Origin of the sequence: Accumulibacter sp., from assembly GCF_023806635.1 — a bacterium.
Lineage (GTDB): Bacteria > Pseudomonadota > Gammaproteobacteria > Burkholderiales > Rhodocyclaceae > Accumulibacter.
In genome coordinates this window covers 55,664-111,114 of sequence record NZ_JAMTDQ010000029.1, presented here as the reverse complement: position 1 = coordinate 111,114, position 55,451 = coordinate 55,664, and the positions used below count along the sequence as shown (strand labels likewise).

Sequence of the window (55,451 nt, the reverse complement as noted above, 5' to 3'; positions counted from 1 at the left end):
ATCGCCCGCCGCACCGAGCTCGCGCAGGCTGGCGTCGATGCCGACGATCTGCGCCGCGGCCGTCGCCACCGAGCGCGAAACGGCATCGAAGGACTGCATCTTGGCCGAGATGATCAGGCTCATCAGCAGCGCCGCCAGCGTCGACAGGAAGCCGATGCCGATCCGCACCATCCACTTCGTGTCCTCGTCGAGATGGCGGCCCGGCAGCCGGTCGCGCAGGAAGGTGCCGGCGAGCCCGCCCGCGAGCACCGCCAGGGCGACCAGTGGCGCGACGACGAAAGCGCTCGTCACGCGGGCCGCACCGGTGCCGGTGCGATCGTCAGCTGGGTGGCGTTTGACACGCAGGCTCCTCCTCTTGCAGCCGGGGTATGGAACGGGCTGCCGCCCGCACTTCGCGCGCAGCGAAAAGGGGCAGCCAGCAGCGGATTCTACTCCCTTGCGCAAGCTCGCGGCCTGCCGCCGCACGGCGGCGGCAGCCGTAATGAATCATCCGACGCGACGACCAATCGGCGACCATTCCGATCCCCGGGGGCTACGGCCTCGCCAATCACGAGGCCGGCGCGCAGGCGGTCAGTCGACGAGTGCGATCTCGACGCGCCTGTTGCGCCGGCCTTCGTTGCGGATTCTGAGCACGCGGATGCCGCCGATCTCGGCGATGTTCCTGACGTGCGTGCCACCGCAGGGCTGCAGGTCGATTCCCGGAATGCGCAGCAAACGGACACGTCCGCTGCCGTGTGGCGGCTGCACGCTCATCGTCTTGACGAGATCGGGTCGCGCAGCGAGTTCGTCGTCGCTGATCCAGACGGTCTCGGTCTCGATTCCGCGGCCGATCAACGCGTTCATCTCGCGCTCGATGCGCTGCGCGTCGAGCAGGCTCATGTCGATGTCGAAGTCGAGGCGGGCGCGATCGGGGGCGATGTTGCCGCCGGTGACCGGCGCGACGACGACGCAGGACATCAGGTGCAGCGCCGTGTGCAGGCGCATCAGCCGATGCCGGCGCGGCCAGTCGATGGCCAGCGTCAGCAGTTCTCCCACTTCCGGCGGCTGCGCCCCGGCGGCCGTCAGGTGAAGGACGGCATCGAGCGCGGCATCGCGGCGGGTATCGACGATGGCGATGCGCTCGCCACTGCCGCGCACCAGGAAACCGGTGTCCCCCACCTGCCCGCCACCGAGCGGGTAGAAGATCGTCCGCTCGAGTTCGATCCCCTGCGGGTGCAGCGCCGTGACGCGCGCGCTGGCCGTTTGCAGGTAGGCGTCGTCGCGAAAGAGCAGTTCGGTAGCCATCAGGCAGTCCCCACGGCAATCGCGGCAGCGGCGGGTGCCGGTCGTGCTGCGAAGTCGTCGCCGCGCGCCGCATCGCCGCCGGCAACAGACCCTGCCGCCCAAATGTTCGGCACTGTAGCACGTTCCTTGCCGGAAGCCGCTCGGCGGCGTTTCTCCACCGCCTGTACAACGCTTGTCCACAGTCTTTCCAGCGGGTCGCGGGGACAGGCCGCCGACGAGAGCTTGGGCTCAGGCGTTGCCGACTACTGCTTTCGCCTGCGTGCAGCGGCCAGACCGCCGAGGCCGAGAAGGGCGATCGTGGCAGGTTCTGGAATCGAACTGGGCGGGGTCTCGATAGCGTCAATGGAGAAGTCCAATGACCCAAAGCTCTCTGCGTCAAGAACACTCCCATGTCGCTGACTGAAGCTTGCGCCATTGAGCGATGGTGGCAACGCGGTGCCAACGAACGCTGATTGATTGACTTCGCTCAAACTAAAAAGAATAGAACTCCAATTTTCCTGTAACACCCCGCCCACCGAAATTGGTGTAAAAAACCCATTCAAATTGTAGAAGCCAGACCCGTTTATGACCTGGAAGGAAGCATAGTCTTGACTTTGTATGGTAACGCCTGAAATGACCACTGACATTCCACTGGGGGGCTGCTGGATGTAGCCAGCGGCTTCGGCGCCACTCCACGCAGGTGGTAGGCTCGTATCGTAAGTGATGCTTCCTGTCACCGGGTCACCAGGGTTTGGAGGCAGTCCGAATGGCGCCCCAGATACATACGTTACGGTTCCCGTGAAATTGTGTCTGACGATCTCCGCCACGGCTGGCTCAGCCAGGAAAAATGCGGTGCCAGCCACTGCGAACGCGGCTACTAGAGGTGCAAAGGGTGTTTTCATGGATTTCTCCATCTCGCTCATGGCCATCAAACGACCCACATCATGGTTGCTGAACTCGAATCAGGCGCCAGAGCGGTCCCTGCCCCATCCGCCACCGGTGAAACCAGAGTTGCTGCCACTGCAGTTGCGATCGCCAGAGCCTTCAACGATCGCGGACTCGATCTACGTTCCATCCACCTCTCCTTGGCTTCCTCCCAACCACTCAACACGCGGCCGGAGATCGGATGCAACTACCGGTTCTCCTCCGCCCCATTTCCCACACCAATGAAGTGGAAGCAAAAACCATTCCAGGAGAATACATAAAACGGCAAGCCATTGTTTTCGAGAGAAATCCTTGCCACGCCGCCGGCCAGGTCGGCGTCTTGTGTAAAAAATTTCGACACCCCGTCGGTCGTTGTCCCGGTGGCGCTGACGAGCCGACGCGCTCTGGAGGACGAAAACCCCGGCCGCAGAGTCAGCGGGCCGAGCGGCTGGGTGCGCGTGAGCATGAGCTTGGTCATCGCGGATACCGTCATCGCACCCAGCCTCGACGGCCTGTACCGACGCTTCCCCCGACTCATGGACCTGCTGGCCGCGCCACTGATTCGCCGCGGCGAGGTGGTGGCGCTGCTCCAGGATGAGATCGACGGCCAGCGCGTCCCGATCCATGCGCTGATGTTGCAGGAGCGAAATCGACTGCCCAGGATCCGCGCCTGCATCGACTACGGGTAGAATGGCTCGCGGATTTGCCGGCCACGTCTGCGGGTGTCCCGCGAGCGCTGCCTGGCCGGGTGTCCGCGTCGATTACCCCACGTCCCTGCCGCAAACGCGGTGGCGAATGCGCATGCGCGGTGTTGCAGTCTGTTCGAGAAAGCGTCGTGAGCGGAAATGTACGATGAAGTTCTGACATTCTGGTTCAGGGAAATCGAACCCCGGCAATGGTGGGTCGTCGATCCTGACTTTGATGATCGTCTCCGGGCCCGGTTTCTCACGCTGTTGCAGCAGGCGGCAGCAGGGGAGTTGTTTGCGTGGCGGAGCAGCGCGCGAGGCCGTCTGGCCGAAGTCATCGTCCTCGACCAGTTTTCCCGCAACATGCACCGCGGTACGGCACAGGCGTTTGCCCAGGATCCGCAGGCACTGGTCCTGTCACAGGAAGCGGTTTCGGCCGGATCCTTGCAGGCTCTGGATGAGGTGGAGTGCTCCTTCCTGCTGATGCCCTACATGCACAGCGAGTCTGCTCTGATCCATGTTCAGGCAGAGGCCTTGTTCAAGCGCTTCGCCCGGCCCGAAAACCACCGGTTTGAATTGCGCCACAAGGCGATCATCGATCGATTCGGTCGCTATCCGCACCGCAATCAGATTCTCGGTCGCGTATCCTCCGCAGCAGAAGTGGAGTTCCTGAAGCAACCGGGTTCCAGTTTCTGAAGACCCCTGGAAATTTCGCGGTTGCCGCCGGCGCGCAGCGGCGGGAACGCCACCGGCTAACGCCCGAAGCGATGGTTCCACAGCACGTCGAAGCCGGTGTCGGTGCCGGCGCGACCGACCAGAGACAGGTTCCGGCCCAGGCTGACGGTCAGCTTGACGACGCTGCCGGCGTTGCTCAGCGACTGGTCGTAACTGATCAGCATCGTCGACGACAGGCGCTTGCCGATGCTGACGATCTGGTCGGTGGTCGTGTCGCTGCTGCCGAAGCCGCTGCTGCTGGCAATCCGGCTGCTCAACGGTCGTCCGGAACCGCTCAGCGTCCCCGAACTGATGCCGAACTGATCGATCCCCAATTGCTGCTGCACCGCCTTCAGCGGTCCACCGTCCTGGCCGCCGAGGATCGTCTGCGCCGCCGCCAGGAGCACCGACGAATCCTTGCCGCCCTGCTGGTCCAGGCCCTGTCCGAGCACCAGCCAGGACAGCTTCTCGGCATCCGGAACCTCGGGGTCGGAAACCAGGCGCACGATCGGCCGCTTGGCGGTGCCGGTCACCTCGACGCCGGCCTCGACCGGCAGGTTGGCCCGCACGGCGCGGATGTTGAGTCCGGGGTTGTCGATCAGGCCGTGGAAATTGAGAATGCCGCGCTCGATATCGAGCTTCTGCCCGTACGCGTCGAAGACCCCGCCGCGGGTGCGGATCGTCCCGGTCGCCCGCGGTATGCCGCTGCCGTCGGACTGGAGGCGCACCGTGCCGACGAGCCTGCTCTCGACTCCGGCGCCACGAAAATGGAAGTTCCGCCCGAGGTCCACCTCGAGGTCGACGGCCAGCAACCGGACCGGCGCCGCGTCCTTCTTCGCCGAGCCGCCGGGGCGCCGGACGACGACGTCGTCCGACAGCTGCGGCGCGCCCGCCTTCGCCAGTTGCCAGAAGCCGGCGTCGAAGCGCAGCTTGCCGGCGACGTCGAGCATGCCGGCCGCGAGTTTCAGCTCGGCGGTGCCGGAAAGCAGCGTCCACTGGTCGGCACGCTGCGTCACGCCGAGGCGCTCGGCACGAACGTTGAGGACGCCGTCGTTGCTGCCCAGGCGCAGTTCGCCGCTCGCCTCGAGCCGACCCGGCCGGCCTCCAAGCTCGGCGACATCGGTTCCCGGAGCGACTGCGAGGGCGCGCGGCATCGGTTGCTGTTCGCTGTCAAAGCTCAGTTCCCGGACTTTCAGGCGCTGCTCGCCGTCTGCCCCGACCGCCAGTTCGAGCAGCAGCTTGCCTCGTTCCAGACGCATCCCCTGATCGAGCGCCCGGACCGCCAGCCGGTCGCCGCGCCACTCGCCACTGACGCGCGGCTGCGCCGGACTGCCGTCGAGCCGCGCCTCGCCAGCGAGCTGGCCGCCGAGCTGCCAGCCGGCACCGAGCAGCGGCCCGACCCACGCCAGGTCCGGCATGTTCAGCCGCAGCCGGCCGCGCCACGGCGCCGCACGGTTGATCAGGCTGGCGGCGGAACTCGTCGCGCTGAGCTCGCCGTTCACCTCGCCGAGTCGCTTGCCACGCACTTGCAGCCGCAGGTCGATCTTGCCGTCGCCCGCCTGCAGGCTCAGGACGCCCTCCTCCAGGCCGAGCGGCAGCGCGCCGACCGCGAGATCGCCGCGCGCACGCCACAGCCGCAGGCTGCCGCCCGGCAACCGCCGCGCCGCCACGCCGGCCGCCCGGCCACCGTTGCCGAGATCCCACTCGCCATCGATGCGCAACGCTTCGCCATCGACCTGCACCGCCGCTGCGGCGGCAGCGGCGAAGACTTCCGGGAACTCGGCGAGCATCGCCGCCACCGGCAACGCGCGCAGGCTGCCGGCGGTCTGCCAGACGCCGCCGTCGTAACGCGCCCGCTGCAGGCGCGCCGACCAGTCGACGCCGGCGAAATCGCCGGGACCGGCGCTGAAGCTGTCCGCGCTGATCTGCAGCGGCATCGCCGCTGTCAGACGAAGCAAGGGCGGCGCCCGTCCTCCGGCAGCGGACAGGCTGAACTCCTGCAGCGCGCCAGTCCAGACCGGCACCGAGCTGCCCGGCTTCAAACCCCCTTCGAGCGCCAGTTCGACGGCGCGCCGGCCAGCCACCTCGCAGCGCCCGCGCAGGCGATGCCGGCTGCGCAGCCCGTCGGCCTCGATCTGCAGCGCGGTGACCGCCGCCTCGCCGCTGGCCAGATCGAAGCCGGCCAGCCGCAGCCTGCCGCCGAGCGCGCCGTGCTCACCTGCGGCGAGCCGCGCGTCGACCTCGAGTCCGCGCAGCTGACCCAGGCCAGGCCAGGCCAGTCGCTGCGACTGCAGACTGGCGGACACCTCCGGCGCCCGCATGCTGCCGCCGATGACGACTTCGCCGGCGAGGTCGCCGCTCGGGCCGAATGGATCGAGGCGTGGCGCCGCGATGCTCAACCGCAGGCGCTCACCCGGTGCACCGAAGGCCCCCTTCGCCAGCAGGCGGTTGGCGCCGGCACGCAACTCGACATCGGCTTGGCGCAGGTGGTCCGCCGCCAGATCGATCTCGCCGCCGCCGGCAAGCACCTCGCCGGCGAAGCGGCTGTCGCGCAACTGGAAGCCGAGGCGCAAGGCAACTTGTGGCCTGCTGCTGCCGCGCGCGGAGAACTCGGCGTTGATGCGCGCGGTCGGCAGCCTGGCGAGAAAGCGGCGCGGGTCGAATTCCCGCAGTTGCCCCTGCACCGCGAAGCTGCCGCTGCCCGCCAGCGCCAGCGTGCCGCTGGCGCTGAGCCGCGCGTCGCCGGCAGCGAGGCGCAGCCGCTCGACGGCGACCTGCTCCGGGTCGATCGCCAGCCTGGTGTCGAGGGCGAAGCGCGGGTCGCGCAGGTCGGCCTCGACGAGTTGCCGGTGCAGCCCGAGCGTGGCGCGCAGCGGGCCGGCCAGGCGGGTGTGCTGCAGGCCGCCATGCAGTGCGCCTGCGTCGACCGCGCTCGCGGCGAGCGTCAGCGACAGCTCGGAGTCGTGCAGCGCGCCGCTGCCGCGCAACCGCCCGCCGCCCGCCAGGCGCAGGTCGATGTCGCCCAGGCGCAGCCCGTCCGCCGCCAGCGTGAGGTCGGCGGCGAGCGACTCGATCGGCAACGAATCGCGATCGATCGCCCCCGGGCGACGGTTCACCGCACGCAGCCTGCCCTGCAGGGCCGGCGACGAGTCCGCGACGGGCAGCAGGTCGATCTGCAGCCCGAAATCGGCGTGCGGCGCACCGGCGATCCACGCCGCCGGGTCGACCCCCGACAGCTGCAGCGCCGCCTCGCCGACCGGCTGCGGCGCGAAGGGCGTGATGCGCGCGTTGAGCTCGCCGGCGAAGTCGTCGGCCGCCGCCGCGGCCAGCGCTCGCGCCGCACCACGCACGACGAAGTCATCGAGCGTTCCCTCGGCGCTCAGCTCGAAGCGCAGCGCGCGGCCCGCCGCCTCGCCCTCGATGCCGGCCGTGGCCTGCAGCGCGAAGGGTCGCACCGCGGCCAGCGAGGCGTTGCCGCCGAGCGCCAGGCCGCCGGCGCGGGCGTGCAGGCCGAGCAGCCGGTGCACGCCGCCGTCGCTCGCCAGCCCGGCCCGCAACGACTCGGCGATCGTCGCCGCCTGGCCATCGGGGTGGGCGTGGTCGCCGAGCTCGATGACGGCGATCTCGAGCTTCTCGATGGCAAACGCCAGCGGCAGCTCGAGGCTTTCGGGGACGACGACGGGATCGCTGCTCGTCGCCTGCGACACCCGCAAGCTGTCGGCGGCGAGCCGGCTGATGGCGAGGCGGGCACGCAGCAGCTCGGCCGGCCGCCAGTCGAGCTGCAGTCCCTGCACCTGGACATCGAGTGTCTCGCTGCGCCAGTGCAGCGACGCCAGGGTGAACGATGAAGCGAGGGTGCCGGCGGGCGCCGTGACGACGAGCTGCCCGCCAGAAAGCCTTTCGAGCAAGCGGCAGCCCAGCCGCAGGCCGCCTTCGCTGCCGAGCAGCGCGACGAAGCCGGCGAGCACGAGCGACAGCACCAACAGGAGCGACAGCGGCAGCCAGCCGCGACGTCGACGCCGCGCTGCCGGCGGCGCGGTGCCGGCCGGCGGCGCCTCGCCCGCAGCCGGTGTCGGTACCGGGGATGGAGAGATGTCGCTTTCCCGAGTCATCGTCGCCTGTCGCTGCCGCCGGTCGTCAGAAGGGGATCGCCAGCGAGAAACCGAGACGCAGCGAGCTGTCCCGATGGCCGTAGGCGAGATCGATGCCGAGCGGCCCGGCCGGACTGCGCCAGCGCGCGCCGACGCCGTAACCCACCGCCAGGCTCATCGCCTGCAGGTCGTCGACCGCGTTGCCGGCGTCGATGAAGGCGGCGGCTCCCCACGTCGGCGTCAGCCAGTGCGTGTACTCGCCACTCAGCACCAGCAGGTAACGGCCGCCGACGATCGCCGACCCTTCCGGCACGCCGAGGCTGAGGTAAGGGTAACCGCGCACCGAATTGCTGCCGCCGGTACGGAAGAGGAAATCCTGCGGAATCCCCTTCGATGATTCGGCCAAGGTCGCCCCCAGCTCGGCGCGAAAGAGCAGCGCGTCACGCGCACCGAGCGGCACCCCCTGACTGTAGCGCAGGTAGGTGCGAACGAAGCTCTGGTCGGACAGCAGATGCTTGCTGCCACCACCGATCTGGAACTGCAACGACAGCCCTTCGGCCGGATCGAGCGGATCCGCCGCATGTCGCCAGGTCCACCCACCCTGCAGCGTCAGCGCCTGGTTGGTGACCGCCGGTGCGCCCTGCGGCGCCTGCCGTTCGCTCTGCCAGTTGAGGCTCAGCAGCTGCTCGACACTGCCCAGCTTCTGCACCCGCATCGCGCCGATGGCGAAGCGATGGAGTTCCAGGTTCTCGATGTCCGAATGCTCGACGACGGTGCCGACGCCATCACGCCGCTGCTGTTCGTCGGGCGGCAGGAAGACGTCGATGAAGCCCGACTGGCGCAGCTGTTCGATGCGGGCGCCGGTCTGCAGCAGCCAGGCGCGACCGAGAAAGTCACTGTTGCGGTAGGCCGCCTCGACACGCGCGCCGGTGTTGGTGCTGTAACCGGCGCCGAGCGTGATCTCGTACGGTGCGCGCTCGCGCAACTGCACGAGTACGGGAGCCGTCACCCAGCCGGCTTCGTCGGCTGCTTCGCCATCGTCATCGCTGCGCTGCAGGGCGACGCTCACCGACGAGAAGTAGGGCGTGCTCTGCAGCGCGGCCTGCAGTGCCAGCAGGCGATCCTCGCGGTACTCGTCGCCGGCCTTGACGGTCCGGTTGAAGCGCGCCACCAGGGCGGGATGATAGCGCTGCAGACCGCTGATCTGCAGTTCGCCGAAGCGGTAGCGCGGACCGGCATCGGCAACGACGACCAGCTCGACGCGCAGCGTCTCCGGATCGACCTCGGCGCTGCTCTGCTGCAGGCGCGCACCGGCGTGGTCGACTGCCAGCAGGCCGGCCAGCAGCGACTCCTTGGCAGCGTCCCAGTCGGCCTGGCGGAACGGCTGGCCAACCTTCAGTTTCCAGCCATCGACCAGCTCCTGCCGGCGCACGGGATCGATCTCGCCGCTGATGTCGATGCGCACGCTGGCGATCAGCGAGCGCTCCCCGGGATCGACGACGAGGAGCAGTTCCTCGCCCTCGCGACGCAGGCTGACACGCGGCGAGAAATATCCTTCGGTCGCCAGCAGCTTCTCGACCTCGCGCTGCATCCGGCGCGCGAACGCCACTTCCGCCGGCTGATCGGCGACGTCAGCAATCTCGAGGTGTTCTGCGAGCAGGGCGCGCACCTCCTCCGGCGCACGCAGGACGGGCACCGCAGCCAGCACGGGCAGGGAAGGCAGCAGAGCTGCGAGGACAAGGACGAGGCGCATGAAGGGCGCGTTGCCGGCTCCCGAACGAGTCGCATCAACACGAACGGGAAGGGATGACCAGGAACGTGAGTGGGCTGACCAGCAGCGAAACCCGGATCATCACTGCAAACGACAGTCCTCCGCAAGGGGTCGAAAAGCAATGGGACAGGATCCAGGGATCCGGGGAAGCGACGGCATGCTCCCGGGAATCGAGCATGCTGCACCCATCACTCGATGCAGGATTCAGCGTCGGGCCAGCAACTCGACCACTTCAAGGACGATCCGCTGCAGGCTCCGGTTGCCCAGGGAGGCATTGCCGAGCTCGGGCGTGCCAGCCTGCCGCTTCTGGTTGTAGAGGTCGATGATCTGCTGCTTCGTCCACCGCCTGATGCTGACGCTCGGCACGATCAGCTTGCGCTCCGGATCGAAGAGGAATCCTTCGGCTGCGGCATCGATGATGCGCCTGCGCTCGTTGCCGACAAGCTTCGTCTGCACCAACCTGGCCTCGAGTTGCGCCCGCGTTCTCGCGTGCATCAATCTGTCGCCCAGGTCGACCACGACAGGAAACTTCGGCAGTCGGATGAGGTGGAGCATCAGCAATCGGATGGGGAGCGATCAAAGACGATCGGAGCGACAGAATACCAGACTCGCCTGTTTGCACCCATGTCGGCGTGCCAGCTCACCGCGTCAGGGTGGTGACGCTGACAGGCGGCAGCAGGCAGCCGCGGGAATTTCACATACTGTCCCCGTAAAGGCATTGGCAAGTCCGGGAATCGGAGTAGCATTGGGCGATGGAATTCTGTATTGTCGGCAGGATCGTGGATGTCCAGACCATCGCCGAAGGCAGTGGCATCCGGGAGCTTGCCCTGCTGCGGCAGCGATACGGGGTTGGCTGTTGGCGGAAGAAGAAGGGGATCGCCACGGTGCGTCTGCTTGATGGAACGACCGCCAGGGCCGAGCTGCACTGGTATGAGGCGCATGGCATCGGCAAGGTGAAACTCAAGATAAAGGAATGGCTATGAGGTTTGTGGTTTGCCTGTCTCGCGAAGGATTTGGCGAGTTCTCGACGGATGACCTGACCCTCGGCCGGCTCTATGAAGTGCTTGCCCCGGCGGACAGCCACAGCATGCTGCGGATCATCGACGACTCCGGCGAGGACTTTCTCTACCCGGCTTCTCTTTTCGAGGCCGTGGAGGTGCCGGAGCAGACAGCCACCCGGCTGCACGATCTGTTGGCAGCGTGATGCAGGGGAGCCTCCTGCCGGACTGCACCCTGCAGGACTGATTGTTCTCGCGGCTGCAGACGACGGGGGGATGCGAGCGGCCGCTTCCGGCACGATGTGGTCTTGCCGGCCAGGATCATGCCGCGCGCCGAAGGGATACGAGCCAACCGCAGCCGATCATGCAACGGTGGTACGTGGTTCAGCAGTGCCGGAACCAACCGGGACAGGTCGCCGCCGGGGTCACGCGTCCCGCGTGACCCCGCTTGCCGCAGGCAGGCGCTCCGCGCCTGCCTCCTGCTCTTGGCTGGTGGACCTCAGGGCAAAGCGAAACCCCTGGAAGTCGTCGCGGTAGTCGCGGAGCCCCCCGAGGCGGTAGGCGGAGCGAAGCCCCCAGGCCCCGACGAACCAAGAGCCGCCGCGCACGACGCGGGTGGCGTCGCCCTCCGGGCCACGCGGATCCTCGACCGTCTCGTCAGCGTACTCGCGGAGCCCGTCGGCACACCACTCCCAGACGTTGCCGTGCATCTCGTGGAGACCCCAGCCATTGGGCGCAAAGGACTTCACCGGCACCGTCTTCTGCCGGAACTCGCCTTTCCTGCCTCCCGCATACGGATGGTTGCCGTCGTAATTGGCCTGCTCCGGGCTGATCGTCGCGCCGAAATGGAACGGCGTTTCGCTGCCCGCCCGGCACGCGTACTCCCACTCGGCCTCGGTCGGCAGTTCCGCGACGACGCCGGGCGCCAGCGCAGCCACGCGCTGCAGGAAACCACCGGCCCCACTGACCTCATCCCACGACACGTTCTCGACCGGGTTGCGCGCGTCTTCCTGGAAAGCGCTCGGATTGTCCCCGCCCATCACCGCCAGCCACAGCGCCTGTGTGCAGGCGGTGTCGGCGAGCCAGAAGCCGGTGGTCAGGCGCACGCGATGGCGCGGCCCTTCGTCTTCAACTCTTTCCGGCTCGTCTTCCGGCGAGCCCATCATGAACTCGCCGGGTTCGATCCAGCGGCAGCGCTGCACGACGCCAGCCAGGTCGACGTCGATCCACAGCCCGTAGGCATCGTCACCCCAGGCGCTCGCGCAGGCAGGCGGCAGTACGGGCGGCCGCCGCGCGTCTTCGGACGGAAAGTGCGCGCCGGTCGCGAGCGCTGCGCGCTTCATCGGGCGGGGCGGTGGCAGGCGGAGGCGGCGACCCGGGGGGCTGTCGGCGCCGGCATCCACCGTTCTCGCCTACCGGCGCCCCGGGCGCCTTGCGGTTCGCGGGCACGGCAAGCCGTGCCGGCAGGACGTCGCGTCTGGTCCATGGTTCTCGGCAAGTCCATGCCGTTGGCTCCATCGAGCTCAGGGCAAAGCGAAACCCCTGGTTGTCGTTGCGGTTGGCGCGGTGCCTCTCGTTGCGACAGGCGGAGCGAAGCCTCCTGGCCTCGTTGTTCCACGAGCCGCCGCGCACGACGCGGGTGGCTTTCCTTTGCAGTGACCGACATCCCTGCCCCACTATACCTGAAATTCGTACGCCGCCAACAGCCGCTGCCGGAAACCGAGGCTCTGGCAGCCGTCGAGCGTCGCCAGAGCGAGTTCGTTGGCGCGCTGCAGGTCGGCTTCCGCCACCGTGCCGGTCGCCGCGACGCGCTCGATCCGCTGCAGCGCGGCGCGAAAGCGCGCCAGCTTGCGCCGGCTGGCGAGGATGACGCCCTGCCGGATGCGAAAGCCGCAGAACTGCGTCCCCTCTGCCGAGCGGGCGATGCGCCGCCGCGGCTTCAGGCTCAGCGCGCGCTCGTCCGCCAGGTGCGCCGCAAGCAGCGCGACGCTCTCCGCGGCCGCCTGCCGGCTGGTGCAGCCCCAGACGATGTCGTCCATGTAACGCACCAGCCCGCCGCAACCCGGTTGCCTGAGCAGCAGGCGGTCGGCGCTGTCGAGGAAGGCGTTGGCGAAGTGCTGCGAGGTCAGCGCGCCGATCGGCAGGCCGACGCCTGCTCCAGCCGTCGCCCCGCAGGTCAGGATGCGCGCCAGCAGGCGCAGGAAGGGCTCGCCCTTGAAGCGTCGGGCGAGCAGTTCGAGCAGCAGGTCGTGACGGATCGACGCGAAATAGGCGTCGATGTCGACCTGCGCGAACCACGGGTATGCCCGCAAGCTCTGCTGCACCGCGGCCACCGCCGAATGGACGCCCTTGCCGCGCCGGCAGGCGTGACAGCCATCGACCAGCATCCGCTCCAGGCGCGGCTCGGCCAGATTGAGAATCGCATGGTGCAGCACGCGGTCGGCGAAACACGCCGCGTGGATCGTCCGCCGCTTGGGGTCGTGGATCGTGAACCGGACCGCGCGCCCCTGCGGCGCCCGCTCGCTCACGATGTCGGCCGCAAGCCGGTCGAGATTTTCGTCGAGCCGATCGAGAAAACGCGCCACCGCCGGCCGGCTGCTCTTGCCGCGCGCCGCCTTCCAGGTCGCGAGTTCGAGATTCCTGCGCTCGGCAAGTGCTGCGAGGGTGATCGCCTGGCGCTGCATGCGCGCTGCTCACGCCGGCGCCAGCGCCTGCTCGAGCAGCGCGAGAAAGCGCGCGCCATAGCGATCGACTCGCCCCGGCCCCACCCCCTCGATCCGGCCGAGCGCGTCGAGCGTCTTCAGCTTGCCACGCACCATGCTCGCCAGGTGCTCGTTGGTGAACACCGCGTATCACGGAACGCCTTCGGCCTCGGCGATGCTCTTGCGCAGTTCGCGCAGCCTGGCGAAGACGGCAAAATCGGCTTCGCTGAGCACTTCACGATAATCGACGCGGCGGGCGCTGCCCTGATCGGCCTTCAGCGCTTGCGGCAGCGGACCCGGGCCGCTGGCGATCCGCACGCAGACCGCCCAGAACGACGACTCGCCGCAGGCGACGAAATGCCGATCGATCGTCAGCACCCGGCTTGCGGCGAGCAACTGGTTGAGTTCGGCCTCGACCGCCACGGGGTCGCAGGCCGGGATGGCGAAGAAACGCAGGGTCATCGCTGATCGCTCTCCTCTTTCACTTCTTTGTCTGCTTGCGTGATCGCTTCGGGGTCGCCTTGGCCAGCTTGCCGCGCCCGCCCGTGGCTGCTTCGGCATCCGCCGAAGCAGCCACGCTGCCTTCCCGTCCCGGGAAGGCAGCCAAACCCGGCGGGGCCTCCGGCCCCGCCGGGTTGAAGTCCTGCTGCGGGCGCTCCGCGCCCGCAGCCTGCTCCTGGCCGATGGACCTCAGGGCAAAGCGAAACCCCAGGGGGCCGAGGCGGATGGCGCGGTGCCACTCGTCGCGACAGGCGGAGCGAAGCCCCACGGCCCCGTCGTCCCACGAGCCGCCGCGCACGACGCGCCACTCGCCCACGTCCTCGGGGCCGCGCGGATTCTCCTCGTCGCTGCCGTCGTAAGCGCGCTTCCCGTCGACACACCACTCCCAGACGTTGCCGTGCATCTCGTACAGACCCCAGCGGGTCGGCGCGAACGACTTCACCGGCACCGTCTTCTGCCGGTCCACGCCTTTCTCGCCGCCTGCATAGGGGTAATTCCCATCGTAGTTCGCCTGCTCGGGAGTGATCGTCGTACCGAAACTGAACGGCGTCTCGCTTCCCGCCCGGCACGCGTATTCCCACTCGGCCTCGGTCGGCAGTTCGGCGACGACGCCGGGAACCAGCGAAGACACCCGTTGCAGGAAGGCACTCGTGTCATCCCACGACACGTTCTCGACCGGGTTGCGCGCGTCGTCCTGAAAAGCGCTCGGATTGCTTCCGCCCATCACCGCCCGCCACAGCGCCTGCGTGCACGCGGTGTCGGCGAGCCAGAAGCCCTGGGTCAGGCGCACGCGGTGGCGCGGTCCCTCGTTCTCCTCGCGCCCGGGTTCATCGCCCGGCGACCCCATCAGGAACTCTCCCGGGTCGATCCAGCGAAAACGCTGGACGACGCCATTGAGTTCGACGTCGAGATACAGACCGTGGCTGTCGCGTCCCAGCTCCTTCGCCCACGGCGGGCGCTGCAGGCGCGCCAGACGATGATGGCGGCGGCCACTGTCGAGGGCGATCGCCGAAAGCTGCGCCGCGTCTGCGAGCGGCAGCGTCAACGGCGCCGCGCGCGCTTCGATCCATCGCTGCCGCGAGCCGGCATCGCCGCGCAGGCTGCAGACGGCACCACCCTCGAGGGTCAACGCCGGCCAGCGACCCGCAAGCTCTTCGCCGCGATCGGGCAGCAGGACGAAGCGATCGTCCTGCTGCCGCAGCCTCCACCTGCTCGCCACCGCCTCGCTGCCGGCACGCCGCCGGGCGGCGGCGACGTCGGCCGGCCGCAGGCCGTCGGGGATGTCGTCGACGCCGGCCAGCGCCCAGATCGGCGCCAGCAGCGACGAGTTCGCCTCGATCCACGCGCGGTCGCCGCCATGGCGATCGAACAGATCGCCGGCATAGCCGGCGGCGTCGCCCACCGTCTCCGCGGCAGCGGCGCCGAAACGCGCGAACCAGTCGCGCGCTTCGCCGAGCCGGCCGCCGAATTCTTCGCCGGCCGCTTCCGGCCTGGCATGCGCCTGCCAGATCAGCAGTTCGGCGCTTTCGGTCGCGCGACCGCGCCAGGCGTGCGCGTCGAGGATCCGGCGCAGGATTTCCTGCTGCTCGGCGGCGGCGAGTCCGGAGAAGCGATCGCGGTAGTCGGCGACGCCGGCCGGGCTGAGTTCACAGAAGCGGCTGCCGGCGGCGACCGCCGGCGCGTACGACCAGGCGATCGCCTCGAGGCCGGGTTCGGCGGCGGTATCGGCGTCGATACGGCGCAAGGCGCGCAGCAATCCGGGTTCGACGCGGACGCAGCAGGCCAGCCGCGTCAGCAGCGCCGGCAGCAGCGGGTGCCGCGCCGCCGCGCCGATCGGCGCGTCGCCAGACGGAGCGACGGGTGGCGAAACAGGCGCCGTCGCCGTGCCGGCGTTGCGCGCGCGCAACGCGCGCAGGCCATGCGCGCCATCGAGGCAGTGCAGCGCAGCGTGACGCAGCGCCTCCGCCGGCACCAGCGCCGGTGACATCGGCAGCCAGGCGACGGGCAGCGCGCCGTGCGCGGCGAGGCGGCGCGTGAACTCCTGCCACGCCGCGGCGCGCGCGGGATCGCCGGCGAGCAGCCCGAGGTCGCCGAGGATCAGCACGCGCGTCGCCGGCGGCGGCAAGGGAATCGGCCCGGCTGCGGCGGGCGGCGACGCGCAACCCGGCGCAGCGACCGCGCGCGCGGTGAACGGCGAGTCATCGACGACCCACAGCCGCAGACCGCCCTCGCCGTGCCGGCGGCGCACTTCGCCGAGCAACTCGCGGTAGTCGGCGTCGTAGGGAACGAGCCGCTGCGCGACATCGACGACGACGTCCATCTCGCCGCCCCAGCGGCGCAGCAGCCGCCGCGGCAGGCGCTGCGGCGAACGCGCGCGCGACAGTTCGCCGACCAGCGCCGGCACGTCGAGGGGGCCGCGTCGCGGCGACGCCAGCGCGCGCTGCAACGCCGGCCACAGCCGCGTGCGGCCAACCAGCGGCGAGTGCGGCGCGCTGCCGGATCGCCGCGGCTGGCAGTCGAGGCGGGTCAGCGGCGGCAACGGCTGGCTGTGCGGCGGCGTCGCCGCGGCCTCGACACGGTACTCGACGAGCGCGAAATGCGCCGCCGACAGCGGTAGCCGGCGGCTGGCGGCGCTGGCCGGCGCCCCGGATCCGCTGCGGCCGCTGGCGGCGGCGGCTTGCTGCCGCTCGTCGACCGGCAGATCGCTCCGTTCCGCCCGCTGCGGCTGCGGATGCAGGGCGAGCAGGCGGGCGAGCGGCGCGAGGGCGGCGGCGATCGCCTCGTCGCTGCCGACGGCTTGCGCGCCGTGGACGGCGACCGCGGCGCGCAGCAGGTCGGAGCGGCCGGCGAGACCGCGAGGGCTCATTCAGCCATTCTCCGCCGGCGCCGCGGCAAGGCCGTCGATCGGCGCCCGCGTCTGCGACACGCCGGATTGGCCGGCAACGACGCCCTGCTTCAGATAGCCGTACGCCGAGAGGCGACCGAGCCACTGCCGCTGCACGCCGGTCTGGCCCGGAAAGAGTTCGTGCAAGGCGTAGAGCAGGTCGAGGTATTCGGCGAGGCCGGGCGGCGGCAGGTTGAGATTGCTCACCTGCTGCCTGTCGCTGACCAGTTGGTCGGCGGCCTGCTCGAGGATCAGCGCCGCGATCAGCTCGGCGCGCGGCGGGCTGGCCGTCGGCAATGCGGCGAAATGCGCCGCGCCGCGTCTGACGAGCCAGTCGCGATAGCTCATTCCGGGGTCCGGCTGCTGCGTCAGGACGATGCAGCGGCGCAGGAAGGCTGCCGGCAGTTCGCGTTCCTCGTTGGTGGTGATGACGATCAGCGGCGGCTGCGCATTCGGCCCACCGATCGGCTGCGCCAGCGGCTCGACGCGGAAGCTGCGCTGCGCGAGGACTTCGAGCAGGCTGTTCGGCAGGTCGCTGTCGGCCTTGTCGATCTCGTCGATCAGCACGACGTGCCCGGCCGGCGCCGCCGGATCGATGCCGCGCTCGCCGTCGGCCAGGAAGTCCTGCGCCGACTCCCAGCCGTAGGCCTTCCACAGCACGCCGGGCCGCCAGTAGCGCTTCAGGTCGGTGAGCCTGTCTTCGGCGCCTGCGCCGGCCTGCGCGTCGGCGAGCCGGCGGACGGCGTCGAAACGCGCCAGCAGCTCGGGCGGCTCGAAGCGCGGATGGATCGTTTCGGCGTGCAGGCGCCAGCCGAGCGCGTCGGCCGCGGCACGCGCGAGCTGCGTCTTGCCGGTGCCCGGCTCGCCGCGCACGAGCAGCGGCCGGCGCGCCGCGTAGGCCAGCGTCAGCGCGTCGATTTCGGCCGCCGACCACTGGTGCCAGGCGCGCGCCTGGCCGGCGGATTCGCCGAGTTCCTGGACCGCGCCCGGCTGCAGGGCGGCGAAGGGAGAATTGGGGGTGGCGGCTGCGGTCATCGGTTTGCCTGTCGGTCAGTTGAAGAGCGCGAGAAAAGCGGGCCAGGACTGCTTGAGGCCGGCCCACACGGGGGCGAGTGTTTCGACGATCGCGCGGCCGTTGCTCAATGCCCTGGCGCTCGTCTCGACACCGTCGAGACAGCGCTTGACGAGTTTGGCATCGGACGCCGAGCGCCCTTCTCCCTGCAACACCGTGCGGACCTCATCGAGTTCCTGCTCCATCAGCCGCCGCTGCGCCGCGTCGCCAGGCTGCGCGGCGCAGGCATCGATCGCCCGTTGCACCGCCGCCAGGACCTGCAGCAACTCGGCGCCCTGCAGACCGTTGACGATGTCGCGGGCGGCGGCTTGCGCCCCCGGGGCGTTGGCCTGCGCGAGCGTGCCGACGGGGGCGTTGAAAGTCATCGTGAGGTTGGTGACCGCCGGTGCAGCGGCACGTTCGGATTCTCTTTGGGCCATGTCTTTCTCCGTGATCGCCGCCTTGTGCAGCGAGATGTCAAGAACCGGGCCAAGCGCATGCAGCAGGCTGTCCTGCATCTGTCTGGCCCAGGGCGGCATCGCGTCTTCGCCTCGCCGCTGGAAGAAGGTGCGCAGATCGAACTGCTCGCGCAGATCCTTGAGAAGTTCCGCTCGCCGTTCCGCGCTCTCGAAACGGCCTGCCGCATCCGTGCTCACCACCAGCGCCGTACCAAGTCCGCTGGCACGACGTCGAATGAAGGCGCGCAGGTAATCGGGGTCATAGTCCTGACCGGTCTGGAACTCGCGCCGCTCGATCGTTGCCAGGAGTTCAGCCGCCGAGAGCGCGGCGCCTTCTTCCCCCGCCACTCCGGGTTCCGGAACCGGATGGACGAGGCGGAAGACATTCTCGGGCTGCGGGCTCCCTGGCGAAAAACACAGCCCAAAGCCCAGCCGCACCGCGGCTTCGATGCATGCCACCAGATGATCGGAACTCCACACGGGGTCGTGATCGCGATGCGCACCGCCGTCGACCTTGCCCCTGACGTAACGCTCGGCGGCGACGAGCGCGCAACGGACGATGGCGCTGCAGACGATGCCGTCGCTTTCGGAGACGGACGATGCGGGCGAGACACCCCTCGCCGCCCTGGCTTGAAAAAATTCCCGGGCGCCGAGCAGAAGCTCGATCGGCGGACCATCGCACGCCATGGCGAAGACGCGCTCGGCGCTGAGCGGCACCGCCTGATCGAGGTCCGGGAACAGGTTGGCGCGCAGGAATGCCGGATGACCGTGCAAGGCTGCCCAGTTGTCCTGCAGGTAGCTCTTGAGCAGCTTCTGGAGTTCGGTCAGGGGCGGCGATGGCGATGGCGGCGGTGGAGCGGTCTCAGGAGCGGCGGGCTTCGCTGCGGCCGGCGGCGATGGCAGGCCGACGGGCCGATCGAGCGCCGGCGCAGGCTGCCGCTGCAGCGCCCTGAGAACCTTCACCTTCAGATCGTCGGCGGTGGTGAACAGCGCTGCCCGCGGGATGCCGCTCGCGCCGGACGACAGGCGTGCGCGAAACGCTTCGATCAGCGCCGGATCATTCTGCTTCGTATACAGATCGGTCCGGGAGGCTGGGATGGCATCGACTTCCCGGACGAAGACGAAGCAAGGCAGACCCGCCGCCAGCGCGGCGTCGAACTCGAGTTCGGTGATCGACTTGTCCTGCCCCGGCGGAACGAATCCATAGCGCAGGCCGACGATGCCAATGTAGATCGTGCACGTGGCGACGTCGGCGACACAGCTTTGCCAGAGTGGTCGCGGATCGGCCTCGTAGCTCTCGACGACCGTGTACTGACCGCTGAGGACCTCCTTGACCGCCCGCCGCTCCTCCTCCAGGTCGGAAAGCGTCGAAGACAGATAGAGTCGCATGCCGTGCTGCTCCGGTTGTAAGCGTCCCGCGCACCCACCCCCGGGGTGCGCACGATCGTGCTGGTTTGCTGCGAGGCCACGACTCGTCGATCCGGGGGCGATGCCGCCGCTCGCTCGCGCCCCCGACACGCGAGTCCGAGCAGACCAGCGACCCGCTTCGCCACGCCGGAAAGCGCTCGCTGCGCGGATCGGCCGGCAGCGGATCCGGTCGCGACAACCATGTCCAATCATACCGTGGCGGTGGGGTGAAAGACATCGAAGGAGCGGACTTCGTGTTGTCCGGGCGATGCAGTGGGATGGGCATCGCGGACAAGGAGCGCTGTGGCGTTTCATCCAGGAGGAAGTGCGCCCGGCGTGAACGCTCGGGCGCGGGGGTTGGAATGGTCAGGACATGGCCGTGATGCCTCGTTCCATGGGGTTTGGCATCGTCCCTTGCGTGTGACGCGCTGATACTTTAGCATCGCCGCATCAGATGTGAGGAGGATGCTGATGCGTACCACGGTCGATATCGAAGATGATGTTCTGCTGGCGGCCAAGGAGCTTGCCCGACGCGGTGGGACGACGGCCGGCAGGGTGATTTCGCAGCTCTTGCGACAGGCCCTGACCCAATCGCCGTCTTCGACGACCAGCAGCACCAGCGAGCCGGCGGCCATCCATGGTTTCCGCCCCTTCCCGTCACGGGGGAAAGTGGTCACCAACGAGCAGGTCGACCGGCTGCGAGACGAGGAAGGTGTTTGATGCGCGCCCTGCTCGATGTGAATGTGCTGATCGCCCTGCTGGACAGCGATCACCTGCATCACGCGCGAGCGATGGCGTGGCTGCAGGAGAACATTCAGCCGGGCTGGGCGTCGTGCCCGCTGACCGAGAACGGTTGTATCCGGATCATGTCGCAACCCGGCTACCCCAACCCACTTCCTGCCGGGGCCATAGCCGAACGCCTCGCCACAGCAAGCGCGACCAGCCATCACGTTTTCTGGCCGGACGCCGTGAGCATCCTCGATGGCGGACGCATTGCCTGGACTGCCGTGCTCGGCTCCCGCCAGGTGAGCGACGTTTATCTGCTGGCGCTGGCGGTGCAGCAGGGTGGCCGCCTGGTGACGCTGGATCGCGCGGTCCCACTGCAAGCGGTACCTGAGGCAAGAAGCCATCATCTCGTCGTGATCTGAATTCCCCGACCGTGCCGTCAGTGCCAGTGGATCGTCGGCGGCCCCGGTGAGTCGCTGTCACCACCAGTGGTCCATGAACCTAGATTCCTCAGTTGAAGCCAGGAATGGCAGCTAAGTTGCTATGAAGATTGGATTTTTCGAATGTCTCTGGGACACCCAAAAGGAACTGTGGCGCAGTTGCCAAAATCGGCCGCAAAGCCTTGCCAAATCTGGCGTTCATCAAATCCGGTCAAGGCTTAACAGAGGAATCTAGGATGAACACTCGGCACACCCGGAGATGCGCATGCCGCAGGTCGCTTCCCTCGCTCCCGGCCTGCAGCCCGCCGCTGAGCATCGCCGGTTCCGGGTGGCGCAGCGCTTCGGCCGTGCTGATCGCGTGCCGTTCGCCGCGCAGGCGGTACAACGCGACCAAGACCGTTGCCAGCCCCGCGATGCTCAGCCGCGCCCCTCCCCCGCCGCGAGCAGAGCGCGCGTCACCGCCTCGGCGACGCGGATGCCGTCGACCGCCGCCGAGAGGATGCCGCCGGCGTAGCCGGCGCCTTCGCCGGCCGGGTAGAGGCCGGCGAGGTTGATGCTCTGGCAGTCGTCGCCGCGGGTGATGCGCAGCGGCGACGAGGTGCGAGTCTCGACGCCGGTGAGCACCGCGTCGGCCATCGCGAACCCCCGGATCTGGCGATCGAATGCCGGCAGCGCCTCGCGGATCGCGGCGATCGCATAGTCCGGCAGCGCGCTGCCGAGGTCGGTCAGGCGGACGCCGGGCTGGTACGAGGGGATCACCCCGCCGAGCCGGGTCGATGGCCGGCCGGCGAGGAAATCGCCGACGAGCTGTGCCGGCGCCTCGTAGTTGCCGCCGCCGAGTGCGAAGGCGTGCGCTTCGAGCTGCCGCTGCAGCTCGATGCCGGCGAGCGGCCCGCCGGGGTAATCGGCCGGCGTGATGCCGACGACGATGCCGGCGTTGGCGTTGCGCTCGTTGCGCGAGTACTGGCTCATGCCGTTGGTGACGACCCGCCCGGCCTCGGAAGTCGCGGCGACGACGGTGCCGCCGGGACACATGCAGAAACTGTAGACCGAGCGGCCGTTGCGGCAGTGGTGGACGAGCTTGTAGTCGGCGGCGCCGAGCAGCGGGTGGCCGGCGTTTGGCCCAAGGCGCGCGCGGTCGATCAGCGATTGCGGGTGCTCGACGCGAAAACCGATCGAGAACGGCTTCGCCTCCATGCCGACGCCCGCCGCGTGCAGCATGGCGAAGGTATCGCGGGCACTGTGCCCGAGCGCCAGGATGACGTGCCGGGCGCGCACTGCGCCGCCGTCGGCGATCGTCACGCCGCGCAGGCGGCCGTCGTCGATCTGCAGACCACTGACCCGCTGCTGGAAACGCACCTCGCCGCCGAGGCTCTCGATCTCGTGCCGCATGCGCTCGACCATGCCGACGAGGCGGAAGGTGCCGATGTGCGGCTTGCTGACGTAGAGGATCTCGGCCGGCGCGCCGGCCTTGACGAACTCCTCGAGCACCTTGCGCCCGTAATGCCCGGGATCGCGGATCTGGCTGTAGAGCTTGCCGTCGGAGAAGGTGCCGGCGCCGCCCTCGCCGAACTGGACGTTCGACTCGGGGTCGAGCCGCTTGCGGCGCCACAGCCCCCAGGTGTCCTGCGTGCGCTCGCGCACCGCCTTGCCGCGCTCGAGGACGATCGGGCGGAAGCCCGCCTGTGCCAGGATCAGCGCGGCGAAGATGCCGGCCGGGCCGAAGCCGACGACCAGCGGCCGTTCGCCGGCTGCGGCCGGCGCATGGCCGACGAAGCGATAGCGCATGTCGGGCGTCGGCTGCAGGTGGAGATCGCCGGCGAGGCGGGCAAGCACCGACGCTTCGTCAGCCAGCTCGACATCGACACTGTAGATGAAGGCGAGCGCGCCGTTGCGACGCGCGTCGTGGCTGCGCCGGAAGATGCCCAGCGAGCGGACTTCGGCCGCCTCGACACCGAGGCGGGCGGCGACCGCCGCCGGCAGCGCGGCTGCATCATGGTCGATCGGCAGGCGGATTTCGCTCAGACGCAACATGCGAGCCGGTGATGGTCGCGGTGAGCCGGGCCGCTGCCGTTCAGGACTGCTGCCCGTAGCTGGCGAACTTCGCCAGCACGCGCGCCATCTCGGCGGCGTCGAGCAGCACCGGTGGCGCGATCTGGCAGGCTCGCCAGTATTGCTCGCAGAGCGCCTCGAGTTCGCCGCCGAGCGCCAGTGCCTGCGGCAGGTCGCGGCCGACGACGAGCATGCCGTGATTCGCCAGCAGGCAGCCGCAGCGCCCGTCGATCGCGCGCAGCACCGCCGCCGACAGCTCCTGCGTGCCGAAGGTGGCGTAGTCGCTGCAGCGCACGCTGTCGCCGCCGAAACGCGCGATCATGTAGTGGAAGGCCGGGATGTCGCGGCGCAGGCAGGCGAGACTGGTGGCGAAGGGCGAATGCGCGTGCAGGATGGCGCCGGCGTCGGCGCGCCGGGCGTAGAGGTCGCGGTGGAAGCGCCATTCGGACGACGGCAGGCGACGACCGCTGGTGGCACCGTCGAGACGCACCTGGACGACGTCTTCGGGCTGCAGCGCGTCGTAGGCCATGCCGCTGGGCGTGATCAGGAAGGCCGCTTCGCCCGCCGGCGGCAGACGCACGCTGAGGTTCCCGGCGGTGCCGCGGTTGAGCCCGAGAGCGGCCATCTGCCGGGCGCAATCGATCAGTTGCTGCCGCAGTTCAGCCATCGGCCTCCTCCGGGTGGAGCGCGCGCAGGCGATCGGGGGTGCAGCAGCCGCGTTCGCTGATGATATGGTCGACCAGGCTGGCCGGCGTGATGTCGAAGGCCGGGTTGGCGACCGTGGCGGTGGGCGGCAGTTGCCGCAGCTCGCCGGGCAGGCCGGCGGCGTCGCAGCCGTGCAGCAGCCGCAGTTCGTCGCCGGCGCGTTCCTCGATCGGGATCGCCGCGCCATCGGCGCAGGTGAAATCGATCGTCGAGCGTGGCGCGGCGACGACGAAGGGCACGCTGGCGGCGCGCGCCGCCAGCGCCTTGAGGCAGGTGCCGATCTTGTTGGCGACGTCGCCGTTGGCGGCGATGCGGTCGGCGCCGACGATCACCGCGTCGATGCCGCCACGCATGAGCAGCAGCCCGGCCGCGTTGTCGGCAATGACGGTGTGCGGCACGCCCTGCTGGCGCAGTTCCCAGGCGGTCAGCAGGCCCTGGTTGCGCGGGCGGGTCTCGGAAACCCAGACGTGGATGTCGATGCCGGCTTCGACAGCAGCGTAGACCGGCGCCAGCGCCGTGCCACGATCGACCGTCGCCAGCCAGCCAGCGTTGCAGTGGGTCATGATCTCGAGTCGCCGCTCGCCACGCCGGGCGGCAAGCAGCCACTGCAGCCCGTGCGCGCCGATCCGCCGGCACTGCTCGACATCCTCGTCGGCGATCGCCACCGCCTCGCGCCAAGCGGCGACAGCGCGCGCCGCCGCTGGCAGCGGCAGCAGGCGGGACTGCATCCGCGCCAGCGCCCAGCACAGGTTGACCGCCGTCGGCCGCGTCGCCGCCAGCAGCCGCACCGCCGCCAGCAGCGACTCGTCGTCGGCGCGACGGGCGACTGCCAGGGCGATGCCGTAGGCAGCGGTGACGCCGATCAGCGGCGCACCGCGGACCAGCATGCTGCGGATCGCCTCCACCGCGTCTTCGAGACCGTGCAGGCGGCGGACGCGGAAGGCATGCGGCAGCGCCGTCTGGTCGATGATGTCGACGGCACGCGCGCCGGCGACCGGCCAGATCGTGCGCAGCGGAATGCCATCGACTTGCATGGGCCGGCATTCTAGCAGCCGCCGACCCGGCTGCCGACCGCCGATTCACGTCGCCGATCCGCGTCGCCCGACGTCGCCACTCGAGGGGCGCCGCGGCCGGTGCGCGGGAAAGCTGCGGCGCTGCCCCGCAAACGGCGACGCGGACCGCTGCAGTGCGCTTAGAATGGCCATCTGCGGGCCCCTTCGCCGCAGCCTTCTGCAACCAGTGCGCCACAGCCATGAGGACCGCAACCATGACCCGACCCAATCGCGACGAACATCTCTTCAGCCCCGGACCGAAGCGAATCCTGGCCCTCGACGGCGGCGGCATCCGTGGCGTCCTCACCGTCCAGATCCTGAAGCGGATCGAAAGCCTGCTGCGCGAGCGTGCCGGCGGTGACGAGACGTTCCGCCTCTGCGACTACTTCGATCTCATCGGCGGCACGTCGACGGGCGCCATCCTTGCTGCCGGCCTGGCGACCGGCATGTCGGCGGCGGAACTCGAGCGCCTCTACCAGGAGCTGGGCGATGCCATCTTCGACCCCGACGTGCTGCGCTGGGGGCTGCTGCGCGCCAAGTTCTCGAAAGCGCCGCTCGAAAAAGCGCTCAAGCGCCAGTTCGGTGACATCACGCTCGGCGACCCGACGCGCATCCGTACCGGTCTGGCGATCATGCTCAAGCGCTTCGATACCGGCAGCCCGTGGGTGGTGCACAACAACCCGCGCAGCCGCTACTTCAGCCCGCGGCCGGGTGGCAAAGCGCTCGCCAACAGCGAGTTCCTGCTCTGGCAGATCGTTCGCGCGAGCACCGCGGCTCCGCATTACTTCGATCCCGAGAAGCTGGTCGTCGGCCGCGATGCTGCCGGCAACGATCAGGCCGGCGTCTTCGTCGACGGCGGCGTCAGCCCGCACAACAACCCGTCGCTGCAGTTGCTGATGCTCGCCTGGCTGCGCGGCTATGCGCTGCAGTGGCCGGCCGGAGCAGAGAAGCTGCTGCTCGTCTCCTGCGGCACCGGCATCAACGAGACGAGCCATGACTCGGACAGGAAGGCACTGGCGGCAGCCGACGCGATCATGGGACTGGCGTCGCTGATGGACGACGCACTGGCGCTCAACGAGCAGTTGCTGCAGTGGATGTCGGTCAGCCCGACGGCGCGGGTGATCGATCGCGAGGTCGGCACCCTGGCCACCGACCATCCGGGCGGGGGACTGCCATTGCTCACCTACCTGCGCTACAACGCCCATCTCGATGGTGACTGGCTGCGTGCCAACGTGCGGCCGGATTACAGCGATGCCGACGCGCAGACGCTGCGCGAGATGGACCAGCCGAAGAACATGCGGCAACTGGTCGAGATCGGCCAGGCGGTCGCCCGCAAGGTCGAGGAAGGCCATTTTCCACCAGCATTCGACCTCCGTTAGCGCGCGTCGCGACGCCGCCGGCGAGCAAGACAGGACCCGGCTGCTGCCGCACCGCCGGGCGCCCGCGCGGCGCAACGCCGTGCCTGGCGCCTGCCGCCCGCAACGATGGCAGCGAGAGTGGCAACTCACTTACAATACCGGTCTGCAAGGCACGGCAGGGAATCGACAGCGGCCTGATGGCGGCGGATCGTGCGCCACCGGGAAGCGCTGCCGAAGCCAGGCCGCCGGGGAGAGACGCCGGCACGCGCGGACGCCCGCAAGGGTCCCGGCGGAGATCGGCACGAAAGCGGTTTGATCAACAAGAAAGGAGCAGAGATGTCTTATTCGGCCTTCGTGCAGGCCCGCGATTTCCTTCAGGCCCACCGCACCGATTACGAGACGGCGTTTCGGGATTTCAAGTGGCCGGTCCTCAACGACTTCAACTGGGCGCTCGACTATTTCGACGTGATGGCTGCCGGCAACGACAGGCCGGCGCTGTGGGTGGTGAACGAGGATGGTTCGGAGCAGAAGATGTCGTTCGCCGACATGTCGCGGCGCTCGAACCAGGTCGCCAACTGGCTGCGCGACCAGGGCGTCCGCCGCGGCGACCGCATCCTGATGATGCTCGGCAACGAGGTGCCGCTGTGGGACACGATGCTGGCGTCGATCAAGCTCGGCGCCGTCCTGTCGCCGGCCACCACCCTGCTCGCGCCGGATGATCTGCGCGACCGCATCGACCGCGGCCAGATCCGGCACGTGATCATCGGCCACACGCACGCCGACAAGTTCGACGGGCTGCCGGGCGCCTACACCCGGGTCACCGTCGGCGGCGCCGTCGCCGGCTGGCAGCAGCTCGAACAGGCCTACAGCGGGTCGCCCGACTTCCTGCCCGACGGCCCGACGAAAGCGACCGACCCGCAGCTGCTCTACTTCACCTCGGGCACGACGTCGAAACCGAAGCTCGTCCTGCACAGCCAGCAGAGCTACCCCGTCGGACACCTGTCGACGATGTACTGGCTCGGCCTGCAGCCGGGCGACGTGCACTGGAACATCAGCTCGGCGGGCTGGGCGAAGCACGCCTGGAGCTGCTTCTTCGCACCGTGGAACGCCGGCGCGACGATCTTCATCTACAACTATGCCCGCTTTGCCGCCGCGGCGATCCTCGAAACGCTGGTCCGCTGCTCGGTGACGACGCTCTGCGCGCCGCCGACCGTCTGGCGAATGCTGATCCAGGAAGACCTGAAGAAGTATCCGGTGAAGGTGCGCGAACTGATCGGTGCCGGTGAGCCGCTCAACTCGGAAGTCATCGATCAGGTCAAGGAAGCCTGGGGCATCACGCTGCGCGACGGTTTCGGCCAGACCGAAACGACGGCGCAGGTCGGCAATTCGCCCGGCCAGGTCGTCAAGCTCGGCTCGATGGGCCGCCCGATGCCCGGCTATCAGGTGCGGCTGGTCGATGTCGACGGGCACGTCGCCGAAGAGGGGGAGATCTGCCTCGACCTCGCGCAGCGCCCGATCGGACTGATGATCGCCTACGACGATGACCCGGAAAAGACCGCCGAGGTGATGCGCGACGGCTTCTATCACACCGGCGACACGGCAACCGTCGACGCCGATGGCTACATCACCTACGTCGGCCGCGCCGACGACGTCTTCAAGGCGTCGGACTACCGCATCAGCCCGTTCGAACTCGAGAGCGTCCTCATCGAGCACGACGCGGTCGCCGAAGCGGCGGTCGTTCCGAGCCCCGATCCGCTGCGGCTGGCGGTGCCGAAAGCCTTCCTGACGCTGCGCGCCGGCCATGAGCCGAGCCGCGAACTGGCGCGCGACATCTTCGTCTTCCTGCGCAGCCGGCTGTCGCCGTACAAGCGCGTGCGGCGGATCGAGTTCGGCGAACTGCCGAAGACGATCTCGGGCAAGATTCGCCGCGTCGAGCTGCGCAAGGGCGAACAGGACCGGGGTGCCGCGGCGCGTGGCCCGCTCGAGTTCTACGAGGAGGACTTCGAGTTCTGACGCAGCCAGACGGGGCCCCGGCAGCGGGGCTCCGGCAGCCGCCGATGCCGCCTGCGGGCGGCATGCTGTTTGCTGGGCGGCGACCTGCCCGCAGCCACCGATGACGCTCTACTCGCTGAAGCCGCGCTTCCAGGCGCTGTTGCGCCCGGCGGTACGCCACCTGCACGCCGGCGGCGTCACCGCCAACCAGGTGACGGTCGCCACCGCTGCCGCGTCGCTGCTGCTCGGCGGCGGGCTGGCGCTGGCCGCGGCGCGCGGCGCGCTGGGCTGGTTCCTGCTGTTGCCCGGCTGGCTGCTGCTGCGCATGGCGCTGAACGCGGTCGACGGCCTGCTGGCGCGCGAGTTCGGCCAGGCGTCGAGGCTCGGCGCCTGCCTGAACGAACTCGCCGACCTGCTGGCGGATGCCGCCCTGTACCTGCCATTCGCCCTCCTGCCGGCAGCCACCGGCGCAGTCGCGGTGCTCGTCGTCGTGCTGGCGAACGTTGCCGAAATGGCGGCCGTACTGGCCGCCGACGACGACGGGCGGCGCAACGACGGGCCGATGGGCAAGAGCGATCGCGCCCTGGCCTTCGGTGCGCTCGGCCTGCTGCTCGGCGGTGGCGTCGCACCGGGTCCATGGCTCGCCTGGGTTCTGGCGATCGTCAGCGTCCTGCTCGTGCTGACCATCGGCAACCGGGTCCGGCACGGCATCGCCGCCGGGCAGCGCAGCGCGCAGCAGTGACGACAGGCAGCGGAGGGGAGTGACATGCGCCAGGCAGTGGAAGGACAATTCACGACGCACGACGGCAGCCGCCTCTTCTATCGCCACTGGCCACCGAGGCAGGCCGGCAGCACGGCGCGCGCGCTGATCCTGCTGCATCGGGGTCACGAGCATTCGGGACGCCTGCAGCATGTCGTCGACGAACTCGGCCTCGACGAGTTCGCCCTGTTCGCCTGGGATGCGCGCGGCCACGGACGATCGCCCGGTACGCGCGGTGACAGCCCGGGCTTTGCCGCCCTCGTCCGCGATCTCGACGCCTTCGTCACGCACGTCAGCGACGTCTGCGGCATCGCCATCGAGGACATCGCTCTGATCGGCCAGAGCGTCGGCGCGGTCATCGCCGCCACCTGGGTGCACGACTACGCGCCGCGCCTGCGCTGCCTGGTACTCACGGCACCGGCCTTCGAGGTCCGCCTCTACGTGCCGCTGGCACGTCCGGGGCTGGCCTTGATGCGGCGGTTGTTCGGCAACTTCTTCATCACCTCTTACGTCAAGGCGCGCTTCCTCACCCATGATCCGCAGCGCATCGCTTCCTACGACGAGGATCCGCTGATCACCCGCAACATCTCGGCGCGTGTCCTGCTCGAACTCGCCGACGCCGCCGACCGGGTGGTCGCCGATGCGCAGGCGATCCGCGTGCCGCTGCAACTGCTGATCCCGGGCAACGACTGGGTGGTTCATCGCCGGCCGCAGGAGCGCTTCTTCGAACGTCTCGGTTCGCCGGTCAAGGAATGCCACCTGCTGCCCGGGTTCCTGCACGACACGCTCGGCGAGCGCGAGCGCCGGCTGCCGCTGGCGGCGATCCGCGCCTTCATCGAGCGCATGTTCGCGGCGCCACCCGCCGCCGACTCGCTGCTGCAGGCGGATCGCTTCGGCCATACCCGCGACGAGGAACGGCGGCTTGGCCAACCGCTGCCGCTGCTCTCGCCGCGCCGCCTCGGCTTTGCCGGTACCCGCCTGGCGATGCGCACGCTCGGCCGGCTGAGTGAAGGCATCGCCACCGGCCTCAGGACCGGTTTCGATTCGGGCAGCAGCCTCGATCATGTGTACCGCAATCAGGCGCGTGGCCGACTGCTGCTCGGCCGGCTGATCGACCGTGGCTATCTCGACTCGATCGGCTGGCGCGGCATCCGCATTCGCCGCACGCACCTGCTGGTGGCGATCGCCAATGCCGCCGCGCGGCTGCGTGCCGCCGGCCGGCCGATTCGTGTCTTCGACCCTGCCGCCGGGCACGGGCGCTATCTCGTCGAGGCCGTGCAGGCCTTGCCCGAGCGACCGCAGTCGCTGCTCCTGCGCGACCTCGACGCGGCCAACGTGGCGCAGGCACAGGCACTGCTCGAAGCCGCGGGGTTCGCCGGCATCGCCCGCTGCGAAACCGGCGACGCCTTCGCCGAGGCCGCGCTCGCGGCGATCAGACCGCAGCCCAACCTGGTGACGGTTTCCGGCCTCTATGAACTGTTCTCCGACAACCAGCTCGTCGCCAGTTCGCTGCGCGGACTCGCGCAGGCCGTCGAGCGCGGTGGCTACCTGATCTACACCGGCCAGCCCTGGCATCCACAGCTCGAGCTGATCGCCCGCACGCTGACCAGCCATCGGGGCCACCAGCCGTGGATCATGCGGCGGCGGACGCAGGCGGAGATCGACGAACTGGTGCGGGTCGCCGGCTTCAGCAAGCTGGCACAGTGGATCGACGACTGGGGCATGTTCAGCGTCTCGCTGGCCCGGCGCGATTGAGCTCCGCGCCGGCGTCGCCCTTGCGTGCCGACGCTGCCGGCGCCGCCGGGCGCCGTCCGTGGCGGCGGGCGTTCGCCTGGCTGCTGCTGCTCGGCCCCTTCTTCTTCGCCAGCTACGGCTTCGCCACCTGGGTCAGCGGCCAGCGCAGCGATGTCGGCTTCATCCGTTTCGACTGGGAGCGGCACATCCCGCTGCTGCCCTGGACGATCGTCCCCTACTGGCTGATCGACCTGCTCTACGGCCTCTCGCTGCTGCTCTGCCGGACGCGCCGCGAACTCGACACGCACGCCTGCCGCCTGCTGGCGACGCAGCTGATCGCGATCGGCTGCTTTCTCGTCTTCCCGCTGCGCGTGACCTTCGAGCGCGGCACCGTCGACGGCGCCTTCGGCTGGCTGTTCGATCTGCTGACGAGCTTCGACCAGCCTTACAACCAGGCGCCGTCGCTGCACATCGCCCTGCTCGTCGTCCTCCTCGCGCCCTATCTGCGGGTCGTCCCGCGGCGCTGGCACGCTGCGGTCCATGGCGTCGCGCTGCTGATCGGCATCTCGGTGCTGACCACCTGGCAGCACCACTTCTTCGACGTTCCGACCGGGCTCTGGCTTGGCTGCCTGGCCATCTGGCTGTTTCCGGACGCGGGCGGCTCGCCGCTCTGCCGCCTGCGACGCAGTCCCGATCGACGGCGACGCTGGCTGTCGCTGGCCTACGCCGCCGCGGCGATCAGCCTCGGCGGCCTCGCCACGCTGGCCGGCGGCGGCTGGCTCTGGCTGCTCTGGCCGGCGGCATCACTGGCCATGGTGGCAGCGATCTACCTGCTGCTCGATGGCCGGGCCTTCGGCAAGCGCGACGACGGCTCGATGCCCGTCGCCGTGCGCTGCCTGCTCGGCCCCTACCTGGTCGGCGCCTGGCTCAACCGCTGCTGGTGGACGCGCCGGCTCGCCGTCGCCGACATCGTTGTCCCCGGAGTCCTGCTCGGTCGCTTGCCCAGCGCCGCGGATCTGCGCCTGCTGCCGGTGGCGACGGTCGTCGATGTGTGCGCCGAGCTGCCCTGCAGCACCCCCGGCGTGGCGCACGCCAGCGTGCCGATGCTCGATCTGGTGACGCCGGACGGCGACCAGATCGACGCCGCGCTGACACACCTGCAGCGCGCGCTCGCCAGCGGTCCGGTACTCGTCTGCTGCGCGCTCGGCCTGGCGCGCAGCGCGCTCGTCGTCGCTGCCTGGCTGTTGCGCAGCGGCCAGGTCGCCACCGCCGGCGAAGCCGTCGCCCTGGTGCAACGCGCGCGACCGGCGATCGCCCTCGGTGCACCGGCAATCGCTGCCCTCGCCGACTGGCAGCGGCGGCAGCCGCCGGCAGGCATCGCGGGCGATTGACGCGACGCGGCACAAGCGCGCATGGACTGGCTCGACGCCGACCTGCTGCCGCAGCTGCCTGCCGCCGCCTGGCGAATGGCTGGCGGCATCGCCGGCGTCCTGCTGCTGGCCACCCTGGTCGCCCGGCTGCTGCGGCTGCGGCCGGCCCGCCGGCAACCGCATGCGCTGCTCGACAATCTCAACCAGCGCATCGACGGCTGGTGGCTGATCGCCATCGCCGTCGGCCTGGCGCTGCTCGCCGGACGGCCGGGCGTCATCCTGCTGTTTGCCCTCGCCTCGCTGCTCGCGTTGCGCGAGTTCCTCGCCGGCGAAGCCGGTGCCGCGCTGCCGCGGGCGCTGCGCTGGGCGAGCTTCGGCATCGTCGTGCCGCTGCAGTATCTGCTGCTCTGCGGTGCTCCCGGCCCGCTGTTCGGCAGCCTGATCCCGCTCTGCGTCGTGCTCGTCCTGCCCCTCGGCGAACGGCTGCGCCGCGCCAACGGCAAGCCGCCGGCACGTATCGGAGCGCTGCAGGCCGGCCTGCTGTTCTGCGTCTACGGCATCGCGCACGTTCCGGCACTGCTGACGCTGCCGGGCGACGCCGAGGGCGGGCAGCGCAATGCGTGGCTGCTCGTCTTCCTGCTGCTCGTCGTGCAGGTCGGCGACGTCCTGCAGTACCTGTGGGGCAAGCTGCTCGGACGGCATCCGATCGCTCCCCGCCTGTCGCCGGCGAAGACCGTCGAGGGCACGGTGGGCGGCCTTCTCAGCGCCTGCGCGCTCGGCGCCTGGCTGGCGCCGCTGACCCCGTTCACCGCGGCCGGCGCGGCACTCGTCTCGCTTCTGCTCGGCGTCCTCGGCTTCTGCGGCGGACTGCTGCTCTCGGCGCAGAAGCGGCAGCGCGGCATCAAGGACTGGGGAACGCTGATTCCCGGTCACGGCGGCATGCTCGACCGGCTCGACTCGCTCTGCCTGTCGGCGCCGGCCTTCTACTACCTGCTGCGCTGCGGCTGCAGCCCCTGAACCGGGAGCCGCGCTAGCGTCGCCGCCAGCGACCGAGCAGCCAGCCGAGCAGCAGGCCGCCGACGCCGGCGCCGGCGCCGACATACCAGATCGCCCGCTCGGCTTCGGCAAGCAGCGAGTTGGTGAACACGTTCGACGACAGGTGCATCGAAACCACCTGCCACCGGTCACCCACCTTCGCCGAGGTCGAAGTCCAGTTGGAGTCGAGCGCGAACGGTCCACGGGCGACGGGGAAGAACTGGTCCACCATCGTCCCGTCGGCCACTGCCACCTCGCCGTTGCCGAAGAAGCGCGCCGGTTTGCCGAGCCTGGCGGTCGTCAGGTAGCGGTCGAGAATCCGCTTCTCGCCCTTGACCATCTTGTGATAGTAGGCGCGCACCTCGTCGTGGCCGCGCGACACCTCGCCGTTGAGCCAGGTCACCGTCACCTGCGGGTGCATCTGGGCGATCATCCGTTCGACGTCCTGCGCATTGATCGCCGCCTCCATCTCGCGAAACAGCTTGATCAGCGCCTGCCGGTCGGCCGCATGCGGGTCGTCGGTCGCCGCGACGGCGACTGGCGCGAGGATGAGGAGGAAGAGGCTGAACAGCATCCGGAGCAATGGCTGCATGGCACGTCCTGTCGGTGATTGAGGATCTGGCGAGGAATCAATGATAAGCCCGCAGCGGGCCTGATCGCCAGCAGGAGGCGGCCGGTCCGGCTTCGCCCCCTGCCTCCTGCGCCACCTTCGCCGTCCGGGAGCCGATCGCTGGCGTCGCTCAGCTGGGCCACGGCAGATCGAGGAGCTGCTCGTCGGGAAGGAACACCGCGACCGGCGACGCCGCCAGAACGGCAATGATCTCCAGTGGCTCCGAGCCGACGGCCTCGATCCGGTGCGGGGCGTCGCGCGGCACGGTGATCGTCTGCCCGGCGCCGAACGGGTGCACCGCTCCGGCAATGAGCAGTTCGCCGCTGCCGGACAGGCAGAGGACGATCTCGTCGCAGTCGTGCCGGTGCGGCGGCGTGGCACACCCGGGCGCAATGCTCTGCCGCCAGAGACTGAGCTGCGTCAGGCCCTGCGCCCGGCCGGCCCAGGTGCTGTGGGCGATGCCGGGAATCGGGGTGGCGCTTGGTGGGGTCTGCGGGTGAACATGCATGAGTCTTCTCCTGATCGATGGACGAGAACGTCGGTTCATTCGACGCCTTGCGGCCCGCGGCGCGAGCTTGCAACGAAGCTTGCGCGCAAATGCACCAGGACGGAATCCTCTGGAATGCCGTAACATTGGAGACACAATATCCTCAATTCACGGGTTCCCGCCATGCAGGGTCTGCAGCAGCTGATCGCCTTCGCCGAAACGGTCAAACACGGCAGCTTCGCCGCCGCCGCGCGCAAGCTGGGAACCGCTCCGTCGACCCTGGCCAAGGCCGTTGTCCGGCTCGAGGACTCACTGGGCGTCAAGCTCTTTCATCGGACGACGCGACAGGTGCGCCCGACTGCCGACGGAGAGCGCCTGTTCGAGCGCTGCCGGCGCGTCCTCGAAGAGGTCGAGGCACTGCAGTCCGAAGCCGCTGGCACGCGCAGTGCACCCGCTGGACTGCTGCGCGTCGATCTGCCGATCGTTTACGGCCGTCGCGTCCTGCTGCCGGTGCTTGCGCGGCTGCTCGAGCGTCACCCGGCACTGCAGCTCGACCTGCGATTGCACGACAGCTACACCGATCTGATCCGGGACGGCATTGACCTGGCGGTGCGTGTCGGCACGCTCAGCGACTCACGACTGGTTGCTCGGCGTTTCAGCGAACAGGCGCTGCTCCTTTGCGCCAGCCCGGGCTACCTGCGCGAGCACGGCGTCCCGCGGACGATCGACGATCTCGCACGACACCAGGCGGTCGTGCACCGGCTGCCGACGAGCGGTCGCTTGCGCAGCTGGGTTTTCGCCAGCGGCGGCACACGCCGCGAACTCGACCCGCCATCGCGGGTGCAGGTCAACGACGGGGAAGGCACCGTCCACAGCGCCTGCCTCGGCCTCGGCCTCGTGCAGGTACCCGACTACATGGTCGCCGACGAGATCGCCAGTGGCCGTCTCGTCGAGGTGCTGTCCTCGAGCCGGGCACCGGCGGAGCCGATCAGCATCGTCTACCCGTCGGGCCGGCTCGTGCCGCCGCGCGTCCGGGTAGTGATCGACGCGCTGCTGACACTCGGAGACACCACGGCGAGCCTGTCCCCGGCACCCGGGCAGTGAGCGGGCGGGCAGGCCGGCGCAACGCCTGGCCGGCGGGACGTTGCGCCTGCCCGCTGCTGCTGCCGCCAACGTGGTCGTTGGCCGCTGCGCCCGCGGCGGCCGTCCGGCACGATCCGCGACAATGTGTCGCATTCCGTGCCCCACCCGCTTCTGCCAGAATCCAGCGCCGACGAATGTCCATCGGGAGGAGTGGGGAAATGAAGTTCCGGATCAATCGCATGGCCGCGTTGATCGCGGCTTTCGGGGCCAGTGGCATGCTGCCGGCAGCCGCCGCCGACGGGGCGGGCGCTGCCGCCGGCGCCGAGCGGCCAGCGCAGCTCGCGCCGGTGGTCGTCGAGGAGAACCGCCTGCAGCCGCTGCCGGCCGCGAGCCGCGTCGACGAAGAGACGATGCGGGCCCTGCGCCCGGCGACCAGCGACACCGCGAGCCTGCTGCGCGATGTCCCGGGCGTCCAGTTGCAGGGCGCCGGCGGCGTGTCGAGCCTGCCGGTGATCCGTGGCCTCGCCGACGACCGCAACCGCATCCTCGTCGACGGAATGGACCTGATTGCGTCCTGCCCGAACCACATGAACCCGCCGCTCTCGTATCTCGACCCGAACGGCGTCAGCAAGCTGCGCGTCATTCCCGGCGTCACGCCGGTCAGCCTCGGTGGCGACAGCATCGGCGGTACGATCATCGCCGAATCGCTGGCACCACGTTTCGCGGCAGCAGGCCAGAGCCCGCTGCTCGGCGGCGAGGTCGGAGGGTTCTACCGCAGCAACGGCAATGCCTGGGGCGGCAACCTGTCGGCCGTCGTCGCCAACGAGAATCTCAGCGCCAACTTCAGTGCCACGACCGCGAAGGCGGACAACTACACCGCCGGTGGCAACTTCAAGAACTTCACCGCGACCGGCAATCCGGGACGCACGCTGGCGCGCGACGAGGTCGGCTCGACGGCCTACGAGACGCACAACTACCAGTTCGGGCTCGCCTACCGGCCGAGCGACCACCTCGTGGAGTTCAAGTATGCGTACCAGGACATTCCGGAGCAGTTGTTCCCGAACCAGCGGATGGACATGCTGGGCAACACTCAGAACCGCTTCAACCTGCACTATCGCGGGCAGTTCGACTGGGGTCAGCTCGACGCCCGTGCTTACTACGAAACGGTCGACCATCTGATGGATTTCGGTCCCGACAAGCGCTTCTACTACGGCATGGCTTCACCAACGGGCCTGCCATGCTCGCCGATCAGCGCAACCTGCGCTGCCGGCATGCCGATGAAGACCGACAGCAACACCAGCGGTGTCACCCTGCGTGCCGACATCAATCTTGGCGCCAACGACCTGCTGCGTACCGGCGGCCTCTACCAGCACTACCGCCTCGACGATTACTGGCCGGCGTCCGGAAGCGCGATGTGGCCGCTGACCTTCGACAACATCAACGATGGTACGCGCGACCGCTTCGGCATCTTCGGTGAGTGGGAATCGCGACTCGACGCGCAGTGGACGACCCTGGTCGGCGTCCGCTACGAGCGCGTCACGACGGATGCCGGTCCGGTGCAGGGCTACAACCCGAACATCAACTTCACGACCATGATGATGGGCATGATGCCGATGCGGATGTACAGCAACCAGCAGGCCGATGCCGCTGCGTTCAACGCGCAGGATCGCAAGCGGAGCGACAACAACTGGGATCTCACCGCCCTCGCCCGCTACGTGCTCGACGCCCAGACCGACCTCGAAGTCGGTGTCGCGCGCAAGACGCGCTCGCCAAACCTGTACGAGCGCTACACGTGGTCGACCTGGTCGATGGCGGCGGTGATGAACAACTTCGCCGGCGACGGCAACGGCTACTACGGCGACATCGACCTCGATCCGGAGGTCGCGTACACGGTCTCGGCGTCGGTCGACTGGCATGCGAGCGACCGCAGCTGGCAACTGCGGGCGACGCCCTACTACACGCGGGTCAAGGACTACATCGACGCGATCCGATGCAACAACAACACCACCTGTCAGCCGCCGAACGCGACGACGAGCAACCAGTTCGTCGTCCTGCAGTACGCGAACCAGTCGGCCGAGCTCTACGGCATCGACCTCTCCGGCGAGTTGCCGCTGGCCAGCTCGAGCTACGGCAACTTCGGGCTGAACGGAGTCGTCTCCTACACCTACGGCAAGAACCGCGACACCGGCGACGGCCTGTACAACATCATGCCGTTCAACGCCCGGCTGACGCTGACCCACCGTCTTGGCGGCTGGGACAACGCGCTCGAGTTCGTCGGCGCGACGTCGAAGGACCACCTGTCCGACGTGCGCAACGAGATCGGCACACCAGGCTACGGCCTGCTCAACCTGCGCGCCAGCTACTCGTGGAAGCAGGCACGTCTCGACTTCGGCATCGACAACGTCTTCGACAAGCTCTACTACCTGCCGCTCGGGGGTGCCTACACCGGCCAGGGCCAGACCATGATGTTGAACGGGGTTCCTTGGGGCATCGCGGTTCCCGGAATGGGCCGTTCGGTCTATACCGGCATCAGCTTCAAGCTGTAGGTGGCGGCGAGTCGCCGCATCGACCATCGCCGGTGATGGCGGTGTCCGCGACTGGCTGGCGGCCGGGTTCACCCGCTGCCGGCCCGCGTCGGAGGCCTCGCGAAGCGATCCTCGCGCTCGGCGTCGTCGCCGTCATCCACGTCGCGGCAGCCTATGGCCTGTGGACGCACCGTCTCCTCGCGGCACACGCCGAAGTGAGGATGCTGCAGGTCGACTTCGTCGCGCCGACGTTGACGCCGCCGCGCGTTCCGCTGCCGGCCGAGCCGCATCGTCCGCAGCCGCCGGGCAAGCCCGCGACGCCACGCCAGCGACCGCCGCCACGCCAGGCGCTGCTGGTGACGCCGCCGCGGGCGAGCGCAGCGGCGGTCGTGGCAGCCACCGCCGAGCAGTTCCCCGTGGTCGTCGACGCGCCGGCAGCGGTTGCCGCAACGACGCCGCCGGCGCAACGGGGAGCGGTGGCCCTGGGGTCCGAGTTGTCGGTCGTCTGCCAGCACCGGCCAGCCCCCGCCTATCCGCCGCTGTCGCGACGGCTGGAGGAGACCGGCGAAGTCATCCTGCGGGTCGAACTCGGCGAGGACGGCAGCGTCGCCGCGGCGCGGGTCGAGCGCGGCAGCGGTCATCAACGGCTCGACGACGCCGCGCTGGCAGCGGTCAGGGGCTGGCGCTGCAGTGTACCGCCGGGCTTCGGTCGTGGCGCGCGCGCCGTTGCGCTGCAGCCTTTCCGTTTCGTCCTGCAGTGACGTCAGGCACCGACGACCGCGGCCCGACACGCCCGGTAGAGCGTTGCCCGGTCACGTCGCGGCCCGCCTCTGCGGTTGGAATGCGGCCCTCCCGCCTCCTTCGTGCCGCTTCCCCTGCCGCAGGCAGACAACCTTCCCTGGATTCCGAATCGTGCAGTCACAGTTCGTTGATGGCTTCGGTGTGGCCCATTTCCTCTCGCAGGCCGACCTCGTCGGCCGGCTGGTCCTGCTCGTCCTGCTGCTCCTGTCGCTGGCAAGCTGGTATCTGATCATCAGCCGCTCGCTGGCCAGCCATTTCGCGCAGCGACGGGCGAAGGCCTTTCTTGCGCGCTTCTGGAGCAGCCGCAGCGAAGACCTGCGACGCCGCCTGCAGGACGAGGCGTGCGATCACGCCTTCGCGCGCCTGGCTGCCGAGGGGCTCGACGCGCTCGCCGACAGCGGCGACGTCAGCTTGGCGGCGGCAGGCGGCTTCGCCGAATACCTCAGCCGGCGGCTCGGCCACGTCATCGACGACGAGGCGGCTGCCGCCGAGTATGGCCTGACGATGCTCGCCTCCGCCGCCTCGGCGGCGCCGTACATCGGGCTGTTCGGTACCGTCTGGGGGATCTACCATGCGCTCGTGCAGATCGGGCTGTCGGGCCAGGGAACGCTCGACAGGGTCGCCGGACCGGTCGGCGAGGCGCTGATCATGACCGCGCTCGGCCTGGCGGTGGCGATTCCGGCGGTGCTCGCCCACAACGCCTTCAACCGCCGCAACCGCCTGTGGCTGGCGCGCCTCGAAGGCTTTGCGCACGAGCTCTACGTGCTGCTGACGGTGAAGGGCGTCGCCGCCGATGCCGCTGCCGCGCAGGCGCCCGCCGCCGGTCGATGAGCGACAGCCGCTTCCGCCGCCAGCGCCAGGCGGCGCCACGCGCCGACATGAACGTCGTGCCGCTGGTCGACGTGATGCTGGTGCTGCTGGTGATCTTCATCGTCACCGCGCCGCTGCTGACGCATGCGGTGAAGATCGACCTGCCGCAGGCGTCGAGCGAGGTCAATGTGACCCGCGACGAGCGCGTCGAGCTGGCGGTGCGCGAGGACGGTGCACTGTACTGGAACGGCGAGCCGCTGACGCTCGAGCAACTGACCGAACGCTGTGCTGCCGCCGGCCGACAGGTGCCGCAACCCGAACTGCACCTGCACGCCGATCGCCACGTGCACTACGAGCGCGTCGCGCGGGTGCTGGCGATCGCCGTCCGTTCCGGACTGCAGCGTGTCGGTTTCGTTTCCCTGCCGGAGGAGCGGGCGACACGGTAGCGGCCCACCCGCCGCCTCACCGTCTTGCGGCCATCGATCCGGATTTCCTGCCGCAAGGCGCAGCCGCGTTCACCGCAGCGCGGTCAGCAGGCGTAGGGCTGGCAGAGCCACTGCCTGACCACCTGTATGTCGCGACCGGGAAGGTAGTGGAAGCCGGCCTCGACGTCGTTGATCACGGCATTGGCCAGAGCGTAGGGTGCGCTGCGGACGGTCAGCATGTGGAAGAACCAGGCCATCGGGAAGCCCGCGGCCCTGTCGTAGCGGGCCATCGCCTGATGCAGGGCCAGCCCCTGCATGCCGAAGGTGGCGGCGAACCTGGGTGCGGCACCGTTCAGTGCGGCGACCGGCGTGGCGTGCAGTACGGCCTGCCGGTAGGGGTCGAGATGCTCGCGTACGGCAATCACCCAGTGGTTCGAAAACTGCGTCGCCACGCTTGCGCTGCTGGCTTCCCAGGCTTCGACGAAACGATGGATCGGCTGCGCCTCGGGCTTCTGCACGCGCATCCGGGCAAGGAAGGCGGCGACCGGCGTCAGGCGGCGCAGGACCAGGAACGGCGAACCGATCGGTTCGGCGCCGGCAAAGCAGGTGACGTCGGCGCCGCGCGGATCGATCAGTTCCTCGATTCCCGATGGCAGGCCCTCGGCCATGAACAGCGGATGGCAGACGACTTCCTGCAGTTCCTCGATTTCGATCTGGACGAAATCAGTGGCGCCGCTGCCGGTCACGGCGACAAAGTAACGCGTGCGGCCGGTGAGTCGTGTCGCCCGCAGACCGTGCTCGGCGCAGTCGTCGCAGAGGGCAGCCATGTCATCGTCGTGGGCCGCCAGTTGCTGCTCGGCCCAGGTTTCGAGATCGTCCGAAATGCGGACATGGTTCGCGTCCACGACGCCACCCAGCCGATACCACCCGCCGCGCGACAGGGCCTGGCGAAAGGTCAGCCCGGGAGCCAGTACCGCGAGTTCCCTGGCCAGCACGTCCGGCCCGGCGCTGGCAGGCATTCGCACGCACAGCTCGGCGACCCGGCGCGACAGGTCCTTCCAGTCCGGGATGCTATTCATTCCCGGTGGCCTTCATGCGTCCTCGGCAACGGCGTCCGCCGCGAAGCGGGCCAGCGAACCGGCTTCGACGCCCATGATCCGGGCCAGCCACGGCGGTGGCTGTCGCAGTGCCCGCTGCAGTTGGGCAAGCGCCTGCAGGGCTTCGCCGCCCGCGTTCCCGCGACTCGCCACCTTGACCGGGTGGATGCCGGCGCGGACGACATTGGCCGTCGCCGGGCCACCGATCGACTGCACGTAGACGATCTGGCAATCATCGATCAGTGCGGCACGGGCGACGTTGCGATCCTCGGCGTGATCCGCCGCCAGCGTTGGCCGCACGGCAATCAGCCGCACCTCGTCCGGGGAGACCTGATAGACCAGGAAGCGCTCGCACGAGCCATAGTGGCCATCGAGCAACTGCGCGCGGTTCGAAGCGCAGGCGACGCGGATCGATCCCGGCATGTCGCCGGCGGCGTAGCGCGCCACCGTCGGCAGCTCGCTGTTGACGACGTCCTCGCCCCACAGCAGGCGCACGGCCTGCTTCAGTTGCTCCCGCGCCGCGTCGGTCACGATCACGTCATCCCCCTGCAGCATGAACTGCAGATCAGCCACCGTGACGGTTGCGAGTCTGGCCTCGGTCAGCGGCAACCCGAGTCGCTCAACCAGCGCCGAGACCAGTTCCCTGGCCGACAGGATGCCCAGCTCGCGAGCAGCGAGCGCGACGCGCAGAGCCGCTTCACGGGTAATCGACTGCGCCATCGAAGCCTCCCTCGAGCCTAGATGAAGACGATGCAGGCTTCGCCTGCCGGGCAGGCATCGAGGCACTGCGGCGAATCGAACTCGCCTTCGCACTCGGTGCAGGTGTCGACGTTGACCTTGTACATGCCTGCCTTGCTGGTGATCGAGTTCGTCGGGCAGACCGGCTTGCAGTCGCCGCACGACGTGCACTCGGCCTGGATGATCTTCATTGCCATGATCTCACTCTCCGTTGAATGACCTACTCCGCTGCATCCAGTCGCCTGGCGCGCAGCGAGATCGGGAAGCGTGCAGGCAGGGCCTGCGGTTCAATGTAGTAGGTGCCGCCGTTGTTGAGCCGGATCTCGCCACCCCACTTGTCGGAGCTGTCGAATTCCATCGCGACGATGGCGTCCTCGAAGTCACGCTTCGGCAGGTAGAAAGAATAGGTTCCGACCGCCGTCTTGCGGACCATGATGTTGGCCATGGAACTTCCCCTTGCAGTTGGCGACGGGAACGGCGAACGTCCCCGCCGGGCTGGTTCAACGCACTCAGCGCACCAGATCGAAGTTGTAGTCGGTGGTACCCATGCCCATCGTCTCCTGGTCCAGGCGCTCGAGCACCGCATTCACCAGTGTCGTGACGACCTGCATCGCCCCCTCGTAGCCCATGGTCGTCTGGCGATGCAGATGATGACGGTCGAACAGCGGGAAGCCGATGCGAATCAACGGCACCTCGAACTCCCTGCCCTTGTGCAGCGTGTCGCGCTGGATGAACTTGCCGTAGCTGTTGCCGATCAGGAAATCCGGTCTGTCGGTGAAGCAGAGCGAACGCAGGTGCCACAGGTCGAGACCGGTCCAGGCCTTGGCGTTGACCCCGAACGGGCTTTCCGAGAGCATCTTTTCCATCGTCTTCAGCCAGCGCTTGCTGCCGTTGTGGCTGATCACGTGCGTCGGTTCGGCACCGCATTCAAAGAGGATCTTGACCATCCCCATGACGAAGTCCGGATCGCCGTAGAGGGCGAACTTCTTGCCGTGCAGCCAGGCGTGCGAGTCGGACATCAGGTCGACCAGGCGGCCGCGTTCCTTGGCCAGCGACTCCGGGATCGGCTTGCCTGTCAGTTCGGAGACCTTCATCAGAAGGTCGTCGGTCCAGTCGACACCCATCGGGATGTTGAGCCTGGGCACCTCGTGGTTCCAGGTGTTCTCGACCAGCTTCTTCGTCTTGTCGAGCTGGAATGGTTGCAGCAGGACGGTGCTGATGGCGTTCGGCGCGTCCTTGATCTCATCCTGCGTCGTGCCGCCGGCATACATCCGGAATTCGCCGTCGGCCGGCGTGTCGAGCACCTCGGTCGGGTCGGAGAGCAGCGTCGCCTCGACGTCCATCTCGGCCATCATCCGCTTGATGACCCGGAAGTTGCCGAGATAGGTCTCGAAGCCGGGAACGAAGTTGAGCTTGCCGTTCCTGCCTGGCGCCTTGTCGGCCATGTGGTTGAGCGTGAACGAGCGCATGATGCCTTCGAACATGTTGTCCCAGCCGGTGACGTGCGAGCCGACGAAGGAAGGCGTGTGCGCAAAGGGGACCGGGAAGTCGTCCGGTACGTGCCCTTCCTTCCTGGCGTTGTTGATGAAGGCATTGAGGTCGTCACCAATGACTTCCGCCATGCAGGTGGTCGACACCGCGATCATTTCCGGCTTGTAGATCGCACGGGCATTCTCGAGGCCGTCGAACATGTTCTTCTGGCCGCCAAACACCGCGGCATCTTCGGTCATCGAATCCGAGACGCAGCAGATCGGCTCCTTGAAGTGACGATTGAAATAGGTCCGGAAGTAGGAGACGCACCCCTGCGAGCCATGCACGTAGGGCAGCGTCTTCTCGAAACCCAGCGCACAGAGGACGGCGCCGAGCGGCTGGCAGGCCTTGGCCGGATCGACGGTCAGCGCCTCGCGCTTGAAGTTCAGCTCCTGATATTCCGCGGTGGTGGTCCAGAGGAAGATCTCCTGCACCTTCTCCGGCGGATGGCGCTCTTCGCAGCCGTCCCGCTTGTTCTTCAACGAGACCTGATAGTCCGCTTCGCCGAAAAGCGGGTAGCAGGGCTTGATATCGTCTACAGCTTGCATCGTCATCTCCTTTGGCCGCGCCACCCATGTGTAGACGCGGACACAACTTGAGGGAAATTCTCTCAGGCGACCTTCTTCAGCTCGCCTGCTTCACGCGGCGCGGTCGACGCGCCCGACTCCGGCTGCTTCTTCCAAGGCGGCGTCTGCTTGCTCCAGCACGGGTTGGAAATCGCCATGTCCATGTCGCGGGCGAAGATGGCGAAGCCGTCGTAACCGTGGTACGGACCCGAGTAGTCCCACGAGTGCATCTGGCGCAGCGGGATGCCCATTTTCTGGAAGACGTACTTCTCCTTGATGCCTGAGCCGACCAGGTCGGGCTTCATCCGCTTGATGAACTCCTCCAGTTCGAAGCCGGTGGCGTCGTCGTAGAGCAGCGTCGCGTTGCCCATCTCCTTGATCGTGCGGTCGTAATCGTCGTTGTGCGCGAACTCGTAACCGGTGCCGATGACCTGCATGCCGAGGTCCTCGTAGGCGCCGATGACGTGCCGCGGTCGCAGGCCACCGACGTAGAGCATCACCGTCTTGCCCTGCAGGCGCGGCTTGTAGTGGGCGATCACCGCCTCCATCGTCGGCTGGTACCTGGCGATCACGCGCTCGGCGCCTTCCCTGATGTGATCATCGAAGTGGGCGGCAATGGCGCGCAGCGACTCGGCAATCTTCGTCGGACCGAAGAAGTTGTACTCCAGCCAGGGAATGCCGTACTTCTCCTCCATGTGGCGGCTGATGTAATTCATCGAGCGGTAGCAATGCAGGAGGTTGAGCTTGACCTTCGGTGTCATTTCGATCTCGGCCAGCGTACCGTCGCCAGCCCACTGCGAGACCACGCGCAGGCCCATCTCCTCGAGCAGGATGCGCGAGGCCCAGGCATCGCCGCCGATGTTGTAGTCGCCGATGATGGAAACATCGTAGGGGGTGGCTGCGAAGGCCTGGCCGTCGCGCCTGTCGAGGACCCAGTCGCGGATCGAATCGTTGGCGATGTGGTGCCCGAGCGATTGCGAGACGCCACGGAAGCCCTCACAGCGCACCGGAACGATCGGCTTGCCGATTTCCTTGGCGGCCTTCTTCGACACCGCCTCGATGTCGTCGCCGATCAGGCCGATCGGGCACTCGGACTGCACCGAAATGCCCCTGTGCAGCGGAAACAGCATCTCGATCTCGCCGATCAGCCTGGCCAGCTTTTTGTCGCCACCGAAGACGATGTCCTTCTCCTGGAAGTCGGAGGTGAAGTTCATGGTGCCGAAGGTGTCGACGCCGGTGGTGCCGACGTAATAGTTGCGGCGACCGGCACGCGAATACTGGCCGCAGCCGATGGGGCCGTGCGAGACGTGGACCATGTCCTTGATCGGACCCCAGACCACGCCCTTGGAACCGGCGTAGGCACAGCCGCGCACGGTCATCACACCGGGCAGCGACTTGCGGTTGGACGTGATGCATTTCTTCGATTGTTCGACCGACTGGTCGTTGACCGCGAGGTGCTTCGCGCGGTCCCTCCTGGCCTTGTCGGGGTAAACCTCGAGCACCTCCTGAATCAGGGCCTCGGTTTCTTCACGTGTCAATTCAGACATCCTGCTTCTCCTTGTGCGCTGCCGGCACTCATGCGTGCGCGGCAGCCGCGGGTTGAGACGGTGGCGGCTCAGGCAACGGCGAGCGCTTCAGCCTGTTCGGCCGAAAGCTGGGCAGCGGTCTTGCCGATGATCGACTCGTCGTCCGCCTGCAGGATGCCGAACTCCATCAGCAGTTCCTCGAGTTCGTCCATCGTCACCGGTGTCGGGATGACGAAGTTGCTGTTGTCGACGATCTTCCTCGCCAGCGTGCGGTACTCGTCGGCCTGCGGCGCCGTCGGGTCGTACTCGATGACCGTCATGCGGCGGATCTCGGCGTGCTGGACGATGTTGTGACGCGGGATGAAGTGGATCATCTGGGTGCCGAGCTTGGCGGCCAGCGCCATGATCAGCTCGTCCTCGCGGTCGGTGTTGCGGCTGTTGCAGATCAGGCCGGCGAGGCGCACGCCACCGGAGTTGGCGTACTTCACGATGCCCTTGGCGATGTTGTTGGCGGCGTACATGGCCATCATCTCGCCCGAACAGACGATGTAGATTTCCTGCGCCTTGTTCTCGCGGATCGGCATCGCGAAACCGCCGCAGACGACGTCGCCGAGCACGTCGTAGAAGACGAACTCGAGGTCATCGTCGTAGGCGCCCTCCTCCTCGAGGAAGTTGATCGCCGTGATCACGCCGCGACCGGCACAGCCGACGCCCGGTTCGGGGCCGCCGGATTCGACGCACTTGATGCCGCCGTAACCGATCGACATCACATCCTCGAGTTCGAGGTCCTCGACTGACCCGGCCTCGGCGGCCAGGCCCATGACCGAGTTCTGCGCCTTGCTGTGCAGGATCAGCCGCGTCGAGTCGGCCTTCGGGTCACAGCCGACGATCATCACCTTCTTGCCGATCTCGGCCAGCGCGGCGACCAGGTTCTGGGTCGTCGTGGACTTGCCGATACCACCCTTGCCATAAATGGCGGCCTGACGAAGTTTTGCCATGATGCAATCTCCTTGTTGAAGTCCTGCGTTGAAATCCGCTGAAGCAAGGAAGAATCCCGCGCTCCTGACAAGGCTTGTGCACAGAGCGTGCCAGTTCGCGGCGGGGCCGCTGAAACCGTGGCGTGGCAAGGCCTGCAGCGATTCTGGAGCGGGCCGGGGAAACGCCGATGTCGGACATTGCCGCGAATCTTTGTCGCGCTCCCGACAAGGGCCACGACATCTCGCCGCCGCGCCAAGGCCTGCCCGGGCACTGCAGCGAAAGCCCCGTCTGCGACTCACGAATCCTCCCTCTCCGAGGTAGCGGAGAAGGTCCGGTGGTGAGGGAGACGGTCATCACCTGCCTGATCCGAGGCATCCCGGGAATCATGACCGCTGGCCGCAGGACCGCGATGCGGGATGCCGCTCGAAGCGGCCGGCCCACCGTCGTCAGCTTGCTGGCTGGTCCGGCGCGTTTCTTGCTCGGAAAGGCTGCATTCACGCCTGCATCGCCAAGCCGATGGGTGGCTTTGCCGTGCCCTCGTTCGTCAAGGCGCACCGCGGCAGGCGCCATCTCCTGCGCGGCGTGCGTCTCGACCGTGCTGCCGAGCGCGTGATCCTGTCGCACCTGATACACGACGTGACAGTCGGGCCCGCCGGTTGGGCCCTGATCCGCAAAGCGAAGGACAGGGAACGGCGTCTCTGCCAGCGCATCGGCATCGAGATCGCCGAGGCGGATGCGCTGGCGCTGCTTGCCGGCGTTGCAGCCAGCTGAGTCGCCGGCGGCGCCGTCCGACGGCGATCGGTACGGGAGAGCCGGCCTGGTCGCGAAAACGCGTGCGACCTGTCGACCAGCCGACCGGTGACAGGGTCAGCGGCTCGGGTATTCGACCAGAATGTCCTCGTCGCGGACGATGTACTGGCAAGCGAGACGCCATTCTGTCGGTGGCAGGTCATCGACGTACATCTGCTCGATCTGCGACTGCTTGATCTTGCCCAGTTCCCTGAGGACTGCGACCTCGCGGGCGTTGAGCGGACCGCCCATATGGCCGTACTTGTTGTGGCTGGCCTTGTCGACGCTGCTGACCTTGACGAGGCAGGTCCCGCACTCGCCATCACCACAGCAGAAATCGATCGGGACATGATTGTCCCTGGCAAGCTTCAGAATGGTCTGGGTATGGCTGCCGGCGACGGCGTAGACCGTCTTGTCCCGATGCAGCGGACTGGAGAAGGTGATGTTGGGCATGGCAGGCTCCTGGTGGGTGTTGAAGGGTGCGACGAAAGCTCAAGCGGGCTGGACGACCAGGCAACCGCCCAGCACCTGCGCCTGACAGGCGAGGCGGTGGCGGCGCGGCGCCAGGTTGTCCCTGAGCACCTGCTGCTCGAGGACCGAGGGGGCAGCGAGGTGTTCATGACCGGAAACGATCCTGGTCAGGCAGGTACAGCACTCTCCCTCGCGGCAGCCGTAAACGATGCCTGCGCCAACTTTTTCCGACACCTCGATCAGGCGGGTGCCCGCGGGCACGGTGATGGTGACGCCGATATCCTGAAAGGTGATGCTGGCTTTGGGCATGTGGTTCTTCTCCGCTGGGTTGAAAGGGGAATCAGGAGATCTGTGCGAGATCGAGCGTACGTGGCGTCGGGCGACCGAGCAGGTGAAGCGCAATCTCCCGGCCAAGATCATGGCAAGCGGCAAAGTCGTCGCCGGTCGGCGCCAGGCGCGCCCGGACACCCGGCAGGGGAACGCGCAGCTTCAGGCGGCGCAGGCGCTCTTCGATCATCGGTACCGCCTCGCCGCTCCAGCCGTACGAGCCAAAGGCCGCGCCCAGCTTGCCCTTGAGGTCCACGACGGTCAGCGAGGAGAGAAGATCCCACACCGGTTTCACCGCATCGCCGTTGATCGTCGGACTGCCGAAGACGAGTGCGGCGGCTTCCTCGATGAGGTCGACGAAGGCCGCTGCTTCGCCACCTTCCAGGTCATGCAGCGAGATGCGAACTTCGCTGGCAGCAGTCGACGCGGACTCGGCTCCGGCGACGACGGCTTCCGCCATGCGGCGCGTGGCACCGTAGGCCGAGACATAGAAGACCGCCAGGGTTTTGGTCGCAGCTCCGTACACGGTGCGAGCGGCAAGCGCACGGTAGCGGGCGACGTACTCGTGCGGATCGCGCCGCAGAATCGGGCCGTGCGCGGGAGCGACGACGCGCAACGGCAATGCTTCGATCAGGTCCAGCGCGTCGCGCACGTAGCTGCCGAACGGGCGCATGATGTGTCGGTAGTAGTAGTCGAAGGAGAAGCGGAAATCGCCGACCGCGTCGTTGAACAAGCGGCTGTCGCAATAGTGGCAACCCAGGAAGTCGGCCGAGAACAGGATCCCTTCGGCCGCCAGCCAGGTGCATTGGGTATCCGGCCAGTGCAGGTACGGCGTGTTGAGGAACTGCAGTTGTCGATCGCCGAGATCGGCGTGGTCGCCGCTGCCGACGAAAGCGACCCGGCCCGCCAGGTCTGCCGGGTCGAAAAGCCCCTGCAGCATCAGGCGCGCCTGCGGCGAGACCAGCAGCGTCGCGCGCCGGGCGCGCCGCAGCAGCTCCGGCAGGGCGCCGGAGTGATCCGGCTCAAGGTGATTGAGAACGACGGTGGTGATTTCGTCGTAGCTGGCGATCGACTCCAGACGGCGAAAAAAGGTTTCCGAGAAGCCGCTCTTGACCGTATCGATGATGGCCACGCCCTGGCTGCCGCGCACCGCATAGGCGTTGTAGCTGGTGCCGTTGGCGCTGCGCAGGATGATGTCGAAGCGCCGCAGGTCGGGATCGAGGGCGCCGATCCAGTGCACTCGCGGGGCGACGGGCACGGCGCCGTCAGGGGTGGCCGCGGCTGTCATCGGCGCTCGGCCGGCGGCAGGGAGCTTCGCCGCCATCGGCCTCTGCCACGGCAGAGCTGTCATCCGCGAAACGCCGCGAACGGCAGCTTTCAAGTTCATCGGGCGGGACTTGCCGCAGGCCGATCCAGCTGTCGATCGTCGCGGCCTCGAAGCCGACCCTGCGTTCGTCCCCGACCTGCAGCAGCGGCCTGCGGATCAGCAGCGGATTGTTGCGCAGGAGGACGAGCGCAGTCGCCTCGTCCAGCTCCTGCGGCACGATCACCCCCGACCGCACGGCCGGTGCTGCCGGGTTGAACCACTGTGCCACGGGCAGGTCGGCGAAGAACTCGAGCAGGCGGAGATTGCTCCAGTAATGGCGACGCAGATCGCGAACGTCCAGCTCGTGACCGGCTGCAAGCAGCAGGGCCTTCTGGCGCGCATTGGCGGCGCACCCGCTCTTCTCGAAGAAGGTCACCAGAGCCATGGCTCAGCGCGCCGCGATCTCGGCCTGCGCCAGTGCCCAGCGCTCGGGTGGAACGCCACTCAGCGACCCCGGCGGATTGAGTGCCTTGCCGAGCTCGTCGATGATCGCCCCCTCGATCGGGCAGATGCTGGCGCACTGCGCGGCGGCAAAGTCGCCGACGCACTCGGTACAGCTCCCGGCCCTGATGACGAAATGCGGCTGCTCCACCTGAATCGCCTGGTTTGGACACAGCGGCACGCAGGCCCAGCAGTTTACGCAGCTGGCGACGATGGTGAAGGCCATGCCATGCTCCTCAGGCGCGCCTGGCGCCGGTTCTGGCGACGGTCAGCTTGCCGGCAGCGAGCATCTGCTGCCAGACGGCCATCACCGCCTCCTCGACCGCCTGCATGGCATGCTCGCCATTCGGCTGGATGCCGGCCGCGGCGAGTTGCCCCCAGGGTTCGTAGCCGATGCGCGCGCACAACAGCACCTCGCAGTCGACCAGAAGCTCGATCGTTCGCGCCAGCACCGACTCGGCTTCACCGCAGCTCTCGGCACCCGCGCAATGGGACTCCACCCTGCGGTGGCCGATCAGGCGGCAGCCGGCAGCCGAGGCCTCGTAGATGAGGAACTCGCGGGCATGGCCGAAATGAACGGCGACGACGCCGTTTCTCGCCGCCACCGCCATCAGCACCGGTCGGCCGGCCGGGGCCGCAGGCTTCGTCGCGCGGGAATGGAAGCGGACGACCTGCGGGTTCGCCCGCAACACAGCCGATGACACTGCCGGCGTCGGGCCGCTGGCACGCCTTGCCGCCAGCCTGGCGGCAATCTCCGCGCGCACCTCCCGGCGGACGGCCATCGCTGCCTCGTAATCGACGTCCATGGTCTCGATCCTGTCGAGCGTGAACTCGGCGCCACGATCCTCGCCGAGCATGCCGACCGCGTCCGCCCGGCACTGGCGGCAGTGACGCATCATCTTCATGTCGCCGGAGCAGGCATCCTGGACGGCCTGGAGTTCGACCGGCTGCGGACTCCTCTGGCCCATCACGCCATAGAACGTGCCGTGCTCGGGGCGGGCGATCAACGGCATGACGTTGTGCAGGAAGGCCCCCCTGGCCCTGACGACGCGGGATACTTCCGGCAGGTGCGCATCATTGACGCCGGGGATCAGCACCGAGTTCACCTTCACTAGGATGCCGCGCGCACTGAGCATCTCCAGACCGAGTTGCTGTTGCTCGACGAGAATCGCCGCCGCCTGCCGTCCGCGGACGCGCCGGTTCTGCCAGAAGATCCACGGATGGATCCGGGCACCGACATCCGGGTCTACGCAGTTGATGGTGATCGTCACGTGGTCGATGTGGTACCGGCACAGGTCCTCGACATGCCTGGGCAGCATCAGGCCGTTGGTGGAGACGCAGAGCTTGATGTCGGGCGCCTTCTGCGCCAACTGGCGGAAGACTTCGAAGGTCCGCTCCGGATTCGCCAGCGGATCGCCCGGACCGGCGATGCCGAGCACGCTCATCTGGGGAATCCTGGTCGCTACCGCGAGTGTCTTGCGAACCGCCTGGTCCGCGGTCAGGAGTTCGGAAACGACACCGGGTCGTGACTCGTTCGCACAATCGTACTTGCGATTGCAGTAGTGGCACTGGATGTTGCAGGCGGGCGCGACGGCGACATGCATGCGCGCGAAATGGTGGTGGGCATCCTCCGAATAGCAGGGATGATCCTCGATCCTCGCCCGGATGGCGTCCGTCAGACCGCCGCTCTGCCCGGGTCTGGCACCGCAACTGCCGGCTCCACCACCCGCGACGACGCGCGGCGAGGGTTCATTCACAGGCAGGTCCATGGCAGGCGGTTCCTTTCAGGCTGGAGGCATCAGCAATGCAGCAACTGTCGTGCCAGCTCTTCGATTGGCTCAAGTCATTGACCAATCGGCATTTGTCCAACTTGTCGCTGATGTCGCAAAGGCGACAAGTACCGACTGACGAACACACGCAAGCGCCCTCGGCGCGACCGCGGCAGCCCGCGACCAGCGCTGAAGCGGGTCCCGCTGCTGGACGGTCCGCCACCCCGCGCCCTCCTGGTGCTCGCTCCCGTTGGCCAGGAGCAGGCCCGCGGCCATCGGCAGGAGATCAGATTCGCTTCATCGGGATGTTCAGGATCTGCACCCGGTAGGCGATCTGCCGCGGCGTCATGCCGAGCAGACGGGCAGCGCGCGCCTGCACCCAACCGGCGCGCTCGAGGGCGGCAATCACCCGCTGCCGTTCGCCCTGTTCGACCGCCGGCCCGGCGTCGCCGGTGTCCACTGCCACGCTCGTGGCCCCGGCACCCGGCACTGCGGTGGTGGCAACCGGCGTGCCGGGCAGAGTGCCGGGGGCCACCCCTGGCTGGCGCCTGCTGCTCCGCTCGCGCACCCTGTCGATACGGATCAGCTCGGCGTCGATCTCGCCGCTTTCCGACATCACTGCCGCACGCTCGAGGCAGTTCTCCAACTCGCGCACGTTGCCTGGCCAGTGGTGCTGCACCAGACGCCGCTGCGCACCGGTGGTGAGGCGCAGCGGCCGGCGCTGCAGGCCGCCAAGACGGTCGAGCAGGTGCCTGGCGATCCGTGGCAGATCCTCGATCCGTTCGCGCAGCGGCGGCAACAGGATGGGCATCACGTTGAGGCGGTAGTACAGGTCCTCGCGGAAGTCACCGCTTTCGACCGCCGCTTCGAGATCGCGATGCGTGGCGGCCAGCAGCCGCACGTCGAGCTTCAGTGTGCGGCCGCCGCCAACCCGCTCGAGCTCGCCCTCCTGCAGCACGCGCAAGAGCTTTGCCTGGAAGGCCGCCGAGACGTCACCGATCTCGTCGAGAAACAGCGTGCCGCCATCGGCCATCTCGAAGCGCCCCTTGCGCGAACTCACGGCGCCGGTGAAGGCACCCTTCTCATGCCCGAAGAGTTCCGACTCCAACAGGTTCTCGGGCAGGGAGGCACAGTTGAGGCGCACGTACGGGCCGCGGGCCCGTGGCGAGTTGTAGTGGATGGCGTTGGCGATCAGCTCCTTGCCCGTACCGGTCTCGCCGCGGATCAGGACCGTCGTCGACCACCTGGCAACCATGCGCACCTGGTCAAAGACGCGCATCATGGCCGGCGAATGGCCAACGAGGTTGCCGAAGCCGGGACGGTGGCGCAGGGCGCGGCGCTGCGCATCGCGCTCGGCGTCGAGCGGACGACCCGCCCCCCGACTGACGTCGAGCGACAGCCGGACGTTCTGGGCGATCAGGTCGGCGACCAACTCGACGAAGCGGACCCGCTCGTCGAGCAGGCCGTCGTCCGGTGCATCGGGCTGCACCGCCAGCACACCCTGCAGCGTCCCGCCAAGACGGATCGGGACAGCGATGAACGGCAGCTCGCGTTCATACAGGCCGAGCCGGTCGAGGAAACACGGATCCTCGCCCACCTGGGCGATCGCGCACGACCTGCCGCTCTCGACGATGCGGCCCAGCAGCCCCTCGCCCGCCCGGTAGCAGACGGCCTGGAAATCATCGTGATCGAGACCATGCGCCGCGTGCACACTCAAGTCACCGCTTTCCGGCTCGGCGACGGCGATCAGGCCGCGACCCAAGTGACCACTGATCTCCAGTGTGCGCAGCACTTCGCGCAAGGTTTGCGGCGCATCGAGCGCGCTCGCCAGCAACTGCCCGACGCGCGCGAGAAGCGCAAACTGGGACTGCAGCAGCGATGCGGACGGATCGTTCATGGTCGTCGGCGCAGCGGCAGCAACACGCGCACGCGGCAGCCGCGAGTCGTCGTTGGCTCGATCTCGAGGAAGCCGCCATGCTCGGCAGCGACCTGCTGCGCTGCCGACAGGCCGGTGCCGAGATGACCGCCGCCACGCTTGGTGGTGTGGAAGGGCTCGAAGACTTTCAGCAACTGGGCGCTGTCGATACCTGGTCCGCTGTCGGCGATATCGACTTCTATGCCGCCAAGACGCGCCCGACTGGCCACCGTCAGTTCGCGCTCACGGCAGCCGCGGGTGTTCATCGCCTCGATGGCATTGTCGATCAGCGCCTTGAACAGCGAGCGCAGCCTGTTCGGCGCGCCCAGCAGCGCCGGCAGCATCGCCTGCGGTTGCCAGATCACCGTAATTCCGGCGGCGAGCAGGCGGCCGGTGGACAGGTCGAGCACGTCGCGCAGCAGTTCGTTGAGGTTGACCGCAGCAATCGCTTCGCGAGTCTGTGCCGGGATCATTGAACGGAGGTCCGCGAGCACCTGCTGGCCAGTGGCAATGGCCTCGGCAAGAGCGGCCGACATCGGGTCCGTACCGCCCTGGCGCCGCGCCAGCATGCCGACCACCGAGGCCATCATGTTGAGCGGCCCTTCGAGGCGGAAGATCGCCGCCGCGAGGCTCTCGCGCAGACCGGACGCGCGATCCTCGTCGGCCATCAACGCCTGCAGTGCGGCGACGCGCGCCTTCTCCTGCTGCATGCGCAGGCTCGTGATCTCCTTTGCCACAAGCAGCACGTAGTCGCGCCCCTGACCGGCGAGGAAGGCGTCGGCAGAGGTGTCGTCCTCGCGGACGCGGCTGCCCGAGCACGAGAACCAGCGCGGTGGGCGACCACCGGCAGGATCGAGCCGCACTTCGCGATCGAGAAAGAGATAGCCGGATGGGCGCCGGCCACGTCCCGCCTCCGGTTCGAGGCTGGCGCGCACCGCCGACATGAGCATCGGTGCCGGCTCTGCCATTCCCAGGTCGGCCTGCAGCTTCTTGTACTCGTGGTTGTCGAGGACGACGCGGTCGTCGGCGTCGAGCAGCGCAATGACCATCGGTGCGGCATCGACAACCGACTCGATCAGCGCCTTCTGATTCCGTACCTGGGACTCCAGGCGGTGGAGGTCGGTGATGTCGCGATGCATCCCGAGATAGTTGAGTACCTCGCCGCTGCCGTTGACCACGGGCGAAATGCTCAGCTCGGCAAGATACTTGCTGCCGTCCTTGCGCCGATTGACCAGATGCCCACTCCAGGGTTCGCCATGCGAGATCGTCTGCCAAAGGGTGCGATAGAAGGCACGTGGCATGCTGTGGTTGGAGACGATCGACTGGTTCTGGCCCACGGCCTCCTCGCTCGCGTAGCCCGTGACGCGGGTGAAGGCTGGATTGACGTAGAGGATGTTGCCCCGCCCATCGGTGATCGAGATCGCCATGTCGGCCTGATTGACCGTCTGCTGGAAGACCTGTGGATGGACGCTCGGCGGCAGCACCTCGACCACCCGCGTTGCGCCGTCGGTCGCTGCCTGGAACTGGCTGCTGGTCATCGCGTGCCTCCCCTTCGAAGTGTTTGGCCAATGCCGAGCACTTTTCGTGCCGCCATTGATTCGCCTGACATTTCTCGTTGTATTCGTGGCGATTTGTCGGGTTTCCGACAACGCTGGCGGCTGCCGCGTGCAGCCTGCCGGGGCGTGCACGAGACCGGAAAACGCCATGCTGGTGCGCACTTGGCAACGCCGGCACGGCTCTGGCATGCCATCGCGCAAGCAGTGGCACGGTTCGTGCCTGACCATGGCCAAGGAGCTTGCCGACAATGACCGCCTATTTCCTGCTGCTGCTGACGACCGCCCTGGTCAACAACGTGGTGCTGGTCAAGTTTCTCGGACTGTGCCCATTCATGGGCGTCTCGCGAAACATGGACAGCGCGCTGGGGATGGGGCTCGCCACGACGTTCGTCATCACCCTGGCCTGCGCCGCCACGTGGATGCTCGAGCACTGGCTGCTGATGCCCTTTGACCTCGGCTACCTGCGCATCCTGAGCTTCATCCTGGTCATCGCGGCGACCGTTCAGTTCGTCGAGATGGTCGTCGGGAAATCGGCACCGGCGCTGTATCAGGCACTGGGAATCTATCTGCCGCTGATCACGACCAACTGCGCGGTGCTCGGCGTGGCGCTGCTCACCGCCCAGGAAAGGATGGGCTTCCTGCAGAGCCTCGTGTATGGCTTTGGTTCCGCCCTCGGCTTCACCCTGGTGCTGCTGGTCTTTGCCGGCCTGCGCGAGCGGCTGGCGCTGGCGCGGGTGCCGGCCGCCTTTGCCGGCGCGCCAGTGAGCTTCATCCTCGCCAGCCTGCTGTCACTGGCATTCATGGGCTTTGCCGGCCTCAGTTTTTCACAGGAGACCTCCTCATGTGGCTCGCCGTTCTGTCCCTGACCGTTCTCGGCACCCTGCTTGGCCTCGCCCTCGGCGTGGCGGCGAAGTACTTTCACGTCGACGGCAACTCGCTGGTCGCCGAGATCGAAGCGCTGATGCCC

54 protein-coding genes (2 of these 54 running past the window's edge) are annotated in these 55,451 nt (G+C 68.3%); 20 read left to right on the top strand and 34 right to left on the bottom strand.

Annotated elements, in window-relative coordinates; translation table 11 throughout:
- The 4 genes from NFW30_RS05345 to NFW30_RS05330 all read right to left on the bottom strand — a co-directional run.
- Window positions 1-291: the 5' portion of a hypothetical protein gene (locus NFW30_RS05345; RefSeq protein WP_295352802.1), read on the bottom strand. 456 nt of this gene lie to the left of the window's left edge; 291 of the gene's 747 nt are visible here — the first part of the coding sequence; the start codon lies at window positions 289-291; its stop codon lies beyond the left edge, outside the window.
- Between the two features lie 279 nt (window positions 292-570).
- Window positions 571-1,284, bottom strand: coding sequence for an alanyl-tRNA editing protein (locus NFW30_RS05340; protein WP_295352799.1), 714 nt, complete (start codon window positions 1,282-1,284; stop codon window positions 571-573).
- Window positions 1,285-1,526: 242 nt separating this feature from the next.
- Window positions 1,527-2,186 (bottom strand): PEP-CTERM sorting domain-containing protein, encoded by a 660-nt coding sequence (locus NFW30_RS05335; RefSeq protein ID WP_295352796.1) that lies wholly within the window; start codon window positions 2,184-2,186, stop codon window positions 1,527-1,529.
- A 209-nt stretch (window positions 2,187-2,395) separates the two neighbouring features.
- Window positions 2,396-2,665: a hypothetical protein gene (locus NFW30_RS05330; RefSeq protein ID WP_295352793.1), complete on the bottom strand. Its 270-nt coding sequence runs from the start codon at window positions 2,663-2,665 to the stop codon at window positions 2,396-2,398.
- Here NFW30_RS05330 and NFW30_RS05325 point away from each other — a divergent pair.
- Together NFW30_RS05325 and NFW30_RS05320 are read left to right on the top strand one after the other, a co-directional pair.
- Entirely contained in the window at window positions 2,652-2,876 is a 225-nt protein-coding gene (locus NFW30_RS05325; RefSeq protein ID WP_295352790.1) for a hypothetical protein, read from the top strand. The two genes, NFW30_RS05330 and NFW30_RS05325, sit on opposite strands and share 14 nt — an antisense overlap.
- Before the next feature lie 156 nt (window positions 2,877-3,032).
- The gene (locus NFW30_RS05320) at window positions 3,033-3,569 is read left to right on the top strand and encodes a DUF924 family protein (protein WP_295352787.1); all 537 of its coding nucleotides are present in this window, start codon (window positions 3,033-3,035) and stop codon (window positions 3,567-3,569) included.
- A gap of 56 nt (window positions 3,570-3,625) precedes the next feature.
- Here NFW30_RS05320 and NFW30_RS05315 read toward each other — a convergent pair whose 3' ends face one another.
- From NFW30_RS05315 to NFW30_RS05305, 3 genes are all read right to left on the bottom strand, one after another.
- Window positions 3,626-7,699, bottom strand: coding sequence for a translocation/assembly module TamB domain-containing protein (locus NFW30_RS05315; RefSeq protein ID WP_295352785.1), 4,074 nt, complete (start codon window positions 7,697-7,699; stop codon window positions 3,626-3,628).
- A 25-nt stretch (window positions 7,700-7,724) separates the two neighbouring features.
- Window positions 7,725-9,431 (bottom strand): autotransporter assembly complex family protein, encoded by a 1,707-nt coding sequence (locus NFW30_RS05310; RefSeq protein ID WP_295352783.1) that lies wholly within the window; start codon window positions 9,429-9,431, stop codon window positions 7,725-7,727.
- Between the two features lie 222 nt (window positions 9,432-9,653).
- Window positions 9,654-10,004: a hypothetical protein gene (locus tag NFW30_RS05305; protein ID WP_295352780.1), complete on the bottom strand. Its 351-nt coding sequence runs from the start codon at window positions 10,002-10,004 to the stop codon at window positions 9,654-9,656.
- Window positions 10,005-10,201: 197 nt separating this feature from the next.
- On the opposite strand from NFW30_RS05305, the gene NFW30_RS05300 reads away from it, so the two are divergent.
- Window positions 10,202-10,432, top strand: a complete 231-nt coding sequence (locus NFW30_RS05300) for a hypothetical protein (RefSeq protein WP_295352777.1) — start codon at window positions 10,202-10,204, stop codon at window positions 10,430-10,432.
- Window positions 10,429-10,653 carry a hypothetical protein gene (locus tag NFW30_RS05295; RefSeq protein WP_295352774.1) on the top strand — a complete coding sequence of 75 codons (225 nt, stop codon included), beginning with the start codon at window positions 10,429-10,431 and terminating at the stop codon, window positions 10,651-10,653. Before NFW30_RS05300 ends, NFW30_RS05295 begins: the two co-directional genes overlap by 4 nt.
- Window positions 10,654-10,872: 219 nt before the next feature.
- Here NFW30_RS05295 and NFW30_RS05290 read toward each other — a convergent pair whose 3' ends face one another.
- The 7 genes from NFW30_RS05290 to NFW30_RS05260 form a co-directional block, all read right to left on the bottom strand.
- Window positions 10,873-11,850, bottom strand: a complete 978-nt coding sequence (locus NFW30_RS05290; RefSeq protein ID WP_295371823.1) for a formylglycine-generating enzyme family protein — start codon at window positions 11,848-11,850, stop codon at window positions 10,873-10,875.
- Window positions 11,851-12,123: 273 nt separating this feature from the next.
- Window positions 12,124-13,131 (bottom strand): reverse transcriptase/maturase family protein, encoded by a 1,008-nt coding sequence (locus NFW30_RS05285; protein WP_295352769.1) that lies wholly within the window; start codon window positions 13,129-13,131, stop codon window positions 12,124-12,126.
- A 9-nt stretch (window positions 13,132-13,140) separates the two neighbouring features.
- Complete coding sequence (locus tag NFW30_RS05280) at window positions 13,141-13,293, bottom strand: HRDC domain-containing protein (RefSeq protein ID WP_295352766.1); 153 nt, start codon at window positions 13,291-13,293, stop codon at window positions 13,141-13,143.
- A 6-nt stretch (window positions 13,294-13,299) separates the two neighbouring features.
- Window positions 13,300-13,611 (bottom strand): hypothetical protein, encoded by a 312-nt coding sequence (locus NFW30_RS05275; protein WP_295352763.1) that lies wholly within the window; start codon window positions 13,609-13,611, stop codon window positions 13,300-13,302.
- A 19-nt stretch (window positions 13,612-13,630) separates the two neighbouring features.
- Window positions 13,631-16,516, bottom strand: a complete 2,886-nt coding sequence (locus tag NFW30_RS05270; RefSeq protein ID WP_295352760.1) for an SUMF1/EgtB/PvdO family nonheme iron enzyme — start codon at window positions 16,514-16,516, stop codon at window positions 13,631-13,633.
- Window positions 16,517-17,569, bottom strand: a complete 1,053-nt coding sequence (locus tag NFW30_RS05265; RefSeq protein ID WP_295352758.1) for a MoxR family ATPase — start codon at window positions 17,567-17,569, stop codon at window positions 16,517-16,519.
- A 15-nt stretch (window positions 17,570-17,584) separates the two neighbouring features.
- Window positions 17,585-19,432, bottom strand: coding sequence for a DUF4062 domain-containing protein (locus NFW30_RS05260; RefSeq protein ID WP_295352755.1), 1,848 nt, complete (start codon window positions 19,430-19,432; stop codon window positions 17,585-17,587).
- Window positions 19,433-19,921: 489 nt separating this feature from the next.
- On the opposite strand from NFW30_RS05260, the gene NFW30_RS05255 reads away from it, so the two are divergent.
- On the top strand, window positions 19,922-20,170 hold the full coding sequence (locus NFW30_RS05255; RefSeq protein WP_295352753.1) for a hypothetical protein: 249 nt from the start codon (window positions 19,922-19,924) through the stop codon (window positions 20,168-20,170).
- Entirely contained in the window at window positions 20,170-20,598 is a 429-nt protein-coding gene (locus NFW30_RS05250; protein WP_295352750.1) for a TA system VapC family ribonuclease toxin, read from the top strand. The genes NFW30_RS05255 and NFW30_RS05250 overlap by 1 nt, the downstream gene beginning before the upstream one ends.
- A gap of 435 nt (window positions 20,599-21,033) precedes the next feature.
- Here the strand turns inward: NFW30_RS05250 and NFW30_RS05245 are convergent, their stop codons facing one another.
- Genes NFW30_RS05245 through mtnA form a run of 3 tightly spaced genes read right to left on the bottom strand, consistent with a single transcriptional unit; the run spans window position 21,034 to window position 24,407 of the window.
- A complete protein-coding gene (locus tag NFW30_RS05245; RefSeq protein WP_295352747.1) occupies window positions 21,034-22,650 on the bottom strand; it encodes an NAD(P)/FAD-dependent oxidoreductase in 1,617 nt (538 codons plus the stop codon).
- 40 nt (window positions 22,651-22,690) lie between these two features.
- Window positions 22,691-23,335, bottom strand: a complete 645-nt coding sequence (locus tag NFW30_RS05240) for a class II aldolase/adducin family protein (protein WP_295352745.1) — start codon at window positions 23,333-23,335, stop codon at window positions 22,691-22,693.
- The gene (gene mtnA, locus NFW30_RS05235; RefSeq protein ID WP_295352742.1) at window positions 23,328-24,407 is read right to left on the bottom strand and encodes an S-methyl-5-thioribose-1-phosphate isomerase; all 1,080 of its coding nucleotides are present in this window, start codon (window positions 24,405-24,407) and stop codon (window positions 23,328-23,330) included. Before mtnA ends, NFW30_RS05240 begins: the two co-directional genes overlap by 8 nt.
- A 233-nt stretch (window positions 24,408-24,640) precedes the next feature.
- Between mtnA and NFW30_RS05230 the strand changes: the two genes are divergently transcribed.
- The 6 genes from NFW30_RS05230 to NFW30_RS05205 all read left to right on the top strand — a co-directional run bounded on the left by NFW30_RS05230 (window position 24,641) and on the right by NFW30_RS05205 (window position 32,656).
- Window positions 24,641-25,804 carry a patatin-like phospholipase family protein gene (locus NFW30_RS05230; RefSeq protein WP_295352739.1) on the top strand — a complete coding sequence of 388 codons (1,164 nt, stop codon included), beginning with the start codon at window positions 24,641-24,643 and terminating at the stop codon, window positions 25,802-25,804.
- Window positions 25,805-26,119: 315 nt separating this feature from the next.
- Window positions 26,120-27,796 carry an AMP-binding protein gene (locus NFW30_RS05225; RefSeq protein WP_295352736.1) on the top strand — a complete coding sequence of 559 codons (1,677 nt, stop codon included), beginning with the start codon at window positions 26,120-26,122 and terminating at the stop codon, window positions 27,794-27,796.
- Window positions 27,797-27,896: 100 nt separating this feature from the next.
- Complete coding sequence (locus NFW30_RS05220) at window positions 27,897-28,517, top strand: CDP-alcohol phosphatidyltransferase family protein (protein ID WP_295352733.1); 621 nt, start codon at window positions 27,897-27,899, stop codon at window positions 28,515-28,517.
- Between the two features lie 24 nt (window positions 28,518-28,541).
- Window positions 28,542-30,290, top strand: coding sequence for a bifunctional alpha/beta hydrolase/class I SAM-dependent methyltransferase (locus NFW30_RS05215; RefSeq protein ID WP_295352730.1), 1,749 nt, complete (start codon window positions 28,542-28,544; stop codon window positions 30,288-30,290).
- Between the two features lie 20 nt (window positions 30,291-30,310).
- Entirely contained in the window at window positions 30,311-31,660 is a 1,350-nt protein-coding gene (locus tag NFW30_RS05210; RefSeq protein WP_295371820.1) for a dual specificity protein phosphatase family protein, read from the top strand.
- A gap of 21 nt (window positions 31,661-31,681) precedes the next feature.
- Window positions 31,682-32,656, top strand: a complete 975-nt coding sequence (locus tag NFW30_RS05205; RefSeq protein ID WP_295352725.1) for a phosphatidate cytidylyltransferase — start codon at window positions 31,682-31,684, stop codon at window positions 32,654-32,656.
- 13 nt (window positions 32,657-32,669) lie between these two features.
- Here the strand turns inward: NFW30_RS05205 and NFW30_RS05200 are convergent, their stop codons facing one another.
- Entirely contained in the window at window positions 32,670-33,266 is a 597-nt protein-coding gene (locus NFW30_RS05200) for a nuclear transport factor 2 family protein (protein WP_295352723.1), read from the bottom strand.
- 148 nt (window positions 33,267-33,414) lie between these two features.
- Window positions 33,415-33,792: a cupin domain-containing protein gene (locus NFW30_RS05195; RefSeq protein WP_295352720.1), complete on the bottom strand. Its 378-nt coding sequence runs from the start codon at window positions 33,790-33,792 to the stop codon at window positions 33,415-33,417.
- A 162-nt stretch (window positions 33,793-33,954) separates the two neighbouring features.
- Between NFW30_RS05195 and NFW30_RS05190 the strand changes: the two genes are divergently transcribed.
- From NFW30_RS05190 to NFW30_RS05170, 5 genes are all read left to right on the top strand, one after another.
- The gene (locus NFW30_RS05190) at window positions 33,955-34,875 is read left to right on the top strand and encodes a LysR family transcriptional regulator (RefSeq protein ID WP_295352718.1); all 921 of its coding nucleotides are present in this window, start codon (window positions 33,955-33,957) and stop codon (window positions 34,873-34,875) included.
- 197 nt (window positions 34,876-35,072) lie between these two features.
- Entirely contained in the window at window positions 35,073-37,400 is a 2,328-nt protein-coding gene (locus NFW30_RS05185) for a TonB-dependent receptor (RefSeq protein WP_295352715.1), read from the top strand.
- A 41-nt stretch (window positions 37,401-37,441) separates the two neighbouring features.
- Window positions 37,442-38,140 (top strand): energy transducer TonB, encoded by a 699-nt coding sequence (locus NFW30_RS05180; protein WP_295352712.1) that lies wholly within the window; start codon window positions 37,442-37,444, stop codon window positions 38,138-38,140.
- 151 nt (window positions 38,141-38,291) lie between these two features.
- Window positions 38,292-39,011, top strand: a complete 720-nt coding sequence (locus NFW30_RS05175) for a MotA/TolQ/ExbB proton channel family protein (protein WP_295352709.1) — start codon at window positions 38,292-38,294, stop codon at window positions 39,009-39,011.
- Window positions 39,008-39,436 carry a biopolymer transporter ExbD gene (locus NFW30_RS05170; RefSeq protein ID WP_295352706.1) on the top strand — a complete coding sequence of 143 codons (429 nt, stop codon included), beginning with the start codon at window positions 39,008-39,010 and terminating at the stop codon, window positions 39,434-39,436. Before NFW30_RS05175 ends, NFW30_RS05170 begins: the two co-directional genes overlap by 4 nt.
- A gap of 83 nt (window positions 39,437-39,519) precedes the next feature.
- On the opposite strand, the gene NFW30_RS05165 is transcribed toward NFW30_RS05170, so the two are convergent.
- The 7 genes from NFW30_RS05165 to nifH form a co-directional block, all read right to left on the bottom strand.
- Window positions 39,520-40,494, bottom strand: coding sequence for a hypothetical protein (locus NFW30_RS05165; protein ID WP_295352704.1), 975 nt, complete (start codon window positions 40,492-40,494; stop codon window positions 39,520-39,522).
- 12 nt (window positions 40,495-40,506) lie between these two features.
- Entirely contained in the window at window positions 40,507-41,232 is a 726-nt protein-coding gene (locus NFW30_RS05160; RefSeq protein WP_295352701.1) for a dinitrogenase iron-molybdenum cofactor N-terminal domain-containing protein, read from the bottom strand.
- A gap of 17 nt (window positions 41,233-41,249) precedes the next feature.
- Window positions 41,250-41,447 (bottom strand): 4Fe-4S dicluster domain-containing protein, encoded by a 198-nt coding sequence (locus NFW30_RS05155; protein WP_295352698.1) that lies wholly within the window; start codon window positions 41,445-41,447, stop codon window positions 41,250-41,252.
- Window positions 41,448-41,470: 23 nt separating this feature from the next.
- The gene (gene nifT / locus NFW30_RS05150; RefSeq protein WP_295352696.1) at window positions 41,471-41,695 is read right to left on the bottom strand and encodes a putative nitrogen fixation protein NifT; all 225 of its coding nucleotides are present in this window, start codon (window positions 41,693-41,695) and stop codon (window positions 41,471-41,473) included.
- Window positions 41,696-41,759: 64 nt separating this feature from the next.
- Window positions 41,760-43,328, bottom strand: a complete 1,569-nt coding sequence (nifK, locus tag NFW30_RS05145) for a nitrogenase molybdenum-iron protein subunit beta (protein WP_295352691.1) — start codon at window positions 43,326-43,328, stop codon at window positions 41,760-41,762.
- Window positions 43,329-43,390: 62 nt separating this feature from the next.
- The gene (gene nifD, locus NFW30_RS05140) at window positions 43,391-44,893 is read right to left on the bottom strand and encodes a nitrogenase molybdenum-iron protein alpha chain (protein ID WP_295352690.1); all 1,503 of its coding nucleotides are present in this window, start codon (window positions 44,891-44,893) and stop codon (window positions 43,391-43,393) included.
- Window positions 44,894-44,961: 68 nt separating this feature from the next.
- Window positions 44,962-45,870, bottom strand: a complete 909-nt coding sequence (nifH, locus tag NFW30_RS05135; protein ID WP_295352688.1) for a nitrogenase iron protein — start codon at window positions 45,868-45,870, stop codon at window positions 44,962-44,964.
- 496 nt (window positions 45,871-46,366) lie between these two features.
- On the opposite strand from nifH, the gene NFW30_RS05130 reads away from it, so the two are divergent.
- Window positions 46,367-46,621 carry a hypothetical protein gene (locus tag NFW30_RS05130; protein WP_295352686.1) on the top strand — a complete coding sequence of 85 codons (255 nt, stop codon included), beginning with the start codon at window positions 46,367-46,369 and terminating at the stop codon, window positions 46,619-46,621.
- 96 nt (window positions 46,622-46,717) lie between these two features.
- Here NFW30_RS05130 and NFW30_RS05125 read toward each other — a convergent pair whose 3' ends face one another.
- From NFW30_RS05125 to nifL, 8 genes are all read right to left on the bottom strand, one after another.
- Complete coding sequence (locus NFW30_RS05125; protein ID WP_287461606.1) at window positions 46,718-47,092, bottom strand: 2Fe-2S iron-sulfur cluster-binding protein; 375 nt, start codon at window positions 47,090-47,092, stop codon at window positions 46,718-46,720.
- Between the two features lie 39 nt (window positions 47,093-47,131).
- Window positions 47,132-47,419 carry a 2Fe-2S iron-sulfur cluster binding domain-containing protein gene (locus tag NFW30_RS05120; protein WP_295352673.1) on the bottom strand — a complete coding sequence of 96 codons (288 nt, stop codon included), beginning with the start codon at window positions 47,417-47,419 and terminating at the stop codon, window positions 47,132-47,134.
- A 31-nt stretch (window positions 47,420-47,450) separates the two neighbouring features.
- Window positions 47,451-48,725 (bottom strand): FprA family A-type flavoprotein, encoded by a 1,275-nt coding sequence (locus NFW30_RS05115; protein WP_295352671.1) that lies wholly within the window; start codon window positions 48,723-48,725, stop codon window positions 47,451-47,453.
- Window positions 48,703-49,188, bottom strand: coding sequence for an ArsC/Spx/MgsR family protein (locus tag NFW30_RS05110; RefSeq protein ID WP_295352669.1), 486 nt, complete (start codon window positions 49,186-49,188; stop codon window positions 48,703-48,705). Before NFW30_RS05110 ends, NFW30_RS05115 begins: the two co-directional genes overlap by 23 nt.
- Window positions 49,189-49,191: 3 nt before the next feature.
- On the bottom strand, window positions 49,192-49,470 hold the full coding sequence (locus NFW30_RS05105) for a 4Fe-4S dicluster domain-containing protein (RefSeq protein WP_295352667.1): 279 nt from the start codon (window positions 49,468-49,470) through the stop codon (window positions 49,192-49,194).
- A 10-nt stretch (window positions 49,471-49,480) separates the two neighbouring features.
- Window positions 49,481-51,013, bottom strand: coding sequence for a nitrogenase cofactor biosynthesis protein NifB (gene nifB, locus NFW30_RS05100; protein WP_295352666.1), 1,533 nt, complete (start codon window positions 51,011-51,013; stop codon window positions 49,481-49,483).
- A gap of 286 nt (window positions 51,014-51,299) precedes the next feature.
- Entirely contained in the window at window positions 51,300-52,910 is a 1,611-nt protein-coding gene (gene nifA / locus NFW30_RS05095) for a nif-specific transcriptional activator NifA (RefSeq protein WP_295352665.1), read from the bottom strand.
- Window positions 52,907-54,466 carry a nitrogen fixation negative regulator NifL gene (gene nifL / locus NFW30_RS05090; protein WP_295352664.1) on the bottom strand — a complete coding sequence of 520 codons (1,560 nt, stop codon included), beginning with the start codon at window positions 54,464-54,466 and terminating at the stop codon, window positions 52,907-52,909. Before nifL ends, nifA begins: the two co-directional genes overlap by 4 nt.
- A gap of 266 nt (window positions 54,467-54,732) precedes the next feature.
- On the opposite strand from nifL, the gene rsxA reads away from it, so the two are divergent.
- Together rsxA and NFW30_RS05080 are read left to right on the top strand one after the other, a co-directional pair.
- Complete coding sequence (rsxA, locus tag NFW30_RS05085; RefSeq protein ID WP_295352663.1) at window positions 54,733-55,350, top strand: electron transport complex subunit RsxA; 618 nt, start codon at window positions 54,733-54,735, stop codon at window positions 55,348-55,350.
- On the top strand, window positions 55,326-55,451 hold the start of the coding sequence (locus NFW30_RS05080; RefSeq protein WP_295352662.1) for an RnfABCDGE type electron transport complex subunit B. The gene runs 420 nt beyond the window's last position; 126 of the gene's 546 nt are visible here — the first part of the coding sequence; it begins with the start codon at window positions 55,326-55,328; its stop codon lies beyond the right edge, outside the window. The genes rsxA and NFW30_RS05080 overlap by 25 nt, the downstream gene beginning before the upstream one ends.

Excerpts from the sequence above, each read along its gene's own strand:
- NFW30_RS05325 (WP_295352790.1), top strand. The coding sequence starts at position 2,652 with ATGAGCTTGGTCATCGCGGATACCGTCATCGCACCCAGCCTCGACGGC.
- nifD (WP_295352690.1), bottom strand. The coding sequence starts at position 44,893 with ATGTCTGAATTGACACGTGAAGAAACCGAGGCCCTGATTCAGGAGGTG.
- NFW30_RS05295 (WP_295352774.1), top strand. The coding sequence starts at position 10,429 with ATGAGGTTTGTGGTTTGCCTGTCTCGCGAAGGATTTGGCGAGTTCTCG.
- NFW30_RS05160 (WP_295352701.1), bottom strand. The coding sequence starts at position 41,232 with ATGGCGCAGTCGATTACCCGTGAAGCGGCTCTGCGCGTCGCGCTCGCT.
- NFW30_RS05305 (WP_295352780.1), bottom strand. The coding sequence starts at position 10,004 with ATGCTCCACCTCATCCGACTGCCGAAGTTTCCTGTCGTGGTCGACCTG.
- rsxA (WP_295352663.1), top strand. The coding sequence starts at position 54,733 with ATGACCGCCTATTTCCTGCTGCTGCTGACGACCGCCCTGGTCAACAAC.
- NFW30_RS05270 (WP_295352760.1), bottom strand. The coding sequence starts at position 16,516 with ATGAGCCCTCGCGGTCTCGCCGGCCGCTCCGACCTGCTGCGCGCCGCG.
- NFW30_RS05330 (WP_295352793.1), bottom strand. The coding sequence starts at position 2,665 with ATGACCAAGCTCATGCTCACGCGCACCCAGCCGCTCGGCCCGCTGACT.
- NFW30_RS05225 (WP_295352736.1), top strand. The coding sequence starts at position 26,120 with ATGTCTTATTCGGCCTTCGTGCAGGCCCGCGATTTCCTTCAGGCCCAC.
- NFW30_RS05165 (WP_295352704.1), bottom strand. The coding sequence starts at position 40,494 with ATGAATAGCATCCCGGACTGGAAGGACCTGTCGCGCCGGGTCGCCGAG.
- NFW30_RS05275 (WP_295352763.1), bottom strand. The coding sequence starts at position 13,611 with ATGACCCTGCGTTTCTTCGCCATCCCGGCCTGCGACCCCGTGGCGGTC.
- nifK (WP_295352691.1), bottom strand. The coding sequence starts at position 43,328 with ATGCAAGCTGTAGACGATATCAAGCCCTGCTACCCGCTTTTCGGCGAA.
- NFW30_RS05105 (WP_295352667.1), bottom strand. The coding sequence starts at position 49,470 with ATGGCCTTCACCATCGTCGCCAGCTGCGTAAACTGCTGGGCCTGCGTG.
- NFW30_RS05190 (WP_295352718.1), top strand. The coding sequence starts at position 33,955 with ATGCAGGGTCTGCAGCAGCTGATCGCCTTCGCCGAAACGGTCAAACAC.
- NFW30_RS05205 (WP_295352725.1), top strand. The coding sequence starts at position 31,682 with ATGGACTGGCTCGACGCCGACCTGCTGCCGCAGCTGCCTGCCGCCGCC.
- mtnA (WP_295352742.1), bottom strand. The coding sequence starts at position 24,407 with ATGCAAGTCGATGGCATTCCGCTGCGCACGATCTGGCCGGTCGCCGGC.
- NFW30_RS05230 (WP_295352739.1), top strand. The coding sequence starts at position 24,641 with ATGACCCGACCCAATCGCGACGAACATCTCTTCAGCCCCGGACCGAAG.
- NFW30_RS05260 (WP_295352755.1), bottom strand. The coding sequence starts at position 19,432 with ATGCGACTCTATCTGTCTTCGACGCTTTCCGACCTGGAGGAGGAGCGG.
- NFW30_RS05185 (WP_295352715.1), top strand. The coding sequence starts at position 35,073 with ATGAAGTTCCGGATCAATCGCATGGCCGCGTTGATCGCGGCTTTCGGG.
- NFW30_RS05215 (WP_295352730.1), top strand. The coding sequence starts at position 28,542 with ATGCGCCAGGCAGTGGAAGGACAATTCACGACGCACGACGGCAGCCGC.
- NFW30_RS05220 (WP_295352733.1), top strand. The coding sequence starts at position 27,897 with ATGACGCTCTACTCGCTGAAGCCGCGCTTCCAGGCGCTGTTGCGCCCG.
- NFW30_RS05250 (WP_295352750.1), top strand. The coding sequence starts at position 20,170 with ATGCGCGCCCTGCTCGATGTGAATGTGCTGATCGCCCTGCTGGACAGC.
- NFW30_RS05155 (WP_295352698.1), bottom strand. The coding sequence starts at position 41,447 with ATGGCAATGAAGATCATCCAGGCCGAGTGCACGTCGTGCGGCGACTGC.
- NFW30_RS05130 (WP_295352686.1), top strand. The coding sequence starts at position 46,367 with ATGGGTGGCTTTGCCGTGCCCTCGTTCGTCAAGGCGCACCGCGGCAGG.
- NFW30_RS05315 (WP_295352785.1), bottom strand. The coding sequence starts at position 7,699 with ATGACTCGGGAAAGCGACATCTCTCCATCCCCGGTACCGACACCGGCT.
- NFW30_RS05340 (WP_295352799.1), bottom strand. The coding sequence starts at position 1,284 with ATGGCTACCGAACTGCTCTTTCGCGACGACGCCTACCTGCAAACGGCC.
- NFW30_RS05265 (WP_295352758.1), bottom strand. The coding sequence starts at position 17,569 with ATGACCGCAGCCGCCACCCCCAATTCTCCCTTCGCCGCCCTGCAGCCG.
- NFW30_RS05200 (WP_295352723.1), bottom strand. The coding sequence starts at position 33,266 with ATGCAGCCATTGCTCCGGATGCTGTTCAGCCTCTTCCTCCTCATCCTC.
- nifB (WP_295352666.1), bottom strand. The coding sequence starts at position 51,013 with ATGGACCTGCCTGTGAATGAACCCTCGCCGCGCGTCGTCGCGGGTGGT.
- NFW30_RS05170 (WP_295352706.1), top strand. The coding sequence starts at position 39,008 with ATGAGCGACAGCCGCTTCCGCCGCCAGCGCCAGGCGGCGCCACGCGCC.
- nifT (WP_295352696.1), bottom strand. The coding sequence starts at position 41,695 with ATGGCCAACATCATGGTCCGCAAGACGGCGGTCGGAACCTATTCTTTC.
- NFW30_RS05285 (WP_295352769.1), bottom strand. The coding sequence starts at position 13,131 with ATGCAGCGCCAGGCGATCACCCTCGCAGCACTTGCCGAGCGCAGGAAT.
- NFW30_RS05320 (WP_295352787.1), top strand. The coding sequence starts at position 3,033 with ATGTACGATGAAGTTCTGACATTCTGGTTCAGGGAAATCGAACCCCGG.
- NFW30_RS05125 (WP_287461606.1), bottom strand. The coding sequence starts at position 47,092 with ATGCCCAACATCACCTTCTCCAGTCCGCTGCATCGGGACAAGACGGTC.
- NFW30_RS05195 (WP_295352720.1), bottom strand. The coding sequence starts at position 33,792 with ATGCATGTTCACCCGCAGACCCCACCAAGCGCCACCCCGATTCCCGGC.
- NFW30_RS05255 (WP_295352753.1), top strand. The coding sequence starts at position 19,922 with ATGCGTACCACGGTCGATATCGAAGATGATGTTCTGCTGGCGGCCAAG.
- NFW30_RS05115 (WP_295352671.1), bottom strand. The coding sequence starts at position 48,725 with ATGACAGCCGCGGCCACCCCTGACGGCGCCGTGCCCGTCGCCCCGCGA.
- nifA (WP_295352665.1), bottom strand. The coding sequence starts at position 52,910 with ATGAACGATCCGTCCGCATCGCTGCTGCAGTCCCAGTTTGCGCTTCTC.
- NFW30_RS05240 (WP_295352745.1), bottom strand. The coding sequence starts at position 23,335 with ATGGCTGAACTGCGGCAGCAACTGATCGATTGCGCCCGGCAGATGGCC.
- NFW30_RS05120 (WP_295352673.1), bottom strand. The coding sequence starts at position 47,419 with ATGCCCAAAGCCAGCATCACCTTTCAGGATATCGGCGTCACCATCACC.
- NFW30_RS05310 (WP_295352783.1), bottom strand. The coding sequence starts at position 9,431 with ATGCGCCTCGTCCTTGTCCTCGCAGCTCTGCTGCCTTCCCTGCCCGTG.
- NFW30_RS05335 (WP_295352796.1), bottom strand. The coding sequence starts at position 2,186 with ATGAGCGAGATGGAGAAATCCATGAAAACACCCTTTGCACCTCTAGTA.
- nifH (WP_295352688.1), bottom strand. The coding sequence starts at position 45,870 with ATGGCAAAACTTCGTCAGGCCGCCATTTATGGCAAGGGTGGTATCGGC.
- NFW30_RS05110 (WP_295352669.1), bottom strand. The coding sequence starts at position 49,188 with ATGGCTCTGGTGACCTTCTTCGAGAAGAGCGGGTGCGCCGCCAATGCG.
- nifL (WP_295352664.1), bottom strand. The coding sequence starts at position 54,466 with ATGACCAGCAGCCAGTTCCAGGCAGCGACCGACGGCGCAACGCGGGTG.
- NFW30_RS05300 (WP_295352777.1), top strand. The coding sequence starts at position 10,202 with ATGGAATTCTGTATTGTCGGCAGGATCGTGGATGTCCAGACCATCGCC.
- NFW30_RS05245 (WP_295352747.1), bottom strand. The coding sequence starts at position 22,650 with ATGTTGCGTCTGAGCGAAATCCGCCTGCCGATCGACCATGATGCAGCC.